The 45,169-nt window shown below is 64.5% G+C and carries 42 protein-coding genes and 1 pseudogene; 24 read left to right on the plus strand and 19 right to left on the minus strand.

Annotated features, from left to right (window positions below; genetic code table 11):
- The first annotated feature begins 335 nt into the window (after nt 1-335).
- Nucleotides 336-2,570 (plus strand): TonB-dependent receptor domain-containing protein, encoded by a 2,235-nt coding sequence (locus EBQ26_RS11100; protein WP_238944330.1) that lies wholly within the window; start codon nt 336-338, stop codon nt 2,568-2,570.
- A 291-nt stretch (nt 2,571-2,861) separates the two neighbouring features.
- On the opposite strand, the gene EBQ26_RS11105 is transcribed toward EBQ26_RS11100, so the two are convergent.
- The 5 genes from EBQ26_RS11105 to EBQ26_RS11125 all read right to left on the minus strand — a co-directional run bounded on the left by EBQ26_RS11105 (nt 2,862) and on the right by EBQ26_RS11125 (nt 7,098).
- Nucleotides 2,862-3,170 carry a YbjQ family protein gene (locus tag EBQ26_RS11105; protein WP_238944337.1) on the minus strand — a complete coding sequence of 103 codons (309 nt, stop codon included), beginning with the start codon at nt 3,168-3,170 and terminating at the stop codon, nt 2,862-2,864.
- Nucleotides 3,171-3,280: 110 nt separating this feature from the next.
- Nucleotides 3,281-4,579 (minus strand): TRAP transporter large permease, encoded by a 1,299-nt coding sequence (locus EBQ26_RS11110; protein ID WP_122239159.1) that lies wholly within the window; start codon nt 4,577-4,579, stop codon nt 3,281-3,283.
- Nucleotides 4,572-5,075, minus strand: coding sequence for a TRAP transporter small permease (locus tag EBQ26_RS11115; protein WP_122239161.1), 504 nt, complete (start codon nt 5,073-5,075; stop codon nt 4,572-4,574). The genes EBQ26_RS11110 and EBQ26_RS11115 overlap by 8 nt, the downstream gene beginning before the upstream one ends.
- Nucleotides 5,076-5,240: 165 nt before the next feature.
- Nucleotides 5,241-6,224, minus strand: coding sequence for a TRAP transporter substrate-binding protein (locus tag EBQ26_RS11120; RefSeq protein ID WP_122239163.1), 984 nt, complete (start codon nt 6,222-6,224; stop codon nt 5,241-5,243).
- Nucleotides 6,225-6,381: 157 nt separating this feature from the next.
- Nucleotides 6,382-7,098, minus strand: coding sequence for a GntR family transcriptional regulator (locus tag EBQ26_RS11125; protein WP_122239211.1), 717 nt, complete (start codon nt 7,096-7,098; stop codon nt 6,382-6,384).
- Between the two features lie 162 nt (nt 7,099-7,260).
- Between EBQ26_RS11125 and EBQ26_RS11130 the strand changes: the two genes are divergently transcribed.
- The 4 genes from EBQ26_RS11130 to EBQ26_RS11145 all read left to right on the plus strand — a co-directional run bounded on the left by EBQ26_RS11130 (nt 7,261) and on the right by EBQ26_RS11145 (nt 12,863).
- Nucleotides 7,261-8,037, plus strand: a complete 777-nt coding sequence (locus EBQ26_RS11130) for a LamB/YcsF family protein (RefSeq protein ID WP_122239165.1) — start codon at nt 7,261-7,263, stop codon at nt 8,035-8,037.
- An 11-nt stretch (nt 8,038-8,048) separates the two neighbouring features.
- Entirely contained in the window at nt 8,049-8,996 is a 948-nt protein-coding gene (locus EBQ26_RS11135) for an ADP-ribosylglycohydrolase family protein (RefSeq protein ID WP_122239213.1), read from the plus strand.
- A 43-nt stretch (nt 8,997-9,039) separates the two neighbouring features.
- Nucleotides 9,040-10,818: a 5-oxoprolinase subunit B/C family protein gene (locus EBQ26_RS11140; protein WP_122239167.1), complete on the plus strand. Its 1,779-nt coding sequence runs from the start codon at nt 9,040-9,042 to the stop codon at nt 10,816-10,818.
- Nucleotides 10,819-11,102: 284 nt separating this feature from the next.
- Nucleotides 11,103-12,863, plus strand: coding sequence for an acetyl/propionyl/methylcrotonyl-CoA carboxylase subunit alpha (locus EBQ26_RS11145; RefSeq protein WP_122239169.1), 1,761 nt, complete (start codon nt 11,103-11,105; stop codon nt 12,861-12,863).
- Between the two features lie 275 nt (nt 12,864-13,138).
- On the opposite strand, the gene EBQ26_RS11150 is transcribed toward EBQ26_RS11145, so the two are convergent.
- Both EBQ26_RS11150 and ygfZ read right to left on the minus strand, forming a co-directional pair.
- Nucleotides 13,139-14,698, minus strand: a complete 1,560-nt coding sequence (locus EBQ26_RS11150) for an acyl-CoA synthetase (RefSeq protein WP_238944331.1) — start codon at nt 14,696-14,698, stop codon at nt 13,139-13,141.
- Between the two features lie 419 nt (nt 14,699-15,117).
- Nucleotides 15,118-16,179, minus strand: a complete 1,062-nt coding sequence (gene ygfZ / locus EBQ26_RS11155) for a CAF17-like 4Fe-4S cluster assembly/insertion protein YgfZ (protein WP_122239217.1) — start codon at nt 16,177-16,179, stop codon at nt 15,118-15,120.
- 221 nt (nt 16,180-16,400) lie between these two features.
- Here ygfZ and mltG point away from each other — a divergent pair, with 221 nt between their 5' ends.
- Together mltG and tmk are read left to right on the plus strand one after the other, a co-directional pair.
- The gene (mltG, locus tag EBQ26_RS11160) at nt 16,401-17,396 is read left to right on the plus strand and encodes an endolytic transglycosylase MltG (protein WP_313790384.1); all 996 of its coding nucleotides are present in this window, start codon (nt 16,401-16,403) and stop codon (nt 17,394-17,396) included.
- Nucleotides 17,397-17,398: 2 nt separating this feature from the next.
- The gene (gene tmk, locus EBQ26_RS11165) at nt 17,399-18,112 is read left to right on the plus strand and encodes a dTMP kinase (RefSeq protein ID WP_122239173.1); all 714 of its coding nucleotides are present in this window, start codon (nt 17,399-17,401) and stop codon (nt 18,110-18,112) included.
- Nucleotides 18,113-18,129: 17 nt separating this feature from the next.
- Here the strand turns inward: tmk and EBQ26_RS12765 are convergent, their stop codons facing one another.
- Nucleotides 18,130-18,312, minus strand: a complete 183-nt coding sequence (locus tag EBQ26_RS12765) for a hypothetical protein (RefSeq protein ID WP_147474056.1) — start codon at nt 18,310-18,312, stop codon at nt 18,130-18,132.
- A 42-nt stretch (nt 18,313-18,354) separates the two neighbouring features.
- Between EBQ26_RS12765 and EBQ26_RS11170 the strand changes: the two genes are divergently transcribed.
- The 4 genes from EBQ26_RS11170 to EBQ26_RS11185 all read left to right on the plus strand — a co-directional run bounded on the left by EBQ26_RS11170 (nt 18,355) and on the right by EBQ26_RS11185 (nt 21,591).
- On the plus strand, nt 18,355-19,467 hold the full coding sequence (locus EBQ26_RS11170; protein ID WP_238944332.1) for a DNA polymerase III subunit delta': 1,113 nt from the start codon (nt 18,355-18,357) through the stop codon (nt 19,465-19,467).
- Between the two features lie 46 nt (nt 19,468-19,513).
- On the plus strand, nt 19,514-19,885 hold the full coding sequence (locus tag EBQ26_RS11175) for a PilZ domain-containing protein (protein ID WP_122239175.1): 372 nt from the start codon (nt 19,514-19,516) through the stop codon (nt 19,883-19,885).
- Between the two features lie 93 nt (nt 19,886-19,978).
- The gene (locus EBQ26_RS11180) at nt 19,979-20,788 is read left to right on the plus strand and encodes a TatD family hydrolase (protein WP_122239177.1); all 810 of its coding nucleotides are present in this window, start codon (nt 19,979-19,981) and stop codon (nt 20,786-20,788) included.
- Nucleotides 20,785-21,591 (plus strand): ankyrin repeat domain-containing protein, encoded by an 807-nt coding sequence (locus tag EBQ26_RS11185; RefSeq protein WP_122239179.1) that lies wholly within the window; start codon nt 20,785-20,787, stop codon nt 21,589-21,591. Before EBQ26_RS11180 ends, EBQ26_RS11185 begins: the two co-directional genes overlap by 4 nt.
- 284 nt (nt 21,592-21,875) lie before the next feature.
- Here the strand turns inward: EBQ26_RS11185 and EBQ26_RS11190 are convergent, their stop codons facing one another.
- Nucleotides 21,876-22,133 (minus strand): type B 50S ribosomal protein L31, encoded by a 258-nt coding sequence (locus EBQ26_RS11190; protein WP_122239181.1) that lies wholly within the window; start codon nt 22,131-22,133, stop codon nt 21,876-21,878.
- 118 nt (nt 22,134-22,251) lie between these two features.
- Nucleotides 22,252-23,058 carry a PP2C family protein-serine/threonine phosphatase gene (locus EBQ26_RS11195; protein WP_122239183.1) on the minus strand — a complete coding sequence of 269 codons (807 nt, stop codon included), beginning with the start codon at nt 23,056-23,058 and terminating at the stop codon, nt 22,252-22,254.
- A 127-nt stretch (nt 23,059-23,185) separates the two neighbouring features.
- Here EBQ26_RS11195 and EBQ26_RS11200 point away from each other — a divergent pair, with 127 nt between their 5' ends.
- The 5 genes from EBQ26_RS11200 to EBQ26_RS11220 all read left to right on the plus strand — a co-directional run bounded on the left by EBQ26_RS11200 (nt 23,186) and on the right by EBQ26_RS11220 (nt 28,723).
- Nucleotides 23,186-23,506: a DUF1289 domain-containing protein gene (locus EBQ26_RS11200; protein WP_238944333.1), complete on the plus strand. Its 321-nt coding sequence runs from the start codon at nt 23,186-23,188 to the stop codon at nt 23,504-23,506.
- Between the two features lie 38 nt (nt 23,507-23,544).
- Nucleotides 23,545-25,620: an ATP-dependent DNA helicase gene (locus EBQ26_RS11205; RefSeq protein ID WP_122239185.1), complete on the plus strand. Its 2,076-nt coding sequence runs from the start codon at nt 23,545-23,547 to the stop codon at nt 25,618-25,620.
- A gap of 183 nt (nt 25,621-25,803) precedes the next feature.
- Nucleotides 25,804-26,421, plus strand: a complete 618-nt coding sequence (locus EBQ26_RS11210) for a DUF2796 domain-containing protein (protein ID WP_122239186.1) — start codon at nt 25,804-25,806, stop codon at nt 26,419-26,421.
- A gap of 168 nt (nt 26,422-26,589) precedes the next feature.
- On the plus strand, nt 26,590-27,312 hold the full coding sequence (locus tag EBQ26_RS11215; RefSeq protein ID WP_122239188.1) for an ATP-binding cassette domain-containing protein: 723 nt from the start codon (nt 26,590-26,592) through the stop codon (nt 27,310-27,312).
- A gap of 118 nt (nt 27,313-27,430) precedes the next feature.
- The gene (locus tag EBQ26_RS11220; protein ID WP_122239222.1) at nt 27,431-28,723 is read left to right on the plus strand and encodes an ABC transporter permease; all 1,293 of its coding nucleotides are present in this window, start codon (nt 27,431-27,433) and stop codon (nt 28,721-28,723) included.
- A gap of 72 nt (nt 28,724-28,795) precedes the next feature.
- Here the strand turns inward: EBQ26_RS11220 and EBQ26_RS11225 are convergent, their stop codons facing one another.
- Nucleotides 28,796-29,434 carry a YqiA/YcfP family alpha/beta fold hydrolase gene (locus EBQ26_RS11225; RefSeq protein ID WP_122239190.1) on the minus strand — a complete coding sequence of 213 codons (639 nt, stop codon included), beginning with the start codon at nt 29,432-29,434 and terminating at the stop codon, nt 28,796-28,798.
- A gap of 144 nt (nt 29,435-29,578) precedes the next feature.
- Here EBQ26_RS11225 and EBQ26_RS11230 point away from each other — a divergent pair, with 144 nt between their 5' ends.
- Nucleotides 29,579-29,851 carry a type II toxin-antitoxin system Phd/YefM family antitoxin gene (locus EBQ26_RS11230; protein WP_122239192.1) on the plus strand — a complete coding sequence of 91 codons (273 nt, stop codon included), beginning with the start codon at nt 29,579-29,581 and terminating at the stop codon, nt 29,849-29,851.
- The gene (locus EBQ26_RS11235) at nt 29,848-30,276 is read left to right on the plus strand and encodes a type II toxin-antitoxin system VapC family toxin (RefSeq protein WP_238944334.1); all 429 of its coding nucleotides are present in this window, start codon (nt 29,848-29,850) and stop codon (nt 30,274-30,276) included. The genes EBQ26_RS11230 and EBQ26_RS11235 overlap by 4 nt, the downstream gene beginning before the upstream one ends.
- A gap of 37 nt (nt 30,277-30,313) precedes the next feature.
- On the opposite strand, the gene EBQ26_RS11240 is transcribed toward EBQ26_RS11235, so the two are convergent.
- Together EBQ26_RS11240 and rsmI are read right to left on the minus strand one after the other, a co-directional pair.
- On the minus strand, nt 30,314-30,736 hold the full coding sequence (locus EBQ26_RS11240) for a VOC family protein (protein ID WP_122239196.1): 423 nt from the start codon (nt 30,734-30,736) through the stop codon (nt 30,314-30,316).
- A gap of 73 nt (nt 30,737-30,809) precedes the next feature.
- Nucleotides 30,810-31,733 (minus strand): 16S rRNA (cytidine(1402)-2'-O)-methyltransferase, encoded by a 924-nt coding sequence (rsmI, locus tag EBQ26_RS11245; protein ID WP_122239198.1) that lies wholly within the window; start codon nt 31,731-31,733, stop codon nt 30,810-30,812.
- 172 nt (nt 31,734-31,905) lie between these two features.
- Here rsmI and EBQ26_RS11250 point away from each other — a divergent pair, with 172 nt between their 5' ends.
- The gene (locus tag EBQ26_RS11250) at nt 31,906-32,406 is read left to right on the plus strand and encodes a YraN family protein (RefSeq protein WP_122239224.1); all 501 of its coding nucleotides are present in this window, start codon (nt 31,906-31,908) and stop codon (nt 32,404-32,406) included.
- A 181-nt stretch (nt 32,407-32,587) separates the two neighbouring features.
- On the opposite strand, the gene EBQ26_RS11255 is transcribed toward EBQ26_RS11250, so the two are convergent.
- The 3 genes from EBQ26_RS11255 to hfq all read right to left on the minus strand — a co-directional run bounded on the left by EBQ26_RS11255 (nt 32,588) and on the right by hfq (nt 34,887).
- The gene (locus EBQ26_RS11255) at nt 32,588-33,049 is read right to left on the minus strand and encodes a RidA family protein (RefSeq protein ID WP_122239200.1); all 462 of its coding nucleotides are present in this window, start codon (nt 33,047-33,049) and stop codon (nt 32,588-32,590) included.
- Nucleotides 33,050-33,256: 207 nt separating this feature from the next.
- A complete protein-coding gene (gene hflX / locus EBQ26_RS11260; RefSeq protein ID WP_390614198.1) occupies nt 33,257-34,462 on the minus strand; it encodes a GTPase HflX in 1,206 nt (401 codons plus the stop codon).
- Nucleotides 34,463-34,617: 155 nt separating this feature from the next.
- Complete coding sequence (gene hfq, locus EBQ26_RS11265; RefSeq protein ID WP_122239201.1) at nt 34,618-34,887, minus strand: RNA chaperone Hfq; 270 nt, start codon at nt 34,885-34,887, stop codon at nt 34,618-34,620.
- Between the two features lie 190 nt (nt 34,888-35,077).
- On the opposite strand from hfq, the gene EBQ26_RS11270 reads away from it, so the two are divergent.
- The 5 genes from EBQ26_RS11270 (at nt 35,078) to panC (ending at nt 40,505) form a co-directional block, all read left to right on the plus strand.
- Nucleotides 35,078-35,374: a type II toxin-antitoxin system MqsR family toxin gene (locus EBQ26_RS11270; protein ID WP_122239203.1), complete on the plus strand. Its 297-nt coding sequence runs from the start codon at nt 35,078-35,080 to the stop codon at nt 35,372-35,374.
- Nucleotides 35,375-35,379: 5 nt separating this feature from the next.
- Nucleotides 35,380-35,808, plus strand: coding sequence for a type II TA system antitoxin MqsA family protein (locus EBQ26_RS11275; protein ID WP_122239228.1), 429 nt, complete (start codon nt 35,380-35,382; stop codon nt 35,806-35,808).
- 207 nt (nt 35,809-36,015) lie between these two features.
- A complete protein-coding gene (locus EBQ26_RS11280) occupies nt 36,016-38,682 on the plus strand; it encodes a heavy metal translocating P-type ATPase (protein ID WP_238944338.1) in 2,667 nt (888 codons plus the stop codon).
- 153 nt (nt 38,683-38,835) lie between these two features.
- On the plus strand, nt 38,836-39,660 hold the full coding sequence (panB, locus tag EBQ26_RS11290) for a 3-methyl-2-oxobutanoate hydroxymethyltransferase (RefSeq protein ID WP_122239230.1): 825 nt from the start codon (nt 38,836-38,838) through the stop codon (nt 39,658-39,660).
- Nucleotides 39,657-40,505 (plus strand): pantoate--beta-alanine ligase, encoded by an 849-nt coding sequence (gene panC, locus EBQ26_RS11295; protein ID WP_122239205.1) that lies wholly within the window; start codon nt 39,657-39,659, stop codon nt 40,503-40,505. Before panB ends, panC begins: the two co-directional genes overlap by 4 nt.
- Before the next feature lie 21 nt (nt 40,506-40,526).
- Here the strand turns inward: panC and EBQ26_RS11300 are convergent, their stop codons facing one another.
- The 3 genes and pseudogenes from EBQ26_RS11300 to EBQ26_RS11310 form a co-directional block, all read right to left on the minus strand.
- Nucleotides 40,527-43,196, minus strand: coding sequence for a helicase-related protein (locus EBQ26_RS11300; protein ID WP_238944336.1), 2,670 nt, complete (start codon nt 43,194-43,196; stop codon nt 40,527-40,529).
- Nucleotides 43,193-45,037: a phospholipase D-like domain-containing protein gene (locus tag EBQ26_RS11305; protein ID WP_147474057.1), complete on the minus strand. Its 1,845-nt coding sequence runs from the start codon at nt 45,035-45,037 to the stop codon at nt 43,193-43,195. Before EBQ26_RS11305 ends, EBQ26_RS11300 begins: the two co-directional genes overlap by 4 nt.
- A 15-nt stretch (nt 45,038-45,052) precedes the next feature.
- Nucleotides 45,053-45,169: pseudogene (locus EBQ26_RS11310) on the minus strand (IS5/IS1182 family transposase); the annotation flags it as partial.

The raw sequence follows: 45,169 nt of genomic DNA on the forward strand, positions 1-45,169 counted from the left end.
TGCTTTTGCGTGCGCTCTCCAGCAAAGGGCGCACATGCTCAAATTGCTCTGGGCTGATGTCGCTTGGGTATTTCGCTCTCATGCAACAAGCATAAACAAATTGGCAAAAAGATTTTGAACAGGTTCTTACAATCGCCCGCAAACAAAAACGGCTGCGGCACGTGCGAACGGTAGCGCCAGCGCCGCCAATGAGAGGGCTGTGCCCCACACAGTCCGCAACAAGCCTTGAAAGCCTGCTCATGGCGAGCAGGCCTTCCCACGATGAAATCGCTGTCGATGCGTGCGTTTGGGCACGCATCGGCTTTTGTGTGATTGCGTTTTGGGAGATTTCTTCGATGTGTACTGCTTGCAGTGGGCCAAGCCTGAGCCGCTTGGCACTGGCGGTGTTGTTGAGTGTGCAGGTTGCGCCTGCGGCGTATGCCCAGGCTGGCCAGGTGGATGCGCAAGGCCAGGCTGTGGCGGCCCAAAAGCCAAGGGCGCAGCCAGCCAAAGCGGCGCAGGCGGCGCAGGCGGCGCCAGCGCAGGGTAGCGCCCAGGAGGGCGTGTTGCCTGAGGTGACGGTGGTGGGTACCAACTTGCCTGTGGATGTGCAAAGTTACCCCGGCTCTGTTTCGGTGGTGCAGCAGGAGGATTTGGGGCGCACCAGCAATGTGATTGAGGCCATGGCGGCCGTGCCGGGGGTGACCACGGGCGGCGACAGCGGGCGCAGCACGGGGCAGCAATTCAACATCCGCGGCTTTGGCTACCAGTCCGAGGATCGGGTCATCATCTTGCAAGACGGGGTGCGCCGCTCCACGGCGCTGTATTCCAACCATGTGTCGAGCTTTCGCGCCGATCACGACCTGCTGCGGCGGGTGGAGATCGTCAAGGGTGCATCCTCCGTGCAGCACGGTGGCGGCGGCATTGGCGGCGTGGTGGCGATGACGAACAAGGATGCGCGCGATTTCCTGCCCAGCGGTCAGCAGGCGGGCATGGCGGCCAAGCTGCGCTATGAGCACAACAACCACCGCGAGGGCTATGTGGCGGGCGCCTGGGCGCCGCAGGATCGCCCGGTGGAATTGCTGGCGTATGCCAAGCGTGGCAAGACGGGCGATATCCGTTTTTCGCGCGAGTACGGCGCCAACCGCCAGGGCCAGCCCATCGATACTGCCGACAACCGGGAGAACCTGAGCGTGGCTTACGTGCAGGGCGCGGTGCGGCTGACGGGCGACCAGCGCCTGGCGCTGTCGCACTACGACTACCGCATCAAAAACAAGACCACTTGGCAGACGCTCTACCACACCAATTACGGTGAAGACCCGATACACGGCAAGCTCAGCCAGCAGGACACGGTGCTGAAATACCAGTTCCTGCCCGCGCACAACCCCTGGTTGCAATTGGAGGCTTCGGCCTACCACTCCAGGGCGGCGTACGACCGCGGTTATGTCTCTGCCTCGGGGGCGGGCATCCAGTACAAAAACGCCGACCAGCGCAGCGGCCTGCGCCTGAGCAATGAATCGCATTTTGAGACGGGCGCCATCGCGCACCGGCTGGCCAGCGGCTTGAGCTTCGAGCGGCGCGAGGAAGATGCGGTTTACCGGCGCAATGGCAAGCTCAGCGACTTTGGCTCCATGCCCAACACCTACAAGGATTTGGGCCTGTACGCCCACTTGGAATCGCGCCTGTGGCAAGGGCGGCTGACGACCCAGATCGGCGGGCGTTACGACCGTTTCCAGCGCCAAATCCACAACCGGCAAACGCGCTATCGGGATACGCACTTCTCCCCGCGCCTGGGCGCCAGCCTGGAGGTGGCCAGCGGCTTGTACCTGCTGGCCAACTGGTCGGAGGCGTTTCGCGCGCCCACGCCGCATGAGACCTCCATCGAAGGGCCAGTCAACCCCCATTACTGGTATTTGCCCAACCCTGATTTGAGGCCCGAAACCATCCGCGAAACCGAGCTGGGCGCCTCGCTCACCCGCTACGGCCTGCTGGCCTCGGGCGATGTGCTGCGCACCAAGCTGATGTACTTCAATGGCCGCATCAAGGACTTGATCACCCTGCGGGAAACCCGCAAGGGCGAAGTCTCGCCCGACGATACGCCCTATGGGCATTACGTCAACGTCGATCGCGTCAAGCGCCACGGCATCGAGTGGCAAGGCAGCTACGAGCGCGGCCCCTTTGGCCTGGGCATGAGCTATGCCACGCTGCGGCAGATCGACCAGGGCACGGGCAAAAACACGCCGCAAACCTTTGCCAACAAGCTGGCGCTGAACACCCACCTCTCGCCCCGCGCGGGGCTGAAGCTGGGGCTGGAGGTCAACCACTGGTTCAAGCCCAAGCCCAACCCGGCCAGCACGGTCAGCCGGGGCAAGACCTATTGGTATGTGCGCAAGGACTTCACCATCACCAACGTCTATGCCATCTGGCAACCCAACCCGCACGGCAGCGGCGCGTTCGGGCGCGACTTCAGCGTGCGCGTGGGCATCAACAACCTGTTTGATGCCTCGTACATGAACGCCAGGGATGTGGAAACAAGCTCGCGCGTGGGCAAAGGCCGCAATGTGTACGTGAATCTGGAAACCCGGTTTTGAGGGCTTTTCCAAGCATAAATTACATATCAATGTGAAATATATTTGAATGATATATTGCCAAAAAGTGGGTATTTTATTTCTTTTTGATGTGTAATTAAAAACACGAAGAGGGCAAGCCACCATGGCTTGCCCTCTTTGTTGGCGCCCTTTGTGGGCTGCGGCTGGCAGGAGTAGAGGGGTTTTACATTGGGGAAAATAGACTCTTTTGCTACCAAGCCGAAATGGGGCGATTTCTTTGCTTATTGATCGATAAAAAAGCGCTTCTCTGCCGCGCCGACATCATGGGCGCGCTCAGAGCATGCGCACCGCCGTGCCGGAGACCGACACCAGCATCATGCCGTTGGTTTCGCCCAGCACCTCGTAGTCGAAATCGATGCCGACGATGCCGTTGGCGCCCAGTTTTTTGGCGGCCTCGATCATGTCGTCCAGCGCCGATTGGCGTGCGCCCGCCAAGGCGCGCTCGTAGCCGCCAGCGCGGCCGCCCACCACATCGCGCACGCTGGAGAACATGTCGCGAAACAGGTTGGCGCCGATGACGGCTTCACCGTTGACCAGTCCCAGAAACGTGCCCACCTGCTTGCCGCCCTGGCCTTCGGGCATGACGGTGGCGAGGAAAAAATCATCCGACGATTTGCTGAACCAGCCCATGAGGCAACTCCTTGCAAGGGTTTGAGTGATTGAAAAAAAGCGTGGCGCACGCACCGCCTGCGCTACTGCATTTGCGCGGGCAGCCACAGCGCCAGTTGCGGGAAGAACCACAGCAGCACCAGCGCCGCCGCCATCAAGAAGAAGTAAGGCGCGCAGGCATAGGCCACATAGGGCAGGTGCTTGCCCGTCATGCCTTGCAGCACAAACAGGTTAAAGCCCACGGGTGGGGTGATTTGCGCCGTCTCCACAATGATGACCAGAAAAATGCCGAACCACAGCGGGTCAATGCCTGCGGCTTGCACGATGGGCAGCACGACGGAGACGGTCAGCACGATGGTGGAGATGCCATCGAGAAAGCAGCCCAGCACGATATACAGCAGCGCCAGCATCAGCATCAGCATGCCGGGCGAGAGTTCGAGCGAGCCAACAAAGGTGGCGAGCTGGCGTGGCAGGCCGATATAGCCCATGGCCAGTGACATGAACGCCGCGCCCGCGAGGATCAGCGCAATCATGCAATACAGCCGCGTGGCGCCCAGCAGCGATTGCTTGAAGCTCTGCCAGCTCAGCGCGCCCTGCGCCGCCGAGAGAGCGAAGGCACCCACCACGCCCACGGCGGCCGCTTCGGTGGCGGTGGCGATGCCGGTATAAATGCTGGCGATAACGCTGAGGATCAGCGCCACCACCGGGATCAGGTGGCGCGACTCGCGCAGCTTGTGCGCCAGGCTGGAGGCTTGGCCCTCGCGCGGGATTTGGTCGGGATTGCGCAAGGCCCACAGGATGATCCAGCCCGAAAACAGCGCTGCCAGCAGCAAGCCGGGCGCCACGCCCGCCATGAACAGCTTGGCAATCGAGACATCGGCAGCCACGCCATAGACGATGAGGATGATGGAGGGCGGGATCAGCAGCCCCAGCGTGGCCGGCCCGCCCAGCGAGCCGACGATTTGCGTGAAGGGGTAGCCGCGGCGTTGCAGCTCGGGGATATTCATCTTGCCCACGGTGGCGCATGTGGCCGCCGAGGAGCCGGAGACGGAGGCGAAGATGGTGCAGCCGATCACATTGGTATGCAGCAGTCGGCCCGGCAGCGCGTCCACCCACGGCGCCAGGCCGCGGAACATGTTTTCCGACAGGTTGGTGCGAAAGAGGATTTCCCCCATCCACACGAACAGGGGCAGGGCGGTGAGCGTCCAGCTACTGGCCGAGCCCCAGATGGTCAGCGCCATCGCGTCGCCAGCGGGGCGGCCGGTGAGCACCTCCATGCCAAACCAGGCCACGCCTGCCAGCGTCAGCCCGACCCAAACGCCGCCGCCCAACAGGGCAAACAGCACCAGCAACAAGGTGGCACTGATGGCAAATTCACTCATGGCTGACCTCCTTGGCGCTGCATTGGGCGCCGCCCCAGATGCTCATTACCAGCTCATCAATAAAGGCAATGCAGAAAACAACTGTTCCCAAAGCCATCATGGTTTGGGGAATCCACAGGGGCGTGGCATCGCTGCCTGTGGAGACGTCGTTGAACATGTAGGACTGCCATACCAGGCGGCAGGCGTAAAAAGCCAGAAAGCCCGACAACACAGAGGCAATCGCCAGCGCGGCAATCTCCACCGCGCGGCGCACGCGCCCCTTGAGCGCTCCCAGCAGCAAGGTGACGCGGATGTGTTCGCCCTTTTTCAGCGTGCCCGCCAGGGCCAGAAAGCCCGCGCCAGCCATTGCGTAGCCGGCATAAGCATCAGTGCCGGGGGCGGCGAAGTTGAGCAGGCGGCTGGCGATGGTCGTCAAAACCATGGCCAGAATGCCAATCATGCAAAGCCCTGCCAGCCACAGGCTGGCGGCATAAAGGGTGTCAAGCAATTTGCGCATGGGCGGCTGCCAAGGGCGGGAAAACCGATAGGGGAAAGGTTGTGAAAAGAAGGTGCGGCCGCGCGTTGCGCGACCGGTACACGATTCATGTGCGGTGCGGATGTGCATCAGGGCGTGTGCCGAAACAGCACACGCCCTGACAGCTGTACCGAAGTGACGCCAGCTTTACTGGGCAGCCTTGTAAGCATCCAGCAGGACTTTGCCAGGCTCACCTGCTTTTTTCAGCCATTCGGCCTGCATGGTCTCGCCCACTTTGGCCAGATCGCTTTTGAGCTGGGGGCTGGGTTCGAGCACTTGCATGCCTTCGGCCTTGAGCTTTTCGATCGATTGCGCAGTGACTTCCTTGGAGCGCTGCCAGCCGCGTTGCTCTGCATCGGCAGCGGCTTTGCGCACGGCTTGCTGGGTGGCGCCATCCAGACGCTCGAAGGCCCGCTTGTTGGCCACGATGGCATTTTTGGGCAGCCAGGCCTGCACGTCGTAGTAATAGCCCATGCTTTCGTAAAGCTTTTTATCTGTGCCGGTGGAGCCAGAAGTCATCAGGCTTTCCACCACACCCGTGGCCAGAGCCTGGGGCAGCTCGGCTTCTTGAATGGTGACGGGTTGAGCACCGACCAACTCGGCGATGCGTGCGGTAGCCGGACTGTAAGCGCGCATCTTCATGCCCTTGAGCTGCTGCACCGACTCAATGGGCTTTTTGGAAAACAGCCCCTGTGGTGGCCACGGTACGGCATACAGCAGCGTCATGCCCTGCTCGCTGAGTTTTTTCTCCAGAATGGGTTTTTGCGCTTGGTAGAGCTTGAAGGCGTCGTCATAGCTGGAGGCCACAAACGGCAAACCGTCAGCTCCAAAAATAGGCCACTCGTTTTGGAAGTTGACCATGAGGAACTCGCCCGCCTGGGTTTGGTTACCTTGTACCGCCCGTTTGATCTCGGGCGCTTTGAATAGGGATGCGCCGGGATGAGGGGTAATGAGAAGCTGGCCGCTTGTGGCCTCCGTCACCTCTTTGGCGAATTGAGCGATGTTTTCGGAGTGAAAGTTAAAGGCCGGATAGGCCGAGGCCAAATCCCATTTGGTTTGGGCTTGCACGCCAATTGTTGTGCCCAGCAAGGCGGCCAAGGTAGCCGCAGCCATCAGCGAACGTCTTTTCATCTTGTTTCCTTATGTCTTGAAGGCGCTTGCCACAGCAAGCAAAAGCCCGCTTGTGAAAGCGGGCGTGAAAATACCACGGTATGGAGGGCTGGCGGACAGTGGACAAAAGCGCCATCCATTCGCGCAATTTTGTAGTTATTATTACCTTTTGCCTTGTTCAACAAACTGACTCATGTTGTTCAACGAGTTGGTGTGGGTAAAGCGGCATGTTGACTGGCTTGGTATGCGCGTAAACGGCCAACACCATGCGCTCGGATTGCATGAGGTAGTCCTCCAGCATCTGCGCAGCCTTTTCGGTCTGCCCCATTTCCAGCAGATTCAGCAGTTGCTGGTTTTGCTCGATATATGGGGTGTAGAGGCATTCCGGGTTGTCCAGCAGCCCAAAAGCCAAGCGCAGCTCGGCGGCGAGATCGGCAAACATATTGGTCAGGCGCGAGCTATCGGCCAATGCCACGATGCCGGCGTGAAATGCCATGTTGGCCGAGCCAACAATGCGCCAGTGCCCCGCCTTTTGCGCCAACTGAGCCTGCTGCAATGCCTGCTTCATGGTGACATTGGCTGGATGGCGAGGATGGGCTTGCGCCATGGCAGAGCACTCAATGAGACGCCTGATGCGGTAGATGTCGATGATGTCGCCCATGCTGGGAATCACCACCGATACGCCTCGGTTAGGTTCATGGCGCAGCAGGCCTTCTTTGATCAATGTTCGAAAAGCCTCGCGCAAGGTATTGCGCGAGATGGCCAGTTGCTCGCTTAAAGCGCTTTCCGATAAGTGCTGGCCTGCGCGCAGCTCGCCCTGAATAAGCTGTTGGCGAATGTGATCGGCGACGTTGTCGGTCAGGCTGTGAGAGGGTGATGTGTGTAACAACGGCATGGCAAGCTCAATCGAATCCAAATATGCGGGTAACTTGATAAAAGTTTTTAACAATTCGGTCATCATAGAGGGTTCTGTACGCATGGCCTAAATAAAGGACATTTCATGCCCAGGTGTGTGCAATTCAAGCCACAACTGCGTCATGCAATTGAGGAGTCTGGAATGGATTTGAATAGCGATTTAGGTGAAAGCTATGGCGCCTGGCAGATGGGCGATGACGCCAGCATGTTGCAAGTGGTCACCAGCGCCAACGTCGCGTGCGGCTTTCATGCGGGCGATCCGCAGGGCATCTTGCAAACCTTGCGCGAAGCCGCAGCGCGCGGCGTGGCGGTGGGGGCGCACGTGAGCTACCCCGACCGTGTGGGTTTTGGCCGCCGCAATATGGATGTGGGCAGCGCCGAGTTGACGGCGGATGTCATCTACCAGATCGGCGCCTTGCAGGGCCTGGCGGCCGCCGCAGGCACGCGCGTGCGCTACGTCAAGCCGCACGGGGCGCTTTACAACACCATCGCCCACGACCGCCGCCAGGCGCAAGCGGTAATTGCCGGCATTCGCGCGGTGGACGACTCGCTCATCCTGCTGGGCCTGGCAGGCTCGCCCATCCTGCAATGGGCGGCCGATGCGGGCTTGCCCGTAGCGGCGGAGGCTTTTGCCGATCGCGCCTACACCCCGCAAGGGGAGCTGGTGTCGCGCCGCGAGCCGGGCGCAGTGCTGCACGATGCCGAGCAGGTGGCGCAGCGCATGCTGGGTTTGGTGGAATGCGGCGAGATTGAAGCCATTGATGGCAGCCGCATCCGTTTGCGGGCCGACTCCATTTGCGTGCATGGCGACAGCCCTGGCGCAGTGGCCATGGCCCAGCGCGTGCGCCAGCGCCTGCAAGAGGCTGGCGTGGCGCTGACTTCTTTTGCGCTTGATGGCTTGCCCCCGACGCCAGCGTGACGACGCCTGCCATGACAACACCACCGCCCTCCCTCGACACCCTGCGCGGCGCCTTGCTGGGCCTGGCGCTGGGCGACACCCTGGGCGCGCCGCATGAGGGCGGCTGGCTGGCGCGAGGCCTGTGGCTGGCGCTGGGCCGCACGCCGCAAGGGCTGCGCCGCTTTACCGACGACACACAAATGAGCCTGGATGTAGCCGAATCCCTGCTGGCTTGCTCCGGCTTGGATCAGGATGATTTGGCGCGGCGCTTTGCCGCCAGCTACCAATGGCGGCGCGGTTATGGGCCGGGCGCGGCGCGGCTGCTGCGCCGCATCCGTGCGGGCATGCCTTGGCGTCAGGCCAGTCGCAGCGTGTACGCCCAAGGCTCATGGGGCAACGGCGCGGCCATGCGGGCAGCGGTGCTGGCGTTGTGGCCTTACGCCAGCCTGGACGAGGTGCAGCACGCGGCCCGGCAGCAGGCCGAAATCACCCACGCACACCCGCAAGGCATTGCGGGTGCGGTGCTGATAGCCGTCGCCACGCGTGCGTTGATGGCACCGCAAGCGAACGCTGCGCAGGTGCTGGCGGCGGTGCAAGCGCATGTGGATGAACCGGCTTTCGTCCCTGCCCTGCAGCAGGCCGCGCAATGGCTGGAGCGGCAGCGCACGCAGGGCGATGCGCCTGATGCGCACACCGTGGCGCGCACGCTGGGCAATGGCATCACCGCGCGCAGCTCTTGCGTGACGGCGCTGTATCTGGCCCTGCGCCACCTGGAGCAAGACTTTGATGCGCTGATGCGCTTTGCCATCGCCTGCGGTGGGGATGTGGACACCATTGCCGCCATGGCGGGCGCGCTGTGGGGCGCGCACCGTGGCGGTGCGGCTTTGCCTGCGCTGGAGCTGGAGCAACAGGCGCGGCTGGAGGGCGTGGCCGCACAACTGCACGCACGCTGGCTGCAAGCGCACAAGGCCGCCGCATGATTTTTCTATCCCGACCGACCCGATTCCAATCCTTGTCACGCCTATGACGACGCCACCCTCTTTTTTGCGCAGCCTGCCCGCGGGCGACGCCGCCTGGCTGATGGAACTGCCCGATCTGCCGCAGGCCTTGGCCTTGTTCGAGGCTGTGCAGGCTGCCCGCCAGAGCGCGCTCGCGCCAGACGCCACGCGCCCTGCCATGCCGCATGCCGATGCGCTGCGCGCCATCCACACCCTGGTGCCTGCCGCACGCACGGTGCTGGTGGAGTTCGCCCCGCACGCCGCCAGCGCGCAACAAGTGCTGGCTGCCGTGCGCCACATTGCCCGGATAAGCGCCCAAATCAGTGCCCAGGCAATGCCAGGCGGGCAGGGCGGGGCGGGAGGGCAGGCCCGGCGCGTTGAAATCCCCGTGCATTACGAGGGCGAAGACCTTGAAGCCCTGGCTGCGCACCTGCGCATCAGCCGCGCCGAGCTGATCGAGCGCCACACCGGATGCGATTACCACGCCGCCTTTGCCGGTTTTGCGCCTGGCTTTGTCTATCTCAGCGGCGGCCATCCGTGTTTCACCCAGGTGCCCCGGCTGGCTACGCCACGCACACGCGTGCCCGCTGGCTCCGTCGCTTTGGCGGGCGATTTCAGCGCCGTGTACCCCAAGGACAGCCCCGGCGGCTGGCAACTCATCGGCACCACGCCCTTGCAGATGTGGGACTTGCAGCGCGCCGAGCCCGCGCTGATGCAGCCGGGCTTTCGCGTGCGCTTTGTTGATCTGGCCCAGAGGCCGCGCCATATCAGCCTGCCAGCGGCTACGGCCACTGCTTCCGCCCCCGCGCCCGTTTCCTCAGCCCAGGCTGCAACGCCCACTCAGGTTCAAGGCGAAAGCGCTGCCGCATCCCTGCACATCATGGCCCCCGGCCTGCAAACCCTGGTGCAAGACGGCGGCCGCCGTGGCATGACGGGCATGGGCGTCTCCGCCAGCGGCGCGCTCGATGGCGCGGCCATGCGTGCGGCCAACCGCTGCGTGGGCAACCCCAGCGACGCGCCCGTGCTGGAAAACACCCTGGGCCTGCTGCGCCTGCGCTGCCAGGGGCGGGCCGTGGCCGCCGTCACCGGCGCTTGCACCGTGCTGCGCATCACCACCGCCAGCGGCGCACAACTGCACCCGGCCTTGTACGAAGCCTTTGCGCTGGACGATGGCGATGTGCTGGAGCTGGCCGCACCTACCGCCGGGCTGCGCTGCTACGTTGCTGTGCGAGGCGGCCTGGGCGTGCCCCCGGTGCTGGGCAGCGCCGCCACCGATACGCTCGCGGATATTGGCCCTGCGCCCTTGGCGGCGGGCGATGTCTTGCCCGTGGGGCAGGCCATCGCCGCCGCTGCGTTGCGCCCTGTTACGGCCGATGCCGTGGCCGCTGAATGCGCCGCCCACCTGCCCCGACCGGGGCAGGAAGTGATGCTGGACGTATGCCTTGGCCCGCGTGACGATTGGTTCGCACCCCAGGCCCTGGCCTTGCTGACGCAACAGCGTTGGCAGGCCACGCCCCAATCCAACCGCGTCGGCATTCGCTTGCAAGGCCAAACGCCCCTGCCACGCGCCCAGGCGTATGCCAGCGCTGAGCTGCCCAGCGAGGGCACGCCCAGCGGCGCGCTGCAAGTGCCCGCCAGCGGCCAGCCCGTGCTGTTTCTGGCCGATCACCCTTTGACGGGCGGCTATCCCGTCATCGCCGTGCTGGCGCGCCATCACCTGGATCTTGCCGCCCAAGTGCCTCCCGGCGCGTGGCTGCGGTTTCGCCCGCTGCCGTGCGGCAAGGGCGAGGCCGATCTCGCCTGACCTCACCAACTCTCCCACTCAAAGTCTTTTTCATGATGACCAAAGTTTTGATTGCCAACCGGGGCGAAAACACCTGTGTTTCGTCAAATTGGCGTGATGCGCGCAGCGCATGCGGCGATCTCGCCCTTCCCAAGGCTGTTAGTTGAAAGCCCGTTTCCATGATTACCAAAGTTCTCATTGCCAATAGGGGCGAAAACACCTGTGTTTCACCAAATCGGCGTGATGCGCGCAGCGCATGCGGCGATCTCGCCCCTCCCAAGGCTGTTAGTTGAAAGCCCGTTTCCATGATTACCAAAGTTCTCATTGCCAATAGGGGCGAGATCGCCGTCCGCATTGCGCGCGCCTGCGCCGATTACGGCGTGGCCTCGGTGGCGGTGTATGCCGATGCCGACCGTGATGCCCTGCACGTGCGCATGGCCGATGAAGCCTGGGCGCTGGAGGGCGAGCGCGCCGCTGATACCTATTTGCGCATCGACAAGCTGCTGGACATCGCCCGCCGCAGCGGCGCCGATGCCGTGCATCCCGGCTACGGCTTTCTCTCCGAGCGCGCCGAATTCGCCCGCGCCGTGCAGCAGGCTGGCCTGGCCTGGATCGGACCCGATCCGGCCACCATCGAAGCCCTGGGCGACAAAGTCGCTGCCCGCAAAATCGCCCAACAAGCGGGCGCCCCCCTGGTGGCGGGCACGACCGATCCCGTGCAAAGCGCCGACGAAGCGCTGGCCTTTGCCCGCCAGCACGGCCTGCCCATTGCCATCAAGGCCGCTTTTGGCGGCGGCGGGCGCGGTCTGAAAGTCGCCTGGCAACTTGACGAAGTGGCCGAGCTGTACGAATCCGCCGTGCGCGAAGCCGCCGCCGCTTTTGGCCGGGGCGAGTGCTTTATCGAGCAGTTTCTGGATCGCCCGCGCCACATCGAAGCCCAGGTCATCGCCGACCGCCACGGCAACGTCCTCGTGCTGGGCACGCGCGACTGCTCCTTGCAGCGGCGCAACCAAAAGTTGGTGGAAGAAGCGCCCGCCCCCTTCCTCTCCGACGCGCAGCGCCAGCGCATCCACCAAGCCGCGCGCGCCATCTGCGTGCAGGCCGCCTACGTCGGCGCGGGCACGGTGGAATTCCTGCTCAGCCGCGACGGGCACATCTCCTTTCTGGAAGTCAACACCCGGCTGCAAGTCGAGCACCCCGTCACCGAGGAAGTCTTCGGCATCGATTTGGTGCAAGAGCAATTGCGCGTGGCCGATGGCCTGCCGCTGTCGGTCACCGAAACGCCCGCGCCGCGTGGCCACAGCATCGAGTTCCGCCTCAATGCCGAAGACCCAGGGCGCGGCTACCTGCCCACGCCTGGGCGCATTACGCGCTTTGACATGCCCGCAGGCCCCGGCGTGCGCGTGGACAGCGGCGTGAGCGCCGACTCCCTCGTGCCCGGCAGCTTCGACTCGCTCATGGCCAAGCTCATCGTCACCGGCCGCACCCGCGCCCAGGCGCTGCAACGCGCGCGCCGCGCCCTGGCCGAATGCCACATTGAAGGCGTGGCCAGCGTCCTGCCTTTTCACCGCGCTTTGCTGGACGAGGGCGATTTCACCAACGCCGAGGCGCTGCGCGTGCACACCCGCTGGATCGAAACCGAATTTGCGCCGCGCGTTGCCATGGTCCCCCGGCCCGAACCCGCCAGCGCCCTGGCCTGGCAGCACACCTGGATCGAAATCGACGGCCAGCGCCGCCGCTTGGGCTTGCCTGCGCAATGGCTGGGGGCGTTGAGCGCGCCCGGTGCATGGGGGGCGCCAGGGGACGCAGAGGCTGCGAGCGCCGCGCCGCCTGCACCCGCTGCGCAAGCCGACGCCAACGCCATCACCGCGCCGCTGACGGGCAGCTTATTGGCCTGGAAAGCCGAGCCAGGCCAGGCCGTCGAAGCCGGGCAAACCGTGGCGGTGATGGAAGCCATGAAGATGGAAGTTGCCATCCCCGCCCCCCGCGCGGGCCGCCTGCATCCGCTGGTGGAGGCGGGCAGCGCGTTGCATGCAGGCGATGCGCTGGCGCGGCTGGAGGATTGAATACCTGCTGCGCCCCTGCGCAGCGTGCAGGAGGGTAGGGGCAAAGCAGGCGTCAATGTGCTTATTTTTTCAAATCAAAAAGAAATAAAATACCTTTATTTCGGCATGATGATATTAAAATCAATTTTATTTTGATCGATAAATAATAGAGGCGCAGGCGTGCGCCTGCCCCGCAAGCGCTGGCAGCAAAACACAACAAGCGCCACGGCTGAGGTGGCGCTTGTCGGGTTCACGCAGCGTGCGTGCGAGGGAGTTTCAGAGCGTCTTACAGGCGCTTACAGATAGTCTTTGCGCAGGCGGCGCTTGAGCAGCTTGCCGCTGGGGTTCTTGGGCAGGCTGTCGGCAAAGACCACGCGCTTGGGCGCCTTGAAGTGCGCCATGTGGGCGTTGCAGAAGTCGATGACCTGCTGCTCGCTCAGCTCGGCGCCGTCCTTGCGCACCACCACGGCGGTGACAGCCTCCACCCACTTCGGGTCGGGCAGGCCGATCACGGCCACTTCGCTGACTTCGGGCATGCGGTAGATCATTTCCTCCACCTCGCGGCTGGCCACGTTTTCGCCGCCGGTCTTGATCATGTCCTTCTTGCGGTCAACGACGCTGATGTAGCCCTCCTCATCAATCGTGGCCAGATCGCCCGAGTGGAACCAGCCGCCTTCGAACGCGGCGGCGGTGCGCTCCTCATCCTTGAAGTAGCCCAGCATCAGGTGCGGCGAGCGGTGCACGATCTCGCCCACCTCGCCCACGGGCACGTCCTGCATGTCGTCATCGACCACGCGGGTTTCCACATTCAGCACCGGGCGGCCGCAGGAGCCGGGTTTGCGCAACTGGTCCTCAGGGCCGAGGATGGTGGCCAGCGGCGCGATTTCGGTCTGGCCGTACAGGTTCCACAGCCGCACATCGGGCAGGCGGCGCGCCATTTCCTTCATCACCTCCACCGGCATGATGGAAGCGCCGTAATAGCCCTTGGCCAGCTTGGACAGGTCGGTCTGGTCAAACAGCGGCGAGCGCAGCAGCGCAATCCACACCGTGGGCGGAGCGAAGAAGCTGGTGATGCCATGGCGCGCCATCATGGGCAGCAGGCTATCGGGCGTTGGCTTGGAGGTGATGATGTTGGTGCAGCCCATGTAAACGGCTGGGCCGAGGAACACATCCAACTGCGCGCAGTGGTACAGCGGCAGCGCGTGCAGCAGCACGTCATCCTGGGCAATGGCGGCGTTGTTCACGCAGCTCACGTATTGCCACAGCACGGCATCGTGCGTGAGCATGGCGCCCTTGGGGCTGGATTCGGTGCCGCTGGTGTAGACGATTTGCAGCAGCCCGTCGCTGGTGGGGCCTGCGTCCTCAGGCAGTGGGTCGGTGCAGGCGGCCAGCTCGTCCAGCGTGGTCATGCCGGCCACAGGCTCGCCCGGGTCTTCGGCGGGCAGCCAGAGGAAGTGTTCGACTTGCGTATCGAGCTTGGCGGCTGCCTGGGCCAGCTTGGCCATGTTGTTGTCGGTGGCCAGCCAGCGCGCTTCGGCATGGCGCAGGATATAGGCCACCTCATCAGCGGTGAGCATGAAGTTGATCGGCACCAGCACCGCGCCCAGGCGCGCCAGCGCAAAGCGCAGCGCCACAAAGCCATGCGAGTTGCGTGCCAGCACCGCGACCGTGTCGCCCGTGGCCACGCCACGCTGCGCCAGCCCTGCGGCTATCCGGGTGACCAGCGCGTCAAACTCCGCGTAGCTCCAGCGCACATCGCCGCAGATCACCGCGGTTTTCTCAGGCAAGCGCAGTGCCGTGCGGCGCAAGATATCGGCAACGCTTTGGCGACGGACGATAGGGGGCAGGGTGGACATGGTTGCGATCTCCTTGGTTGGGGGTTGGCAGGCAATGTGCCCTGCGGGGGCATTTCTCTGCTCAACCTCCACTTATGCGTTGACGGGTTGGAGTCCCCATGCCATCAGCGCTTGGGGCGTTGGTTGTGCGAGGAGAGAAAAACGGTGCAGAGCCTGAGGATCAACGGTGCGCCGCGCCTGCCAGCGCTGCGCCCGTGCTTTGGATTATGGGAGAGCGACGCGGCGCAGGCCGCGCTCTTGCCGCCCAGCGCCAGCCAGGTTGCTTGGAAGGCAGAGCCGGCAACCTCAGGCCCTGAGATCCTTCCGCAAGCTCGCTGCGTTGCCACGCTTGCCAAGGCAGCCAGCCTTGGCAAGCGTGTCGCCTTGCGATCACACGGTTTTGGGGCCAGTGCGGGGGTGCGCAAAGTGCATCACACGCTCTAAATATCTTCCAGCAAAGGGTAGGGCACGGCGTCAAGGCGAAGGGCCAGGGCTTGCCCGCCGTGCAGCCAGTGCACCGGCTCTTGTGCATGGGCGATCTTGAGCGAGACGATGGCGGCAAACGGCGCAGGCTGCCCGGCGCCGGGCTGGCTTTGCCCAGGTTGGGGCTGTGCAGGCTGGGGTTGCCATGCGGCTTGCACCAGCACGCCGCAGGGCTGCTGCGGATCCGATGGGGTGAAGATTTCCGTGCCCGGCTCGGGCAGGTGCGTCGCCAGCCCTTGGGCCAGGTAGGCGCGGCGCTTGATTGCGCCCCGGAACTGGCTGCGCGCTACCACCTCCTGGCCGGGGTAGCAGCCTTTTTTGAAGTTCACGCCGCCGATGGATTCGTAATTGAGCATTTGCGGCACGAACTGATCGACCACGCCCTGGCTGATGGTGGCGATGCCGGAGGCCGCCTCGGACCAGGCCCAAACGGCGGCGTCGGTATCGGGGGGGAGGGCTTGGGCGTCTGCTGCGGCGCTGATCCAAAGGGCACGTGCGCTCTGGCCAGCCGGGTAAAGGCCGATCAGCCAGGCCGCCCCGCTGGCGGTCTGATCCGTCGTGCCCGTTGCTGCGTCAGGCGCAGGCCCGGCCACGGCGGCGGCGCTGGCAACAGCTTGCCAGGGCTGCAAGGGCAGGGCGCTGGCGGCGCTGCCCGCCCAGATCGGCAGCGCCGCCGCCGTGGCGATGGCGTCGCCCATCAGCCCGCGCAGGCGCCATTGCGCGCTGGCGTCGCTGATGCGGACTTTGGCGCGCAGCACGTACATCGACAGGCGTTTGTGCACCGCCGCCAGCACGCTGCGGTGCGCCAGCAGCAGCACATCGCTGGCGCCGTAGCGCACGCCGATAAAGCTCGCCTGCATGCGCCCTTTGGGGCTGAGAAAGGCGGCCAGGCGTGCGGCGTCGTGCTTGAGCAAGGCGAAATCGTTGCTGAGCTGGCGGTGCAAGAAATCCAGCGCATCGGCGCCGCTGACGTGCAGGACGCCCAAATCGTCGATAGGGGTGATGGCGTTGAGTGACATGGGGGGAAGGCTTGGATGAAGCGGCGCGCGCCGCGCCGGGTGCGCTTTGAGCAGGCTTTTGCAGCGTGCAAAAAACAAGCGCCAGAACCGCGTTGGCGATGCCCGGCAAGGGGCGCTGGCGCAGGCGGGGGCAACAGGGGATTCGTGCTATCGTGCGCGCCTTTTGGCCACGGCGGCTGCCTATGGCGCGCGCCGTTTTTACCAGAGGAATAGTCGTTTTGCTGCGCAGATTGTTGTTGCTCCTGTTGCTCGTGCTGGTATTGGCTGGCGCGGCGCTGGGCTATGGGTGGTGGTGGCGGATGCAACCGCTGGAGATTGCGCCATCGCCCGCCGAGGTGACGATTGCGCGCGGCGCTTCCGCCAAAACCGTGGCGCAGACGCTGGTGGCCGCAGGCGTGTTCGACGTGCCCGTGCAAGGGCTGTATGCCTGGCTGCGCCTTTCGGGCCAGGGCAGCCAGGTCAAGGCCGGTTATTACGAATTCGCATCCGGTGACACGCCCGCGCAGGTGATGCAGCGCCTGATCAAAGGCGAGCAAAGCCTCAAATCCATCACCTTCGTCGAGGGCTGGACGTTCGCGCAAATGCGCCAGTTGCTCGCCCAGCAGCCGCTGGCGCACGAAACCCGGGGCCTGAGCGATGCGCAGGTGATGGAAAAACTCGGCCGCCAGGGCGTGCACCCCGAGGGGCGCTTCTTCCCCGATACCTATTTGTATGCCAAGGGCAGCAGCGATTTGGCCGTGCTCAAACAATCGCTGGAGGCGATGGAGCGCATGCTCGAAGCCGCCTGGCAGCAGCGCGAGCGCAGCCTGCCGCTGAAAACGCCCGATGAGGCGCTGATCCTGGCCAGCATCGTGGAAAAAGAAACCGGCCGCGACAGCGACCGCCGCCGCATTGCGGGCGTATTCGTCAACCGCCTCAACAAAGGCATGCTGCTGCAAACCGATCCCACCGTCATCTACGGCCTGGGCCAGCAGTTCGATGGCCGCTTGCGCAAGCGCCACCTGCAAACCGATACGCCCTGGAACACCTACACCCGCGCCGGCCTGCCGCCCACGCCCATTGCCATGCCCGGGCGGGCCTCGCTGCTGGCGGCGGTGCAGCCGGAGAAAACCACGGCGTACTACTTCGTGGCGCGCGGCGATGGCTCCAGCGAATTCAGCGAAACCCTGCAACAGCACAACCGCGCGGTAGATCGTTACATCAGGGGCAAACCATGAACATGGCAGCCAGGCAAACACCCGCAGCGGCGCGCCCGCGCGGTTGGTTCATCAGTGTGGAAGGCATCGACGGGGCAGGCAAATCCAGCCACATCGAAGCCATCGCCCAGGCCCTGCAAGCGCAAGGCCAGCGCGTTTGCCTCACGCGCGAGCCAGGCGGCACGCCCTTGGGCGAGCAATTGCGCGAGCTGCTGCTGCACCAGGACATGGACGCCTGGGCCGAAACCCTGCTGGCCTTTGCCGCCCGCCGCCAGCACCTGCGCGAAGTCATCGCCCCCGCGCTGGCCGAAGGCGTTTGCGTGGTGTGCGATCGCTATACCGATGCCACCTACGCCTACCAGGGCAGCGGCCACGGCGTGCCGTGGGAGGCCATCGCCCAGCTTGAGCGCTGGGTGCAAAGCGGCTGGCCGACCGTGGGGGCAGGCGCAGCGACGGCAGCGGGGGATCGGCCAGAGGGCGCGCTGCTTGAGCCCGATTGCACGCTGTGGTTCGACGTGCCGCCCGAAGTTGCCGCCCAGCGTCTGCAACAGGCGCGCACGCCCGACCGCTTTGAAGGCCAGGCCCGCGCATTTTTCGAGCGCGTCGCCCAAGGCTATGCCCGCCGCGCCGCCCAGGCGCCCGCGCGCATCGTGCGCATCGACGCCCATGCCCCCTTGCCCCAAGTGCAAGAGCGGGTGCTGGCCGCCTTGGCCCAGCAGGGTATTTTGCGTGCCTGAAGCCTTTTTATTTCAAATCAAAAAGCAAAAATATCGCCTTGTTTCGGCATGATGGTATTGAAGTCAATTTTACTTTGATTGAAATATCTCTTGTGCCCGGCCCGGGCCGGAAAAAGGCGCGAAGCGCTCGATGGAGCAGGCTCTGAAAGAGCCGAGCGGCCCTGTCCGGCCTTCTTTGCACGCCAGCGCAATGCCAGCAAGGCAGAATCGGCAGCCTTTTCACCCTCTCGCTCAAGCCCTGCATGGCCAGTAAAACCCCGCCCCCGCCCCCGCCGCCCAAACTGCCGCCGCCCATGCCTTGGCTGGCGGGCCAGCTCGACGCCTTGCTCCAGCAGCAAGGCCACGCCCTGCTGCTGGAAGGCGCTTCCGGCCTGGGCCAGTTCGAGCTGGGGCTGGCCTGGGCGCAAGCCGCGCTGTGCGAGGCGCGGGCGGCCGATGCGCCCATGCAAGCCGCATGCGGGCGCTGCGAAGGCTGCCACGCCGTGCAGGTGCGCACCCACCCGGATTTGCTGGTGCTGCTGCCCGAGGCCTTGCAAATCGAATGGGGCTGGGGTGCGCAGGAGGGCGATGCGACCGAAGCCAAGCGCAAGCCCAGCCGGGAAATCCGCATCGAAGCCATGCGCCAGATGATCACCTTCAGCCAGCGCACGGACGCGCGCGGGCGCGGCAAGGTGGTGCTGGTCTATCCCGCCGAGAGCATGAACGCCATCACCGCCAACGCGCTGCTGAAAACCCTGGAGGAGCCGCCTGGCCCCACACGCTTCGTGCTCGCCACCCAGGCGGCGCACCGCCTGTTGCCCACCATCCGCAGCCGCTGCCACGCCTGGAAGATGCACTGGCCCGCAGCCGATGCCGTGCAGGCCTGGCTGTTGGCCGCAGGCGCGCCGCCCGAGCAGGTGCCCACCGCCGTGCAGGCCGCAGGCGGGCGCCCGCAGGATGCGTGGCAATGGTTGCAAGCGGGCTTGACGGCGCAGGATTGGCAGCGCCTGCCCAGCCAGTTGGCGCAAGGCCAGGCCGGCTTGTTGGCGCAAGCCACGCCCAGCCAGGCGGTAGCGATGCTGATGCAGGTCTGCCACGACGCCATGGCCGTCGCCGCAGGCGCTGCGCCGCGGTATTTCGAGGCGCAGGCCTTGCAGGCCGCGCTGGGCGGGGGCAGGGGCGGCAGGGCCGATGCCAAAGCGGGCGAGGCGGCCGTGCCCACATGGGCGCAGCGCCAAAAACGCCTGGCCAGGCTGAGCCAATGGTCGGTGGAACTGGCCCAGGCCGCGCGCACCAGCGAGCACACCTGGAACCCGGAGCTGATGCTGTGGGCGCTTGTGGACCAGGCGCGCGCTGCCTTACACTCGCCCGCCTGAGTGAGCGCCCCCGGCCTTTCCCACTTCTACCAACACACCCAACACCATGTCCGCCACCGAAGACGCCCCCAAAACCGCCGCGCGCCCCAGTGTCATCCAGCTCAACATCAAGGAAAAAGCGGCGCTGTACGCCTCGTACATCCCGCTGTTCAAAGAGGGCGGCATCTTCGTGCCCACCGAGCGCGATTACCAGATGGGCGACAGCATCTTCGTCATGCTGACGCTGCCCGACGATCCCAAGAAATACGCCATTGCAGGCACCGTGGCCTGGATTACCCCTTCGGGCGCCTCGGGCGGGCGCGTGCGGGGCGTGGGCGTGCGCTTTCCGGCGGACGACAAATCCTCCGAGCTGCGCACCAAGATTGAAAACCGCCTGGGCACCGCCCTGGGCTTAGACCGCCCCACCCACACGGTGTGACTTCCCCCTTCGCGCCGCTGCCCGCGCGCCTGCGTGGGCCATCCCTTCCCCCCAGAGCAGCTTCGGCTGCTCTGCTGCGTTTTTCCGATCTCCATGTACGTCGATTCCCACTGCCATCTCAGTTTTGCCGAGCTGCACGACCAGGTGCCGCGCATTCGCCAAGCCATGCAACAAGCCCAGGTTGATGCCGCGCTGTGCATTTGCACCACGCTGGAGGAGTTCGAGCGCGTGCACGCCCTGGCGCTGGAGAACGACAACTTCTGGTGCACCGTCGGCGTGCATCCCGACAACGAAGGCGTGACCGAGCCTGACCAGGCCACGCTGGTGGCGCTGGCCCAGCGCCCGCGCGTGGTGGGCCTGGGCGAGACGGGGCTGGACTATTACGACATGCCCGGCCGCAAAGGCGGGCGCACCATTGCCGACATGCAGTGGCAGCGCGATCGCTTTCGCACCCATATCCGCGCGGCGCGCCAGGTGCGCAAGCCGCTGGTCATCCACACCCGCGACAGCACCGCCGACACCCTGCGCATCCTGCGCGAGGAGGGCGAAGATGGCGCGGGCAACCTCGCTGGCGGCGTGTTCCATTGCTTTGTGGAAGACGTGGCCGCGGCGCGGCAAGTGCTGGATTTGGGCTATTACGTCTCCTTCTCCGGCATCGTCACCTTCAAAAACGCCCACGCCGTGCACGAAAGCGCGCGCTTTGTGCCGCTGGATCGCCTGCTGATCGAAACCGACAGCCCCTACCTCGCGCCCGTACCCCATCGCGGCAAAACCAACGAACCGGCCTACGTCGCCCACGTCGGCCAGCACATCGCCCAGTTGCGTAACATCACCCCCCAGGCGCTGGGCGAAGCCACCAGCCGCAATTTCAAAACCCTTTTCCGTGGAGTCGATGCGTCATGAAATCCCTGCGCACCTGGATCAATCCCCTCGGGGCCGCCGCACTGGCGCTGACGATGTTGACGGCGCTGACGGTGCCGACCACCCCCGCATGGGGCCAGACCCGCCCCGGCGGCCCTCAGCCATCGAGCGCACAGGCCGCGCCATCACAAGCGGCCCACCGCGCAGAGGGGCAAAGCAGCGAGCTGTTCGTTGCCGTCACGCGCGACAACGCCAGCGCCGTCACCCGTTTGCTGGAGCGCGGCATGGATCCCAACGTGCGCGATGCCAAAGGGCAGACGCCGATGGTGCTGGCCTTGCAGTTGGGCAGCCTGCGCGCCTTCGATGCCTTGATGGCCTCGGCGCGCACCAACGTGGAATTTCGCAACGCCCACGACGAAAGCCCGCTGATGATCGCCGCCATTCGCGGCCACAGGGATGCCGTGGTGCGTCTGGAGCGCCAAGGCGCGCACGTCAATAAACCGCTGTGGACGCCGCTGCACTACGCCGCCGCTGGCACCTCGGACGAGCAGGTGCGCATCACCGACTTTCTGCTGGAAAAGCACGCCTTTATCGACGCCCAATCCCCCAACGGCACCACACCCTTGATGATGGCCGCGCAGTACGGCACCGAAGGCGTGGTGCGCCTGCTGATGGAATCCGACGCCGATCCGCTGATGAAAAACCAGCTGGGCCTGACGGCGGTGGATTTCGCCAAACGCGCGGGCCGCGAGCGCCTGGCGCAGGAGCTGGCGCGTTACGAAGAACACGTGCGCCAGCGCCGCATGCAAGGTAGCCCAACCCCGCCCGCTGCCCCGCTCCAATAATGCGTCGCCGCTGAGGCCCTGCGCGGTCGTGCGCAGCGCGGCCCATGTAAAAGCCCTTGCTGGCCCCGGTGTGGGCAGCAAGGGCTTTTTGTTTTTATCGATCAATAGGAAATAAAAACTGCTTGTTTCGTTATGATGGGTATAAATTGATTTTTCTTTTGGTTTGTTTTATAAGGATTTTGCTCCAGCAGAATGCTCAGGAAAAGCCAACAAAAAAGCAGCGGGGCACAATCGCCGCGCTGCTTTTTTGTTGGGTTGCTGCCGTGAGGCAGCCCCGCATTGGCTTACTTGAGGCCAACCTTGCCGAAACGGTTGCGGAACTTCTCGACGCGACCGCCCATGTTGTCCACCGACTTTTGCGTGCCGGTGTAGAAGGGGTGGGATTCGCTGGAAGTATCGAGCTTGAACAGCGGCAGCTCGCGGCCATCATCGGTTTGGCCGGTTTCTTTCGTGGGCACGCACGAACGCGTCACGAACTTGAAACCGTTGGAGAGATCCACGAACAGAACTTCGCGGTAATCGGGGTGAATGCCTTCTTTCATGGCCGTCCTTCTAAGGGCAAGAACCTCGCGCCAGCCACATGCGACACCCATTGTCGCAGCACTTAGCGCACAAAACGGGCGATTATCGCACGATTGCCAAGCGCCGCAGCGCAGGCCATCACGTCAGCACGTCGTCCGTGAAGGGCGAGGCTGGCTCCTCCTGGCCAGGCGCGGCCAGCGGCTCGACTTTGAGAATGGCGATGGAGATGTTGTCGCCCCCGCCGTTGGCCCGTTCGCGGGCTTTGTTGACCAGGAACATGGCGGCGTCGCGCGCACCGAGCATTTGCATGGTTTGGCCCAATTCCTGCGGGGTGAAATACGCCCACAGGCCGTCGCTGCACGCAATGATGACGTCGCCCACATCCAACTGGCCGATGACGTGAAACGAGGCGGGCGGATCGGCCTCGCTGCCCAGGCAGCCCACCAGCACGTTGGAGTTGGGGTGGCCCACGGCCTCCTCCTCGGTGATTTCGCCGCAATCGATGAGCGATTGCACATAGGAATGGTCTTTGGTGCGAAACACCATGCGGCCCCACTGGAAGTGGTAAATGCGCGAATCGCCCGCATGCACCCAGTGGCATTGGCCCGAAGGCAGCACCAAAAACGCGGCGATGGTGCTGTGCGGCTCCTGCTCGGCGGAAACGGCGGTAAGCCGGATCACCAGGTGCGACTCTCTGACGATGTTTTGCAAAAACTGCTTCGGATCGTCCGTATCGGGGTCGAAACGCTCGAGCAACTGCCGCGCGCTCAGCAGCACCTGATCGGCCGCCTTACGCCCGCCGCTGCGCCCGCCCATGCCATCTGCGACCACACCCAGCACGCATTCGGCCACGCGCGGGTGTTGAAGAATGGCGACCTGGTCTTGTTGGTATTGGCGATCGCCTTTGTGCAAGCCAGTGGCTGCGGTCAGTTTGTATTGCGGCATAGGCGTAATGGGCAAAAATCAGGTTTTTTTTGGATGTTGGCGCGATTATGAATCTCTCCAGAGAAGCCTCTGCAGATGTTTCTGGACGTATGCAGTGGTTTCGCAGCCGCCAAGCCACAATGCGCCGATGACCGCCATGCCGCAACCGCCCGACCCCGCATCTTCCGTCCCGGCATGCCCTGCTGCGTGCCCGGAGCGCCCCCCCAGGGCGCTGGCGCGCCTGGCCCGCGCGGTGCAGGCGCAAGGCTGGTTGCAAGAAAACGCGCCCAAAGCCCCGCCTTCGCCCTGCATCCGCATCTGCGCCATGACCGAGGCCGATGGGCCAGCGCCTGCGCACTGCCGCGGCTGCTACCGCCAGTTGGCCGAAATCGCCTGCTGGGGCAGCGCCAGCGCGGCAGAGCAGCGCGCCATCTGGCGGGCGCTGTTGCAACGCGCGGGCCTGGGTTGAGCCGGGCGCGCGCCCGGACTTGGAATGTGTGAGGCTGCATGGAACTGCACGCGCTGATAGAGAGCACCTTTGCCGATGGCGGCGCGCTGGCGCAGGCCAACCCGCGCTTCAAAGCCCGCCAGGGGCAGACGGCGATGGCGCTGGCCGTGGGCGAGGCGATCGAGCAAGGTGGCGCGCTGGCGGTGGAGGCGGGCACGGGCGTGGGCAAAACCTTTGCCTATCTGGTGCCCGCGCTGCTCAGCGGCGAGCGGGTGCTGGTCTCCACCGCCACCAAGGCGCTGCAAGACCAGATTTTTCTGCGCGACCTGCCTTTTTTGCGCCAGGCCCTGGGCATCTCGCTGCAAGCGGCGTTGCTCAAAGGCCGCAGCAGCTATTTGTGCCCTTACCGGCTGGAATTGGCCGAGTCCGAACTCGATGGCGCCAGCGCCGCGCAGGTGCGCTGGGTCGGCCAGGTGCGCACCTGGTCGGCCACCACGCAAACGGGGGACATGAGCGAGATGCCCGGCTTTCAGGAGCGCTCGCCCTATCTGCCGCTGGTGACCTCCACGCGCGAGAACTGCCTGGGCTCGCACTGCCCGCAATTTGCCCAATGCCACGTCAACCGGGCGCGCAAGCAGGCGCTGGCGGCCGATTTGGTCGTCATCAACCACCACCTCTTTTTTGCCGATTTGCAGGTGCGTGAAAGCGGCATGGCCGAGCTGCTGCCCAGCGTGCGCGTGGCGGTGATCGACGAAGCCCACCAATTCAACGAAACCGGCGTGAACTTCCTGGGCGAGCAGTGGAGCAACGCCCAATTGAGCGACTTTGCGCGCGAAACCCTGCGCACCTGCAACAAACTGGCGCGCGGCCTGGGCGATTGGGCGCAACTCGTTTACGCAGTGGACGAAGCCTGCAAAGCCTGGGTGCGTTGCCTGGGAGAAGAAAGCCACCAACGCCTGGCCTGGCTAGGCCCCGCGCCCGAAGGCGTGGACGCGGCGCAATGGCAAACCGCCCTGCAAGCGCAGGCCGATGCGCTGCATGCACTGAACCTGGCCTTGCAAGGCGTCAGCGCCTCCGCCCCCGAGCTGGCGCGCCTGCACGAGCGCTGCTTGCAGCACTGGCACAAAGCGCAGTTGTTCCAGGGCGCGCCGCGCCTGGGGCGGGTGCGCTGGGTGGAGCTGGGCGGCGTGCTGGCGCGCCTGATCGAAAGCCCGCTGGACATCGCCCACGACATGCGCAGCCATTGGGGCCTGGGCGAGCACCCCGACTCTGCTCGCACCGCCGAGGACGCCCAGGACGCTGACGCCCCTTTTGAAACGCCAGCCAATACCGCCCCCGCCCGCGCCTGGATCTTCACCTCTGCCACGCTGGGCGCCGATGCGCGCCTGAGCCACTTCACCCAGGCTTGCGGGCTGGAGCAGGCGCGCATTCTGCAAGTGCCCAGCCCGTTCAACTACGCGCGCCAATCCATGCTGTACGTGCCGGCCGACATGCCCGATCCCAAGCACGTCCAGCAACACGGCCAGGCCGTGGCCGAGCTGGCCGCGCAGGGCGCGCAGGCGCTGGGCGGGCGCACGCTGGTGCTCACCACCACGCTCAAAGCCCTGCACCACATCGGCCAGGCGTTGCGCCAGGCCCTGCTGATTTGCGAACACATCGAAGTGTTGGTGCAGGGCGAGCAATCCAAGCAGCGGCTAATGGAGCTGTTTCGCAACCCCGCGCCCGGCAAAGGCTATGTGCTGGTGGCTTCGGCCACCTTTTGGGAAGGCTTTGACGTGCCCGGCGATGCGCTGCAACTGGTGGTGATCGACAAACTGCCCTTCCCGCCGCCGCACGACCCGCTCATCCAGGCCCGCGCGCGCCGCTACGAGCAGCAGGGCGAAAGCGCCTTTGCGCGCCTGTTCGTGCCCGAGGCCGCCATCGCCCTCAAACAAGGCGCGGGCCGGCTGATTCGCACCGAAACCGACAAAGGCATCCTCGCCCTGTGCGACCCGCGCGTGCTGCAAAAAGGCTATGGCCGCCAACTGCTGGCCAGCCTGCCGCCCATGGCCCGCATGCGCAGCGCCAGCCACTTTGCCGAAGCCGTGCGCCGCCTGGCCGCCGCAGCGGGCGTCAGCAATCCGCAGCCGGATTAGTTTTACATTTCAAAATGAATTGAATTTGATTGCTAAATTGCCGAAAAAAGGAGGTTTTATTTCCTTTGATTGGTATATTGGATGGCTTGGCAGTCGGCAGGCTTGCCAGGACTTGGCTCTAATGATGTCCCTCTCTCATTTATGATCGCGTTTTACGTTTTATCTTGTTGAGAGGACACCACCATGCGTTCCATTCTTTCCCGAAGCCTTGTCGGTTTGGCCTGTGCAGCCGCGTGCGGGCTGGCTCTGGCCCACGGCGATCACGGCCATGACCACGACCACGATGACGACAAGCACGAAGCCCAGCACGCCCACGTGCACGGCGTCGCCCACCTGGATGCGGCCGTGGATGGCAAAACCCTGCAAGTGCAATTGGAAGTTTCGGCCAGCGACATCGTCGGCTTTGAATACGCGCCGCGCACCGCCGAGGAAAAGCAAAAAGTCGCTGCCGCCAAGCAGGCGCTGCTCAAAGAGGCCCCGCTGAGCGCCAATGCCGAAGCCGCCTGCACGCTGAAAAAAGCCGAAGTCGATTTCGATGACATGGACGACGACCATGACCACGACCACGACAAAGACGACAAACACCGCCACGCCAAAGACGACAAGCATGCCTCTGTGCACAGCGATGTGGAGGCCGAGTACACCTTCCATTGCGACAAGCCCCAGGCCCTGCAATCTCTGGAAGTGAACCTGGCCAAGCGCTTTGCCAGCGTGCACACCATCGAAGTGCAGCTCGCGCTGCCCCAAGGGCAATTCCGCCGCACGCTCTCGGCAGGCCAAACACAGGTGAGCTGGAAGTAAATGCTTGAGTGAAGGCCCTCTGAGTGGGGTCTCTTTACCCGGTCGATACCCCCGCTCGCTCGCTTGCGGGAGAGGGCAGGGCAGAGGTCGGGGCGCAAGCCCTGCGCCCGCGCTGCTCCCGCATCCGCCAACATTCTCCCGGCCCGTTCAACCCAGGGCCATTGCCCCATGTCCCCCACCATCCCCGACGCCATCCTCCGCGTGCAAGGCATGCACTACCGCTGGCCCGGTCAGGCCAGTGCTTGTTTGCTGATCGACGACTTTGCCGTGCAGCGGGGCGAAACCGTGTTTCTGCACGGCCCCAGCGGCAGCGGCAAAAGCACGCTGCTCTCACTGCTGGCGGGGGTGTTTTTGCCGCAGCAAGGCAGTGTGTGCCTGGACGGGCGCGATTGGGCCAGCATGGGCGCGGCCGCGCGCGACCGCTACCGGGCCGACCGGCTGGGCTACATCTTTCAGCAATTCAATTTGTTGCCCTACCTGAGCGTGCGCGACAACGTGCTGCTGCCTTGCCGCTTCTCCGCCGCGCGCGCGCAGGCTGCGGCGGCCAGCCAGGGCAGCGCGCAGGCCGCGGCCGAGCATTGGCTGCGCGCGATGGATTTGCCCGCCGCCAGTTGGGATGCGCCGGCGCGGGCGCTGTCGGTCGGCCAGCAGCAGCGCGTGGCCGCCGCGCGTGCGCTGGTGGGCGCGCCGCCGGTGGTCATCGCCGATGAGCCGACTTCGGCACTGGATGAGAACCGCCGCGACGCTTTCATGGATTTGCTGCTGGCCGCTTGCGCGCAAGCGGCCAGCACGCTGGTGTTCGTCAGCCACGATCAGCGCCTGGCGCCGCGCTTTGCCCGCCAGGTCGATCTGGCGCAGATCAACCGCGCCACAGCTCCTGCGGCATCTTAATTTTATAAATCAAAAGAAATAAAATAACCATGTTTCGGCAATGTAGTAATCATTTCATTTTCACTTTGATTTGTATTTTTGATAATGCCGCGTGTGCGCACGGCGCGAAGGGGCGGCCATGATCGCCTTGTTCCGCCTGGCCTGGCAAAGCGCGTGGAATCGCCGCTTCACCCTGGCGCTGACGATTTTCTCCATCGCCCTGTCCACCTTCATGCTGCTGGGCGTCGAGCGCATCCGCACCGATGTGCGCAACGGCTTTACCTCGGCCATCTCCGGCACCGATTTGGTGGTGGGCGCGCGCACCGGCTCGGTGCAGTTGCTGCTGTACTCGGTGTTTCGCATCGGCTCGGCCACCAACAACATCCGCTTCAGCAGTGTGCAGGCCATCGAGGGCATGCGCGGCGTCGATTGGGTCGTGCCCATCTCGCTGGGCGATTCGCACCGTGGCTTTCCCGTCGTGGGCACCAGCGCGGCGTATTTCGAGCATTTCCGCTACGGCCAGCGCCAGGCGCTGCACGTGCGCGAGAGCCAGGCCAAGCTGCCCCCCGATGGCAACCCGCTGGCCGGGGCCGATTTGTACGACGCCGTGCTCGGCGCTGAAGTGGCGCGCCAGTTGGGCTACCGGCTCGGCCAGCGCATCGTGCTCAGCCATGGCTCCGGCCCCATCCAACTGACCGAGCACGACGACAAGCCCTTTACCGTCGCCGCCATCCTCGCGCCCACCGGCACGCCGGTGGACCGCAGCGTCCACATCAGCCTGGAGGCGATGGAGGCGCTGCACGTGGACTGGCGCAGCGGCATGCGCATCCCCGGCAAAAACGTGGATGCGCAAGCCGTGCGCGAGATGGATTTGCGCCCGCGCAACGTCACCGCGCTGCTGGTGGGGCTGCAATCGCGCGCGCAGGTGTTTTCCGTGCAGCGGCAAATCAACAGCTTTCGCGCCGAGCCTTTGATGGCCGTGCTGCCCGGCGTGGCGCTCGATGAGCTGTGGGGCTTGATCGGCACGGGCGAGCGTTCGCTGCTGCTCATGTCCGCCCTGGTGGCTTTTGTCAGCCTGCTGGGCATGGTGGCCGTGGTGCTGGCCGGGCTGAACGAGCGCCGCCGCGAGCTGGCCGTGTTGCGCGCCGTGGGCGCGCGCCCCGGGCATGTGGTGGGGCTGTTGGCGATTGAAGGCGCATTGACCACCGCCGCAGGCATTGTGCTGGGCGTGCTGGCCCTGACGCTGGCCGTGCTGGCCGCCGCGCCGTGGCTGCTGGAGCGCTTTGGCCTCATCGTCACCCTCGGCGAAGTCACCCCCTTGCAAGGCTGGATGCTGCTGGGCCTGCTGCTCACCGGCTTTCTGGCCAGCCTGGCGCCCGGCTGGCGCGCCTACCGCCTCTCGCTGGTCGATGGGCTGTCGCCGCCGGTGTAAGTTGTTTCAATTCAAAAGAAATTAGCGTTTATATGAGAGTTGCCAAAATGGCAATGTTTTGTTTCTTTTGATTTATATTTTTTGCGAGGGCACGGAGGGCGAATAGCCCTCTGATCGCCCCAGGGTGTAGAGAAACTCCCCCAGCCGGGGCAGGTGGGTCAGGAAATCGTCGCTCAGCGCATGGTCGCCGCCTTCGAGCACGATGGTGGTGGCGTGGGCGTAGCGCTGGGCCATTTCGCGCCAGTCCAGCACCTCGTCGCCCTTGGCGATCAAAGCCATTTGCGGCGCGCGCACAGGGGCGGCGCGGCTGTCCAGCGCGTGCAGCTCGTCGATGTGTTCGGGCAGAAAATCAAAGGCCTGCTGCGGATCGTGCCAATGCGTGCGGGTGCCGATTTGCCCCGCCAGATCGCGCGCGGGATATACGGCGGGATTGAGCAGCACCGCCGGGCAAGGCCAATGCGCCGCCACCCAACTGGCGTAATAACCGCCCAGTGAAGACCCCATCACCGCCATGCTGTGCGCGGGCCAATCGGCCACGATGCCTTGCATCAGCGCCCCCGCCGCCCGGGGTGAAGGCGGCAATTGCGGGCAGACGAAGGCGACATCGGGATGGTGCTGGGCAAACCAGGCCTGGGTTTGCCGGGCTTTGAGCGAGCGCGGCGAGGAGCGAAAGCCGTGCAGGTACAGCAAATGGGTGAGATGGGTGGGCATAGGGCAGGGGCAAAGTGGATGCGGTGGTGGGCGGGCGCGTGGCCCGCGCAAGATGGTAAAGCCAAGGCTGCAAAAGCCAACGCCTTGCCCGCATGAACAGGCCGCTGCAAAATGTAGTGCAGTCACTACATTGTGAGGTCTGCTATGCCTATTACCGTAACTTGCCGCGAATTCAACCAAAAAGCCAGCCAAATGCTGCAACTCTCGCAGCAGGAGCCGGTTTTCATCACCAAATGGGGCAAGATCGTCGGCGTTTTGTCCAGCTATCAGGCCTACCAGCAGCGCGAAGCCCAAAGCCTGGCCGAGGCTTTCGCCAGCGGGCACGCGGCCGGGGACCTGGACGATGCGCTGGACGCCGACCTTGCCCGCATTCGCCAGCAAAGCGCCAGGCAACGCCCAAACGACTGGGGGCAATGATGTATTTGCTCGATACCAACGTCATTTCCGAGCTGCGCAAGGCAGAAAAAGGCCGCGCCGATGCCCAGGTCATGCAGTGGTTTGCGCATATCCAGAGCCAGCAGGCGTATGTGAGCGTCATCAGCCTGGCCGAAATCCAAATCGGCATCTTGCTGCTGGCGCGGCGCGACAGCCAAGCCGCCACCACTCTGCAAGACTGGCTGGAGGCGCGCCTGCTGCCCGAATTCGCCAACCGCATCCTGCCTCTGGATAGCCGTGCCGCCTTGCTGTCGGCGCAGTTTCACATCCCCGACAAAAGCCCGCTCAACGACGCCTACATCGCCGCCACGGCCAAGGCGCATGGTCTGACCCTGGTCACGCGCAATGTGCGCGACTTTGAGGGCTTGGGCATCGAGGTGTTCAATCCTTTTGCGGCGGCGCGCTGAACATCTGTTGCATCTTTCAGGGCTTGTGCGCGCAGGTTCACGCGCCCGACTGCGGCGCATCCGTCAGCCAGGCCATGGCTTCGATCTTGTGCCCGTCCAGATCGCGCACAAAGCAGCCGTAGTACTCCTTGCCATAGTGCGGGCGCGGGCCGGGCGCGCCGTCGTCGCTGCCGCCTGCGGCCAGGGCGGCGGCGTGGAAGGCGTGCACTTGCTCGGCGGTGGCGGCGAAAAAGGCGATGTGCACGCCGTTGGCGGTTTGGGCGGGCTGGCCGTCGTGCGGGGCCTGGATCCAGAACTCGGGATAGGCGCGGCCATAGGCGATGGCGGGGAACTCGTCGCTGACGTCCATCACGCGGCCAATGCCCAAAGTGGCCAGCACCTGGTCGTAAAAGGCCACAGCTTCGGCAAAACGGTTGGTGCCAAGGGAGACGTGGGAGAGGATGCTGGGGGTTTCGGTCATGGGGCTGACTCCTGTGGGTTGGTGATGAATGCGGCATTTTGCCCGCCAGCGCGGGCGGAGTGCATCGCAGGCGCTAATGAGCGTCCAGACTCAGCCCCAATTCATACAAGGCATTGCGTGGCGCGCCGGTGTGGGTGGCGGTGATGCGGGCGGCGCTTTTGAGCGAGACGCCTTCGGCCAGCAGCAGGCGCAGCAGGCGCTGGGCATCGTCGGGCAGGGCGTCAGTGGGGGCGGCGGGCTGGGGGTGGATGATGAGCACGAATTCGCCCTTTTGGCGCTGCGGGTCGGCGGCCAGCCAGGCGGGCATCTCTTGCGCGGGCAGGGTGTGGATTTGCTCGAACTGCTTGGTCAGCTCGCGCGCCAGCGTGACGGGGCGCTGGCCCAGCGCGGCCAGCTCTTGCGCCAGCGCGGCGATGCGGTGGGGCGCTTCCAGCAAGGCGGTGGCGCGCGCCTCGGCCTGCACGGCGGCGATGGCGGCTTGCCGCGCTTTGCCTTTGGGGGGGAGAAAGCCGGCGAAGACGTAGGCGGTGCTGTCGCCATCGGGCGCCATCAAGCCCGCGGCGCTCAAGGCGGTGCTGACGCTGCTGGCGCCGGGGATGGGCACGACCGCCAGGCCCGCCTGGCGCACTTGCGCGGCGAGGATGGCGCCGGGGTCACTGATGGCGGGGGTGCCGGCGTCGCTGACGTAGGCGACGCGCTGGCCTTGGCGCAGCCGCTCGATCAGGGCCTGGGCGGCGGCGCGCTCGTTGTGCTGGTGGGCGGCGATGAGGGCGCCGGGGCCTTTGTCGATGCCATAGCTTTGCAGCAGTTGGCGGGTGTGGCGCGTGTCCTCGCAGGCGATGGCGTCGGCCAGTTGCAGCACATGCAGCGCGCGCAGACTGATGTCGGCCAGATTGCCGATGGGGGTGGCGACGAGGTAGAGCGCGCCCTGCGGATAATGCTGCGCGGCGGCGGCCTGATGGGCGGCCTGCAAGGCCAGGGAGAAGGAGGCGGTCATGCGGTTACGAAAGGCGGTGCAAGCGCTGGGGGCGATCAGGGAGAGCGAAGCGGTGGATGCGCTGCGGCGCGCGATACAGGGCAAAGTGCGCCCGTCGAGCCAACCGGACGAGCAGAGCCAACCGGGCCAGCGTGGCACGGGTGGCATGGGCGGCGGCGATGCCGGGGCGGCCATGGCGCAAGCCGGGCAGGCAGCGGGTGAGTTGCGGCAGGCACGGCAGGCGCGTGGGCTGGCCCAGCCATCCCCATCCGCCAGCGGGCAGGCGGCGCAAGGCGGGCGCAGGCCCACGCGGCGTCAGGCCGTGGGCCGCTGGGGCGAAGACCAGGCGCTGGCGTGCTTGCAAGCGCAGGGCTTGCGCCTGGTGCAGCGCAATTTCCGTGCGCCGGGCCGTGGCGGCGGCGAGATCGATTTGGTGATGCAAGCGGGCGATGGCACGCTGGTTTTCGTGGAAGTGCGCGTGCGCCGCGCCAGCGACTATGGCGGTGCGGGGGCGAGCATCGATGCCCGCAAGCGCGCACGCATTGTCTTGGCGGCGCAGCACTTTCTGGCCCGCTGGCCCGGCCCGGCCCCGGCCTGCCGCTTTGATGTGGTGCTGATCGATGGGCAGGGCCAGCCGCCCGCGTGGGTGCAGGGGGCGTTCGATGGCGGACAGGGCGGGCATGGGGCGTGGTGAGCGCGCTGGGGCTGGCTGTTCGGGAAGGAATATTTCAATCAAAGGAAATAAGGCTTATTGTTTGAATTGCCGAAATGGGGTTATTTTCTTTCCTTTGATTGGTAATTTTGGCGTGGATTGAAAGACAAAAGCGCGCCCGAAGGCGCGCCAAGGCAAACCGGGAAAGCGCTGGCGTGGGCAATCAGTCTTCCACTTCCGCGATCAATTCGATTTCCACGCAGGCGCCCATGGGCAACTGGGCCACGCCGAAGGCGCTGCGAGCGTGCACACCCCTGTCGCCCAGGACCTCGACCAGCAGCTCACTGACGCCATTGGTGACCAGGTGGTGCTCGGTGTAGTCGGGCGAGGAGTTGACCAGGCTCAAGACCTTGACCACGCGCTTGACCTTGCGCAAATCGCCCCCGGCAGCGGCTTGCAAGGTGGCCAGCAGATCGATGCCGGCAGCGCGCGCGGCGGCCTTGCCTTCTTCCGTCGTCATGTTCTTGCCCAACTGGCCGACCCAGGCGGCACCGTCTTTCTTGGCGATATGGCCGCTGAGAAAGACGGTGTTGCCGATGCTGGTGTACATCACATAGGCCGCGACGGGCTGGGCCACGGGGGGCAGTTCAATGTTCAGGGCCTGGAGTTTTTCGTAGATTCCCATGATGGGCCTTTCATGCTGAAGGGGAGAGAGAAGGGCGGCGTCGCCCAGCGACGCAGCGTGCCGGGCGGGGATGATAGAGCGTGTTGCCCGGCGCGCGTTGCTGCGTTTGGGTTTGATTTGGTTTTCAAATCATTGAAAAAATGCTTTGAATAGAGTTATGCCAAAATGGCATTATTTATTTTCTTTTGAATTGGAAATTCTGCGGCGCTATGGGGCCTGCGACGCCTCTTCGGATGGATCGGCCTCGTCCGGCCCGTCCAGCTCGTCGGCTGCGGCGCTGGCGCCGAGCTGGGCATGGTGCTGCATCCACCAGTGCGAGAGCGCCTGGCGCAGGCCGTCCAGCCCCAGGCCGGTTTGGGCGCTGATGAAGACGCGCGGGATTTGGCGGCCGTCGATTTCCATGCTGTCGTGCATGGCGCGGGGTTGTTGCTCGGGCGCCAGCAGATCGAGTTTGTTGAACACCAGCAATTGCGCAATGTTGTCGGCGCCGATTTCGGCCAGCACGCGCATGACTTCCTGGATTTGCTCGGGGAAGTGCGGGTTGGCGGCATCGACGACGTGCAGCAGCAAGTCGGCATCGACGGCTTCTTGCAGCGTGGCCTGAAAGGCTTCGACCAGCCCGTGGGGCAGATCGCGGATGAAGCCCACGGTGTCCGAGAGGGAGACGCTCACGCCCGCTTCCTGCAAATACAACTGGCGCGTGGTGGTGTCCAGCGTGGCGAAAAGCTGATCGGCGGCATAGGCGCGGGCTTTGACCAGCGCGTTGAACAGCGAGGATTTGCCCGCGTTGGTGTAGCCCACCAGGGAGATGTTGAACACCTGGTTGCGCTGGCGCTGGCTGCGCTGGGTGCGGCGTTGCTTTTTGAGCTTGACCAGGCGCTCGCGCACGCGCTTGATGGCGTCGCCAATCATGCGGCGGTCCAGCTCGATCTGGGTCTCGCCCGGGCCGCCCCTCCCGCCAATGCCGCCCCTCTGGCGCTCCAGGTGCGACCAGCGCCGCACCAGGCGGGTCGAGAGGTATTGCAGGCGCGCCAGCTCGACTTGCAGCTTGCCCTCGTGGCTGCGCGCGCGCTGGGCAAAAATCTCCAGAATCAAAAAGGTGCGGTCGTACACGGGCAGGCCGATTTCGCGCTCCAGGTTGCGCTGCTGGGCGGGGCTGAGGGCCTGGTCGAAGACGATTTCGCTGGCGCCGTGGCCTAGCGCCAGGGCTTTGATCTCCTCGACCTTGCCCTTGCCGATGAACAAGGCGGCATCGGGCAGCTTGCGCCGCACGACGACCCGCTCGCACGGCGTCAGGCCAGCGGTTTGCACCAGCAGGCTGAGTTCTTCCAGCTCTTCGTCGAAATGGGCGGCGCCGAAATCCACCCCGACCAGCAGGGCCAGGGGCGTTTGCGCAGCGGTGGTGGTGGCGATGGTTTTACTCAAGGCAGTGTTTCAGCGTGTGATGGGGGCGATGGGGGTGCGATAGCGTCCAAACGCGACTGGCCAGCCGGATGCATGGCAAAACGCAGTGCATCCGGCTGGCCAGAGGGCAGGCGCGCAAGGCCCGCGTGAGGGAAAGAGCGCAATCAGCTTGCAGTAGCGGGCTTTTCAGCCGCAGCAGGCTCGGCGGGCGCGCCTGCGCTGAAGTTGACGGGGCGCGCCGGCACGATGGTGGAAATGGCGTGCTTGTAAACCATTTGCGTTACCGTGTTGCGCAACAGCACGACGTATTGGTCGAACGACTCGATCTGGCCTTGCAGCTTGATGCCGTTGACCAAATAAATGGAAACGGGGATGTGTTCACGACGCAGGGCATTCAAAAACGGGTCCTGCAAAAGTTGGCCTTTGTTGCTCACGATATGGCTCCGTGTTGGCTTTGTTGATTTGAAAGTCGAAAGAAGGCGCACCATAACACAGCCAGGACGTGGTGGTAAGGGTTCTCCCCACTCTGCGGATTGGGGCCATGTCTGGTGAAGTACTTGGCCCTGCGGTCCCAGGGTAGGGGGATAAATACCGATATGTAACCTGTCAGGTTACAATCCCGCCATGGAAAAACGCACAGCCCATTACCCTTTAACCGCAGTGCGGGCGGCCATTGAGGAGAAGCGCTATCGCTTTACCCACTCGGCTCGCGTTGGTGCTTTGGCGCTGGGGTTGGATGCGCAAGGCGCGCTGGCGGTGGTGGCCAGTCTCCAGCGCGCCGACTTATACAAATCCATGACTACCCATGCCGATCACCGCATTTGGCAGGACGTTTACCACGCCGATACCCCGGGCGGTCGCGCCTACATCAAATTGACGCTGCACAATGGCCTGCTGGTCGTTTCATTCAAGGAGTTGTGAGGATGATGGAAAAGACACCCCCCCCTCAACGAGGGCCAGCAACCTGCCCCGTTTGCGGGCAGAAAGCCCTTGTACACGCCGTGCGTGATTTGCCCTATGCCTACAAGGGGCGTGAAACCGTGATTGCCGCTGTGCAAGCCGATTGGTGCGATGCCTGCGGGGAGTGCTTGAGCGGACCGGAAGAAACCCACCGCATCATGCAAGCCATGGCGCAGCTACAGCGCCAGGTCAACGCCGAGCAAGGCACGCCTGCCTTTATCACGCGGGTGCGCAGCAAGCTGGGGCTTTCACAGCGTAGTGCCGGCAAGCTGTTTGGCGGCGGCCCCAATGCCTTCAACCGTTACGAGAGCGGCCTGACGCAGCCGCCGCAAGCCCTGGTGCAGTTATTGGGACTGCTGGACCGGCGTCCGGAATTGCTGGACGAGTTGCGCTAAGCGCCCCTTTTTTGCACGCGCGCTTACTTATATTGCGGCAGGCGTGCCCTCCAATTTGGCAGCAGGGGCTGCTGTAGTACGGTACGCCGCTTGGGTTTTCAAGGATCAGCCATGAACGATAAACAGCCATTGACCGCCGCGCCTGCGGCTTTTTCTGATTTGGATGCAGGGGCGGCGCCAGCGGAGTTGGCGCTGGTGGTGCTGGGCATGTCTTGCGCGTCGTGCGTGGGGCGGGTGCAGGCAGCGTTGAAAAAGCTCGATGGCGTGGCCGATGCGCAGGTGAATCTGGTCACGGGGCGCGCGGTGGTCGTGCCTGCCCCTGGGCACAAGCTGGAGCGCGCGGCGTTGGTGGAGGCGGTGCAGCGTGCGGGCTACGAGGTGGAGCCGGAGGCGGCGCCTGGCGCATCGGCGGGGGTGGAGCTGGCGATTGCAGGCATGTCTTGCGCCTCTTGCGTGGGGCGGGTGCAGCGGGCCTTGCAGGCGGTGCCGGGCGTGGTGGAGGCCAGCGTCAACCTGGCCACGCAGCGCGCCAGTGTGCGCGGCAGCGCCAGTGCGGCCGATTTGGTGGCGGCGGTGGCGGCTGCGGGCTATGAGGCCCAGGCCATTGCGGCCGAGGATGTGGGCAGCGATTTCGAGCGCGCCCATGCCCGCGCGGAAGAAGAGCGCGCCCACCTCGCGCGCGAGTTGCGCTGGGCGCTGCTGCTGGCGCTGCCCGTGTTTGTGCTGGAGATGGGGGCGCACATGGTGCCGGGCATGCACCACTTCATCGCCCGCACCATCGGCACGCATACGAGCTGGCTGATCCAGTTCGCGCTGACCACGTTGGTGCTGCTGGGGCCGGGGCGGCGTTTTTATCGCCTGGGCATCCCGGCCTTGTTGCGCGGCGCGCCGGACATGAATTCGCTGGTGGCCGTGGGCACGCTGGCCGCTTATGGCTATTCGCTGGTGGCCACGTTCGCGCCCGGCTGGCTGCCAGAGGGGACGGTCAATGTGTATTACGAGGCCGCCGCCGTCATCGTGGCGCTGATTTTGCTGGGGCGTTTGATGGAGGCGCGTGCCAAGGGCCGCACGTCCGAGGCCATCCGCCACTTGGTGGGCATGCAGGCCAAGGTCGCGCGCGTGCGCCGCCCCGGCTGGGCGCAGGCACAAGAAATCGACATCGCTCAGGTGCAGCCCGGCGATGTGATCGAGGTGCGCCCCGGCGAGCGCATCCCCGTCGATGGGCTGGTGGAGGAGGGCGAGAGCTATGTGGACGAATCCATGATCTCCGGCGAACCCGTGCCCGTGGCCAAAACCCCCGGCAGCCCGCTGGTGGGCGGCACCCTCAACCAACGCGGCGCGCTGGCCTACCGCGCCAGCGCCGTGGGCGCCGATACCGTGCTGGCGCACATCATCCGCATGGTGCAGCAGGCCCAGGGCGCCAAGCTGCCCATCCAGGCCGTGGTGGACAAGGTGACGATGTGGTTCGTCCCCGCCGTGATGGCCGCCGCGGCGCTGACCTTTGCCGCCTGGCTGATCTGGGGGCCTGAGCCTGCGCTGGCCCTGGCCTTGGTCAACGCCGTGGCCGTGCTCATCATCGCCTGCCCCTGTGCCATGGGGCTGGCCACGCCCACCTCCATCATGGTGGGCACGGGCCGTGGCGCGGAGCTGGGCGTGCTGTTTCGCAAAGGCCAGGCCCTGCAAGCGCTGCAAAGCGTGGCCGTGGTGGCGGTGGATAAAACCGGCACGCTCACCCAAGGCCGCCCCACGCTGACGGACATGTACGCCGCCGAAGGCTTTGCCCGCGACGCCGTGCTGGCTGCCGTGGCCGCAGTGGAATCGCGCTCGGAGCACCCCATCGCCCGCGCCATCGTGCAGGCCGCGCAGGACGAAGGGCTGGAGCTGCCGCGCGTGCTGGCGTTTGAATCCATCACCGGCTATGGCGTGCAAGCCCTGGTTGCGCCTGCGCAAGCCGCCGAAGGCCAAGCGCCCACGCTCATCCACATCGGCGCCGACCGTTACATGCGCCAGCTTGGCATCGACATCACCCCCTTTGCCCAGCACGCCCAGCGCTTGGGCGAGGAGGGCAAAACCCCGCTTTACGCCGCCATTGGCATGCCTGGCCGTGAGCAAGCGGCAGGCATGGCGCAAAGCGAAATGGCCAGTTGCGGCGTGCAGGAGGCCACCGAAGAAACCACGCAAGGCACAGCGAGCGGCTTGACAGACCAGGCGGACTCCACCGATGGGCTGAAAGCTGACGCCTGCGCCAAGGCCGCACATCCCCACACAAACATCGCCGCATCGCCCGGCGGGCGGCTGGCCGCCATCCTGGCCGTGGCCGACCCCATCAAGCCCGACACCCCCGCCGCCATTGCCGCGCTGCACGCACTGGGCCTGAAAGTCGCCATGATTACCGGCGACAACGCGCGCACCGCCCAGGCCATTGCGCGCCAGTTGGGCATTGACGAAGTCGTCGCCGAAGTGCTGCCCGGCGGCAAGGTCGACACCGTGCGCCAGTTGCGCAGCCAGCATGGCGCCATTGCCTTCGTGGGCGATGGCATCAACGACGCCCCCGCGCTGGCCGAGGCCGACGTGGGCCTGGCCATTGGCACCGGCGCCGACGTGGCGGTGGAGGCCGCCGACGTCGTGCTCATCTCCGGTAGCCTGCAAGGCGTGCCCCGCGCCATCGCCCTCTCGCGCGCCGTCATGCGCAACATCCGCCAAAACCTCTTTTGGGCCTTTGCCTACAACACCGCCCTCATCCCCGTCGCCGCCGGGGCGCTGTACCCGCTGTGGGGCCTGCTGCTCTCGCCCATGTTCGCCGCCGGGGCCATGGCGCTGTCGAGCGTGTTTGTGCTGGGCAATGCCTTGCGGCTCAAGCGTTTCAAAGCCTAGGCTCCCAATCCCAATTTTTTCATATCAAAAGAAAAATGATTTGATTTCTATCATGCCGAAACAAGGTAATTTTTATTCTTTTGATTGGTAATTGAAATGATGGCGCCAGCCCGTGGCTACAATGCGCGCCCCTTTTGTTACCCCCCCAGGATGATGACGATGCCCCCCGATAGCTCCCGCCCCGTCACCGTGCCGCGCTTGCGCGAGCTGCGCGATACCGGCCACAAGCTCACCATGCTGACCTGTTACGACGCTGGCTTTGCCCGCACCCTGGATGCGGCCGGCATCGACTTGATGCTCATTGGCGACTCGCTGGGCATGGTGGTGCAAGGCGCCGCCTCCACGCTGGGCGTGACGGTGGCCGACATCGCCTACCACACCCGCTGCGCCGCCGCTGCCACGCAACGGGCGCTCATCGTGGCCGATCTGCCCTTCCAGGCCGACGCCACGCCCGAGCGCGCGCTGGATGCCGCCTGCACGCTGCTGCGCGCGGGCGCAGGCATGGTCAAGCTCGAAGGCGCAGCCGGGCACAAGCTCGATGCCATCCGCTACCTGAGCGAGCGCGACATCCCCGTCTGCGCCCACCTGGGGCTGACGCCGCAATCCGTGCTGCGCCTGGGCGGCTTCAAAGTCCAGGGCCGTGGCGATGCCGCCGCCGCCCAACTGCGCGACGACGCCCAGGCCGTCGCCGCCGCAGGGGCAGAGCTGCTGGTGCTCGAAGCCGTACCCTCGCCGCTGGCCGCCGCCATCACCGCCGCCTCGCCCATCCCCACCATCGGCATTGGCGCAGGCCCCGATTGCGATGGGCAAGTGCTGGTGCTGCACGACATGCTGGGCCTGGACAGCGGCCACCGCCGCCCCCGCTTCGTGCAAGACTTTCTGGCCCAGGGCGGCTCCATCGCCGGGGCCATCCGCGCCTATATCGAGGCGGTGCAGGCCGGGCGCTTCCCCGCCGCAGAACACGGATACGCCGCATGAATACCTTGAACAACCTCGACGCCTTGCGCAGCCAACTGCGCCAATGGCGGCAAGCCGGCCAGCGCATCGCCCTGGTGCCCACCATGGGCAACCTGCATGCCGGCCATTACTCCCTCATCGAACTGGCCCGCCAGCACGCCGACCGGGTGGTCGCCAGCATCTTCGTCAACCCCACGCAATTTGGCCCCGGCGAAGACTTCGAGCGCTACCCGCGCACACCCGAAGCCGACGCCGCTGGCCTGGCTGCCGCCGGTTGCGACCTGCTCTGGCTGCCGCCGCTGGAGGCCATGTACCCGCTGGGCCTGGCCCAGGCCGTCAACATCCGCGTGCCCGGCATCACCGAACTGCTCGATGGCGCCCACCGCCCCGGCCATTTCGACGGCGTCGCCACCGTGGTGACGCGGCTGTTCAACCAAGTGCAGCCCGATGTCGCCGTTTTCGGCCGCAAGGACTACCAGCAACTGGCCGTCATTCGCCACCTGGTGCAAGACCTGGCCTTCCCCATAGCCATCGTGCCCGCCCCCATCCGGCGTGAAGCCGACGGCCTGGCCATGAGCTCGCGCAACCAATACCTCAGCCCCGACGAGCGGGCCAAAGCGCCCCTCATCCACCAAACCCTGCAAACCATGCGCGCGCAACTGCTCCAGGGCGCCGCGCTGGCAGAAGTGCAAGATGCCGCGCTGGCCGCGCTGCGCGCGGCAGGCTTTGTGCCCGATTACGCCGTCGTCCTCACCCACCAATTCACCCCGCCCGCGCCCCACACCAACGGCCCACGCGTCGCCCTCATCGCCGCCCGCCTGGGCAGCACGCGCTTGATTGACAACCTGGAGTTTGAGGTGGGGTGAGAAACTGAAAGGTTTGCGCCATCAGGCAGAGGGTTTTTGCGGGTGTGTTGCTGTGTAAGGTGAGAAGTTAGGCGCCGCAGAGTTGATTTCTTCGACGATCCTGGGATCGTCCCGGTTGTGCTGGGCCATACGAGGGGCAATGACGATGCCGTGCAGTTGCGAGCGCAGATCGTCCCAGCGCTGGTGCAGCACTTCCCAGTTGTAGGTGTCATAAGTGCCGTCGAAGACCACTGAGATCACCCGGATGCGTGGCCACTCATCTGGGGCTGCAGGCTCTTTTTCTGCTCGCTCGAACAATTGGCGCTCCCACAAGCTGCCCATGCGGTCGATGCGGCCGATTTGCTGCTCGACCACGCCCGGATTCCACTCAGGGTGCAGCAATAGCACCGTGCGGCAGGCGCGGTGCAAATTCAGCCCTTCGCGCCCCACCAGCGATTGCGCCACCAGTACTTTGGGATGGCTGTTAGGGCGATTGAAGGCCAATTGCAGAAAGCGCCTTGTCGGCTGAGGTGTGCCCCCGTACATCAGCCGGGCAAAGCCACCCAGGGGCGCGCCGTACTCGTGTTGCAAGCGCTCTTGCACGTCTGACCAGTGTTCTGCCAAGCCTGTTTCGTCACTATCCAATGTTTCTTGTGCATCCAGATCGCATGCGGCCTCCATCAACTCGATGAAAGCTTGTGCGTACTCGGCCGCTTGGGCGTGCTCTTGGCCGAGCAGCTCGTGTAAAGCGCGAGCCAGCAAGGCCAGCAGGCTGGTCGGCTCGCTTTCATGGTGTGTGGCGGCGCTGGCTGATTTCTCAAATTCTCCAAACAGGCGCTGGATGTGGGCGTTCGGCTTGGGATCGAGCACTTCAAAGCCTTGTCTCAGGTGCTCCAAAAGGTGTGCACGCATGCGCTGGCGCTGGTTTTCCAGCGATTGGTATTGCGCTTGCAGTTGTTGTTGCAGTGCGGTTTTTTTCAACGCCTCGGGACGTTGCAACTGGCGATGCGCAGCGTACAGCGCCGGCCAATCATCTTCAGCCAGTTGCGATTGCGGCCAGAACCTGCCTTGGTCAAGGCGACGCAACATTTCCCGGGCATTGAGCAATTGCACCAAGGCACGCAGCGGGCGCGTGAAGCGCCCGAATACCAGGACTTTTTCATCCTGTGCCAGGCAAATGTCTTCGATGACTTCGACGGCCTTCAACAGAGCCGGGTGCTCAAACAATGCACGCCCTGGGTCTTGTTGAAAGGGGGTCAGCAGGCGCTGCATCCACCAATCCACACGTTGGCGGCGTTTGTCGTCCGGCACTTGTGCCCGCGCTGACCGGCTGCTGGCGGCAAGCGGTTTATCTTCCGCTGCTGCTTCATTGCTATCGCCTTCGTCCTGCAACGAATGGTCGAGCAGGGCGGCAATGCCATGCCCATTGCCGAAGCTTAGACGCAGCCGCTGAGCCAGTGGCGCATCGGCTTGGGTCGCCACGAAAGACAGGGCTTCTGCGGCGCAAACCGCCTGTTTCCATTGCGGTGGGAGTTGGGCCGCATCCACACTGGCTTTCTCCTCGCTGCGATAGGTGTGGTAGTGGGCGTTGGTTTTTTCCGCGAACAGTGTGACGGCCGAGTCTTCCCGCTTGTCGCGTCGCAGCAGGTAGGGCGTCAATGCTCGCTGGAATGTGGCTGCGGCACGCCGGAATTGCTCGCGTGTTTGCACATCGCCGGGACAGCAGCGTACCAGGGCGGCCGATTGCATGTAGTGGTTTATGGTCTGGCTGAGGTCGAGAGCCTGATCGTCTGGCAATTGAAGTTGAATGCGCTCCAGCATTTGTTGCCATTGCGCGGCATCCAGCTCAATGGGGGTTGCCGTCATGGCCAGGCGGCGGGCCCTGGCCGATTGCAAAATGACTCTGTCCAACAGTTGGTTCAAGCCACTGGAGATGCCCCTGCTTTTGTGTGCTTCATCAATGACGACTAAATCGAAAGTGCCTAGCCCGAGGCCAACGGCCTGCGCCAGCTTGGGACGCAGTGTTGCATCGCGCTTGTAAGCGCCAGCCTGTAGTGCGCCGGGCCATGGCGTGCTTTCGGTCAACTCTTGCAAGCGCTGCCGGGCCGGGTGTTGCTTGCTGCACTTGGCGATGGCGCTGACGATGGCGTCGGCGGCATTTTTCACCCAGGGATCGCGCAGTTTGTCGTTATCGTGAAAACCTCGGGGGAAGCGCCCTTCTGCCTGCTTGCGCCACTGGGCATACAGCTCTGGCAGCAAGGCCCAGCGCCAGGCAGGAGTGTTGTCGCCCAAGCGCCAGTTGACGAAGGTGTGCGAGATTAGCACTACGGAGTGCGAAAACCAGGGGGTGTCTGGCGCGTCGGGGTTCCATGCCTGCAAGTACTGCCAGAGGCTGCGCAAAATGGGCGGCGTGTGTGGGGCGGTGGCTGTTTTCAGCTCGTCAGCCCACTGGTACCCCAGACCGGGTGGCATCAGAATGGCGACGCGACCGCCTGCTTCGGCGACGGCTTTGACCAGCATGGCGGCAATTCGGGTTTTCCCCATGCCCACCTCGTCGGCGATGATGACGCCGTTGTCCGGCAAGCGTTTGGCCAAGGCCAGCAGGCTGGCTTTCTGGCCTGCATTGAGTTGCTTGGAGGTTGACTCCTGAGAGGTCAATGTTTGAAGCATCAGGGCCACCTGCGCCCAGCCTTGGAATCGGTGTTTCTTCATGGCATGACTCCCAGTGCAGGCAAAGCCTGGACGCGCCATTGCCGTTCGATGTGATCCAGCGCTCTTTCGTAGCGTTCGCCCAGCACCGATTGACCGTGCTCGGCAAAGCTGGGGCGAAAGGCGGATTCGCGCAGCGGACTTAGCGGGTTGAGCGCCAGCTCATCACGGAAATAAGCCACTACCGGGCTGCTCGCGGCTTGCGCCAGGCTTTGCTCCAGCCGGTAGCACCAAAATAGCCAGTCGAGCTCGTGCAAGCGGGTTTGCTTGGCGGCGATGCGTTCGAGCAGTGCCATCATTTGCCGTATTGGATAGTCTCTGCCAGCGCAGGGAGTGAACCGTGTGGTGGCACTGTTTTCGATTGCCCAAAAGACTTCGTCGTCGCTGCCGTCGTCGCTGCCGTCGTCGCTACGCTCATCGTCCGGCAAGAAGGGAAAGTCGGCCAGTTGCCACCACGCCTCGTCCACATCAATGGGTGCCAAGGCGGTAGCCGCGAGGCGGCCGTAACCGTCCATGACAGGAATGCGCGCCTCATGGCGCACGTTCTGCGCATACCAAAAGATTCTTACCACGCGAGGCCGTTCATCATGAGGCCAGCGAAAACCCTGATCGGAGGGCTGACACAGCCTGCCTCCACCTGCCATTACCGTTACACCGGCAAGCCTGGCTGCGTTTGCGTCGTTTGCGTCAAAGCGTAGTTCGCGTTGTTCCCCTGCTTCATGCCACAGCAGCCAAGGGATGGGCGGGGCGGTGTAGTCACAGCCTGCTTCCTGCGCATCGAGTTCCTCAAGTTCCTCACCGGCCAGAAGTGCCGAATGTTCATCCACTTCTTGCTCCCATTGGATGGGCAGCAGGTTCGTGACCAGCGGAAACTGCACTTTGGCTGACGTGGATTGCCAGAGCATGCGGCCGGGATCGAACACCACGCCCGCTTCGAGGTTGCCTGCTGCCGGATGCATTTTGTGGGTCAATCCAGCTTGGGTCAGGTTGCTGGAGCCGAGATAAACCCAAGGGCTTTTGGGATGTGGGCCACCCTGGTTCGCACTGAACAGAAATTTGGCGTGCAGGCTGCGCTGCGCCCTGTTGCCAAAGATGGCGGGGGGCGTGGCGGCAGGACGTACCGTAATGCCGTGCTTGTCCCGCAAAATGGGCCACGATGCGGCGACGCTTTGGCAAGCAGAGGGGTTGACGTAGAGATCGAGTTCGGCCGTTTTGGTTAGCAGTTTGGATTGGCGTAGTTGTTCGATGATCTCCAGCGGCACGCTGGGCGTTTGCTGTGGTTCGCTACCGGACTCATAAAAGCCTGACCCCATGGCTAGATAGCTGCGCCGCACTGGGTTGATCGCCTGGATTTTTTTCGGCAATTGCGACAATAGCGATTGCATGCGGTTATCTATGAAGCAGGGCTGGCCACTGGCCTGTTCGACACAGGCTTGAACCCATTGCTGTGCGACTTCTTCCAGGGCATGGTTAGTGATCTCCTGCTGAAGCAGACGGGTATCGAAATGTGTTTGCAACCAAGCCAGCAAATCCCAGGCGGCCTTGAGGTCGGCGCAATGCTGCCGTGTTGTGGCATCCGGGTTGGGGGTGGCCAGTTGTTCGCTGCCGATGTCGATGCGCCAGACCAAATCCAGACTTTCTTCCAATGTTTGCCGCGTCCAGTTGCCGGTGGAAACCAGCAGGCGCAGTTGCCAATGTTCAGGGTTCTCGCGGTGACGAAACCCCAAGATGGCCACTTTGGCGTGCAGCAGGCGAAAGGGTTTGGGCAAGTGCGGCGACAGAGGCAGATGCGCCACGGCGGGCGCTTGCAACATCGATATCTGTGCATTGCCCGGATCCAGCATGACGGCTAGAGCGTGTTATGAACTTTGAGCCAACCGAATCAACGGCATGGCATTGGGCAGCATGAGAATGGCAAAGACCACGAAGTGCAATCCCCCCAGTACGTCTGGCAATCGCTCGTAATCACGAGACAA

Source organism: Allofranklinella schreckenbergeri, from assembly GCF_003703475.1.
Classification (GTDB): Bacteria; Pseudomonadota; Gammaproteobacteria; order Burkholderiales; family Burkholderiaceae_C; genus Lampropedia; species Lampropedia schreckenbergeri.

Bases quoted from the DNA above. Each gene is read 5' to 3' on its own strand.
- EBQ26_RS11125 (WP_122239211.1), bottom strand. From the start codon at position 7,098: ATGCCGTTGTTACACACATCACCCTCTCACAGCCTGACCGACAACGTC.
- EBQ26_RS11215 (WP_122239188.1), top strand. From the start codon at position 26,590: ATGTCCCCCACCATCCCCGACGCCATCCTCCGCGTGCAAGGCATGCAC.
- EBQ26_RS11235 (WP_238944334.1), top strand. From the start codon at position 29,848: ATGATGTATTTGCTCGATACCAACGTCATTTCCGAGCTGCGCAAGGCA.
- panC (WP_122239205.1), top strand. From the start codon at position 39,657: ATGAATACCTTGAACAACCTCGACGCCTTGCGCAGCCAACTGCGCCAA.
- EBQ26_RS11170 (WP_238944332.1), top strand. From the start codon at position 18,355: ATGGCCAGTAAAACCCCGCCCCCGCCCCCGCCGCCCAAACTGCCGCCG.
- EBQ26_RS11150 (WP_238944331.1), bottom strand. From the start codon at position 14,698: ATGTCCACCCTGCCCCCTATCGTCCGTCGCCAAAGCGTTGCCGATATC.
- EBQ26_RS11230 (WP_122239192.1), top strand. From the start codon at position 29,579: ATGCCTATTACCGTAACTTGCCGCGAATTCAACCAAAAAGCCAGCCAA.
- EBQ26_RS11205 (WP_122239185.1), top strand. From the start codon at position 23,545: ATGGAACTGCACGCGCTGATAGAGAGCACCTTTGCCGATGGCGGCGCG.
- EBQ26_RS11225 (WP_122239190.1), bottom strand. From the start codon at position 29,434: ATGCCCACCCATCTCACCCATTTGCTGTACCTGCACGGCTTTCGCTCC.
- EBQ26_RS11140 (WP_122239167.1), top strand. From the start codon at position 9,040: ATGACGACGCCACCCTCTTTTTTGCGCAGCCTGCCCGCGGGCGACGCC.
- EBQ26_RS11255 (WP_122239200.1), bottom strand. From the start codon at position 33,049: ATGGGAATCTACGAAAAACTCCAGGCCCTGAACATTGAACTGCCCCCC.
- EBQ26_RS11100 (WP_238944330.1), top strand. From the start codon at position 336: ATGTGTACTGCTTGCAGTGGGCCAAGCCTGAGCCGCTTGGCACTGGCG.
- EBQ26_RS11115 (WP_122239161.1), bottom strand. From the start codon at position 5,075: ATGCGCAAATTGCTTGACACCCTTTATGCCGCCAGCCTGTGGCTGGCA.
- EBQ26_RS11105 (WP_238944337.1), bottom strand. From the start codon at position 3,170: ATGCCCGAAGGCCAGGGCGGCAAGCAGGTGGGCACGTTTCTGGGACTG.
- EBQ26_RS11210 (WP_122239186.1), top strand. From the start codon at position 25,804: ATGCGTTCCATTCTTTCCCGAAGCCTTGTCGGTTTGGCCTGTGCAGCC.
- EBQ26_RS11130 (WP_122239165.1), top strand. From the start codon at position 7,261: ATGGATTTGAATAGCGATTTAGGTGAAAGCTATGGCGCCTGGCAGATG.
- EBQ26_RS11305 (WP_147474057.1), bottom strand. From the start codon at position 45,037: ATGCTGGATCCGGGCAATGCACAGATATCGATGTTGCAAGCGCCCGCC.
- EBQ26_RS11240 (WP_122239196.1), bottom strand. From the start codon at position 30,736: ATGACCGAAACCCCCAGCATCCTCTCCCACGTCTCCCTTGGCACCAAC.
- EBQ26_RS11190 (WP_122239181.1), bottom strand. From the start codon at position 22,133: ATGAAAGAAGGCATTCACCCCGATTACCGCGAAGTTCTGTTCGTGGAT.
- EBQ26_RS11120 (WP_122239163.1), bottom strand. From the start codon at position 6,224: ATGAAAAGACGTTCGCTGATGGCTGCGGCTACCTTGGCCGCCTTGCTG.
- EBQ26_RS11175 (WP_122239175.1), top strand. From the start codon at position 19,514: ATGTCCGCCACCGAAGACGCCCCCAAAACCGCCGCGCGCCCCAGTGTC.
- ygfZ (WP_122239217.1), bottom strand. From the start codon at position 16,179: ATGTCACTCAACGCCATCACCCCTATCGACGATTTGGGCGTCCTGCAC.
- EBQ26_RS11185 (WP_122239179.1), top strand. From the start codon at position 20,785: ATGAAATCCCTGCGCACCTGGATCAATCCCCTCGGGGCCGCCGCACTG.
- EBQ26_RS11220 (WP_122239222.1), top strand. From the start codon at position 27,431: ATGATCGCCTTGTTCCGCCTGGCCTGGCAAAGCGCGTGGAATCGCCGC.
- EBQ26_RS11300 (WP_238944336.1), bottom strand. From the start codon at position 43,196: ATGAAGAAACACCGATTCCAAGGCTGGGCGCAGGTGGCCCTGATGCTT.
- rsmI (WP_122239198.1), bottom strand. From the start codon at position 31,733: ATGACCGCCTCCTTCTCCCTGGCCTTGCAGGCCGCCCATCAGGCCGCC.
- EBQ26_RS11250 (WP_122239224.1), top strand. From the start codon at position 31,906: ATGGCGCAAGCCGGGCAGGCAGCGGGTGAGTTGCGGCAGGCACGGCAG.
- EBQ26_RS11135 (WP_122239213.1), top strand. From the start codon at position 8,049: ATGACAACACCACCGCCCTCCCTCGACACCCTGCGCGGCGCCTTGCTG.
- EBQ26_RS11110 (WP_122239159.1), bottom strand. From the start codon at position 4,579: ATGAGTGAATTTGCCATCAGTGCCACCTTGTTGCTGGTGCTGTTTGCC.
- EBQ26_RS11270 (WP_122239203.1), top strand. From the start codon at position 35,078: ATGGAAAAACGCACAGCCCATTACCCTTTAACCGCAGTGCGGGCGGCC.
- EBQ26_RS11200 (WP_238944333.1), top strand. From the start codon at position 23,186: ATGACCGCCATGCCGCAACCGCCCGACCCCGCATCTTCCGTCCCGGCA.
- EBQ26_RS11280 (WP_238944338.1), top strand. From the start codon at position 36,016: ATGTCTTGCGCGTCGTGCGTGGGGCGGGTGCAGGCAGCGTTGAAAAAG.
- EBQ26_RS11180 (WP_122239177.1), top strand. From the start codon at position 19,979: ATGTACGTCGATTCCCACTGCCATCTCAGTTTTGCCGAGCTGCACGAC.
- EBQ26_RS11275 (WP_122239228.1), top strand. From the start codon at position 35,380: ATGGAAAAGACACCCCCCCCTCAACGAGGGCCAGCAACCTGCCCCGTT.
- panB (WP_122239230.1), top strand. From the start codon at position 38,836: ATGACGATGCCCCCCGATAGCTCCCGCCCCGTCACCGTGCCGCGCTTG.
- EBQ26_RS11195 (WP_122239183.1), bottom strand. From the start codon at position 23,058: ATGCCGCAATACAAACTGACCGCAGCCACTGGCTTGCACAAAGGCGAT.
- tmk (WP_122239173.1), top strand. From the start codon at position 17,399: ATGGCAGCCAGGCAAACACCCGCAGCGGCGCGCCCGCGCGGTTGGTTC.
- EBQ26_RS11145 (WP_122239169.1), top strand. From the start codon at position 11,103: ATGATTACCAAAGTTCTCATTGCCAATAGGGGCGAGATCGCCGTCCGC.